This is a genomic window from Larkinella humicola (assembly GCF_008727875.1).
In the GTDB taxonomy this organism is placed as follows: domain Bacteria; phylum Bacteroidota; class Bacteroidia; order Cytophagales; family Spirosomataceae; genus Larkinella; species Larkinella humicola.
On the sequence record NZ_VTWS01000007.1, the window covers coordinates 115,343 to 173,013 of the forward strand.

General features: G+C 54.0%; 40 protein-coding genes and 1 pseudogene (1 of these 41 cut by a window edge). 35 read left to right on the top strand and 6 right to left on the bottom strand.

Annotation, left to right across the window (positions count from 1 at the left end; genetic code table 11):
• Positions 1 to 1,649, bottom strand: the 5' end (the start) of a protein-coding gene (locus tag F0P93_RS24570; protein ID WP_150880387.1) for a SusC/RagA family TonB-linked outer membrane protein. 1,675 nt of this gene lie to the left of the window's left edge; 1,649 of the gene's 3,324 nt are visible here — the first part of the coding sequence; the start codon lies at positions 1,647 to 1,649; its stop codon lies beyond the left edge, outside the window.
• Positions 1,650 to 2,018: 369 nt separating this feature from the next.
• Between F0P93_RS24570 and F0P93_RS24575 the strand changes: the two genes are divergently transcribed.
• The 16 genes from F0P93_RS24575 (at position 2,019) to F0P93_RS24645 (ending at position 25,667) form a co-directional block, all read left to right on the top strand.
• Positions 2,019 to 2,618: a contractile injection system cap protein gene (locus tag F0P93_RS24575; protein ID WP_150880388.1), complete on the top strand. Its 600-nt coding sequence runs from the start codon at positions 2,019 to 2,021 to the stop codon at positions 2,616 to 2,618.
• A gap of 54 nt (positions 2,619 to 2,672) precedes the next feature.
• On the top strand, positions 2,673 to 3,503 hold the full coding sequence (locus F0P93_RS24580; RefSeq protein ID WP_150880389.1) for a hypothetical protein: 831 nt from the start codon (positions 2,673 to 2,675) through the stop codon (positions 3,501 to 3,503).
• Positions 3,504 to 3,527: 24 nt separating this feature from the next.
• Positions 3,528 to 5,744: a phage tail sheath C-terminal domain-containing protein gene (locus F0P93_RS24585; protein ID WP_225309628.1), complete on the top strand. Its 2,217-nt coding sequence runs from the start codon at positions 3,528 to 3,530 to the stop codon at positions 5,742 to 5,744.
• Positions 5,745 to 5,757: 13 nt separating this feature from the next.
• Entirely contained in the window at positions 5,758 to 6,192 is a 435-nt protein-coding gene (locus F0P93_RS24590; protein WP_138992092.1) for a phage tail protein, read from the top strand.
• 3 nt (positions 6,193 to 6,195) lie between these two features.
• A complete protein-coding gene (locus F0P93_RS24595; RefSeq protein WP_150880390.1) occupies positions 6,196 to 6,645 on the top strand; it encodes a phage tail protein in 450 nt (149 codons plus the stop codon).
• A 3-nt stretch (positions 6,646 to 6,648) separates the two neighbouring features.
• A complete protein-coding gene (locus F0P93_RS31585; protein ID WP_171062847.1) occupies positions 6,649 to 6,813 on the top strand; it encodes a DUF5908 family protein in 165 nt (54 codons plus the stop codon).
• Between the two features lie 138 nt (positions 6,814 to 6,951).
• On the top strand, positions 6,952 to 7,671 hold the full coding sequence (locus tag F0P93_RS24600; protein WP_150880391.1) for a CIS tube protein: 720 nt from the start codon (positions 6,952 to 6,954) through the stop codon (positions 7,669 to 7,671).
• 9 nt (positions 7,672 to 7,680) lie between these two features.
• Positions 7,681 to 9,438 (top strand): type VI secretion system tip protein VgrG, encoded by a 1,758-nt coding sequence (gene vgrG / locus F0P93_RS24605; protein ID WP_150880392.1) that lies wholly within the window; start codon positions 7,681 to 7,683, stop codon positions 9,436 to 9,438.
• A gap of 7 nt (positions 9,439 to 9,445) precedes the next feature.
• Positions 9,446 to 9,904 (top strand): gp25 family contractile injection system sheath assembly initiator, encoded by a 459-nt coding sequence (locus tag F0P93_RS24610; RefSeq protein WP_150880393.1) that lies wholly within the window; start codon positions 9,446 to 9,448, stop codon positions 9,902 to 9,904.
• Between the two features lie 12 nt (positions 9,905 to 9,916).
• Positions 9,917 to 12,874 carry a baseplate J/gp47 family protein gene (locus tag F0P93_RS24615; RefSeq protein WP_150880394.1) on the top strand — a complete coding sequence of 986 codons (2,958 nt, stop codon included), beginning with the start codon at positions 9,917 to 9,919 and terminating at the stop codon, positions 12,872 to 12,874.
• A 16-nt stretch (positions 12,875 to 12,890) separates the two neighbouring features.
• Positions 12,891 to 15,590 (top strand): contractile injection system baseplate wedge protein, encoded by a 2,700-nt coding sequence (locus F0P93_RS24620; RefSeq protein WP_150880395.1) that lies wholly within the window; start codon positions 12,891 to 12,893, stop codon positions 15,588 to 15,590.
• Between the two features lie 4 nt (positions 15,591 to 15,594).
• The gene (locus tag F0P93_RS24625; RefSeq protein ID WP_150880396.1) at positions 15,595 to 18,591 is read left to right on the top strand and encodes a hypothetical protein; all 2,997 of its coding nucleotides are present in this window, start codon (positions 15,595 to 15,597) and stop codon (positions 18,589 to 18,591) included.
• Between the two features lie 23 nt (positions 18,592 to 18,614).
• A complete protein-coding gene (locus F0P93_RS24630; protein ID WP_150880397.1) occupies positions 18,615 to 20,075 on the top strand; it encodes a contractile injection system tape measure protein in 1,461 nt (486 codons plus the stop codon).
• Complete coding sequence (locus F0P93_RS24635; protein ID WP_150880398.1) at positions 20,072 to 23,398, top strand: eCIS core domain-containing protein; 3,327 nt, start codon at positions 20,072 to 20,074, stop codon at positions 23,396 to 23,398. Before F0P93_RS24630 ends, F0P93_RS24635 begins: the two co-directional genes overlap by 4 nt.
• 9 nt (positions 23,399 to 23,407) lie before the next feature.
• A complete protein-coding gene (locus F0P93_RS24640; protein WP_150880399.1) occupies positions 23,408 to 24,316 on the top strand; it encodes a WD40 repeat domain-containing protein in 909 nt (302 codons plus the stop codon).
• Positions 24,309 to 25,667 (top strand): ATP-binding protein, encoded by a 1,359-nt coding sequence (locus tag F0P93_RS24645; RefSeq protein WP_150880400.1) that lies wholly within the window; start codon positions 24,309 to 24,311, stop codon positions 25,665 to 25,667. Before F0P93_RS24640 ends, F0P93_RS24645 begins: the two co-directional genes overlap by 8 nt.
• Here the strand turns inward: F0P93_RS24645 and F0P93_RS24650 are convergent.
• The gene (locus F0P93_RS24650) at positions 25,643 to 26,710 is read right to left on the bottom strand and encodes a LacI family DNA-binding transcriptional regulator (protein ID WP_150880401.1); all 1,068 of its coding nucleotides are present in this window, start codon (positions 26,708 to 26,710) and stop codon (positions 25,643 to 25,645) included. The genes F0P93_RS24645 and F0P93_RS24650 overlap by 25 nt on opposite strands.
• Before the next feature lie 325 nt (positions 26,711 to 27,035).
• On the opposite strand from F0P93_RS24650, the gene F0P93_RS24655 reads away from it, so the two are divergent.
• The 18 genes from F0P93_RS24655 (at position 27,036) to F0P93_RS24740 (ending at position 52,275) form a co-directional block, all read left to right on the top strand.
• Entirely contained in the window at positions 27,036 to 30,089 is a 3,054-nt protein-coding gene (locus F0P93_RS24655) for a SusC/RagA family TonB-linked outer membrane protein (RefSeq protein WP_150880402.1), read from the top strand.
• A gap of 15 nt (positions 30,090 to 30,104) precedes the next feature.
• Positions 30,105 to 31,580, top strand: a complete 1,476-nt coding sequence (locus tag F0P93_RS24660) for a RagB/SusD family nutrient uptake outer membrane protein (protein WP_150880403.1) — start codon at positions 30,105 to 30,107, stop codon at positions 31,578 to 31,580.
• A gap of 149 nt (positions 31,581 to 31,729) precedes the next feature.
• Positions 31,730 to 32,851, top strand: a complete 1,122-nt coding sequence (locus F0P93_RS24665) for a hypothetical protein (RefSeq protein ID WP_150880404.1) — start codon at positions 31,730 to 31,732, stop codon at positions 32,849 to 32,851.
• Positions 32,852 to 32,886: 35 nt separating this feature from the next.
• Positions 32,887 to 34,689 carry an FAD-dependent oxidoreductase gene (locus F0P93_RS24670; RefSeq protein WP_150880405.1) on the top strand — a complete coding sequence of 601 codons (1,803 nt, stop codon included), beginning with the start codon at positions 32,887 to 32,889 and terminating at the stop codon, positions 34,687 to 34,689.
• A 103-nt stretch (positions 34,690 to 34,792) separates the two neighbouring features.
• On the top strand, positions 34,793 to 37,114 hold the full coding sequence (locus F0P93_RS24675) for a discoidin domain-containing protein (protein ID WP_150880406.1): 2,322 nt from the start codon (positions 34,793 to 34,795) through the stop codon (positions 37,112 to 37,114).
• Positions 37,115 to 37,225: 111 nt separating this feature from the next.
• The gene (locus F0P93_RS24680; protein ID WP_150880407.1) at positions 37,226 to 39,733 is read left to right on the top strand and encodes a glycoside hydrolase family protein; all 2,508 of its coding nucleotides are present in this window, start codon (positions 37,226 to 37,228) and stop codon (positions 39,731 to 39,733) included.
• A 124-nt stretch (positions 39,734 to 39,857) separates the two neighbouring features.
• Positions 39,858 to 41,585: a sodium:solute symporter family protein gene (locus F0P93_RS24685; protein ID WP_150880408.1), complete on the top strand. Its 1,728-nt coding sequence runs from the start codon at positions 39,858 to 39,860 to the stop codon at positions 41,583 to 41,585.
• Between the two features lie 8 nt (positions 41,586 to 41,593).
• A complete protein-coding gene (locus tag F0P93_RS24690) occupies positions 41,594 to 43,636 on the top strand; it encodes a glycoside hydrolase family 2 protein (RefSeq protein WP_150880409.1) in 2,043 nt (680 codons plus the stop codon).
• The gene (locus F0P93_RS24695) at positions 43,611 to 45,893 is read left to right on the top strand and encodes an FAD-dependent oxidoreductase (RefSeq protein ID WP_150880410.1); all 2,283 of its coding nucleotides are present in this window, start codon (positions 43,611 to 43,613) and stop codon (positions 45,891 to 45,893) included. The genes F0P93_RS24690 and F0P93_RS24695 overlap by 26 nt, the downstream gene beginning before the upstream one ends.
• 336 nt (positions 45,894 to 46,229) lie before the next feature.
• Entirely contained in the window at positions 46,230 to 46,481 is a 252-nt protein-coding gene (locus F0P93_RS24700) for a hypothetical protein (protein WP_114406184.1), read from the top strand.
• Positions 46,482 to 46,594: 113 nt separating this feature from the next.
• The gene (locus F0P93_RS24705; RefSeq protein ID WP_114406185.1) at positions 46,595 to 46,876 is read left to right on the top strand and encodes a hypothetical protein; all 282 of its coding nucleotides are present in this window, start codon (positions 46,595 to 46,597) and stop codon (positions 46,874 to 46,876) included.
• Positions 46,877 to 47,197: 321 nt separating this feature from the next.
• Entirely contained in the window at positions 47,198 to 47,752 is a 555-nt protein-coding gene (locus tag F0P93_RS24710) for a peroxiredoxin (protein ID WP_114406186.1), read from the top strand.
• A 110-nt stretch (positions 47,753 to 47,862) separates the two neighbouring features.
• Positions 47,863 to 48,453 (top strand): carboxymuconolactone decarboxylase family protein, encoded by a 591-nt coding sequence (locus F0P93_RS24715; RefSeq protein ID WP_150880411.1) that lies wholly within the window; start codon positions 47,863 to 47,865, stop codon positions 48,451 to 48,453.
• A 161-nt stretch (positions 48,454 to 48,614) separates the two neighbouring features.
• On the top strand, positions 48,615 to 49,616 hold the full coding sequence (locus F0P93_RS24720) for a c-type cytochrome (protein WP_150880412.1): 1,002 nt from the start codon (positions 48,615 to 48,617) through the stop codon (positions 49,614 to 49,616).
• A 188-nt stretch (positions 49,617 to 49,804) separates the two neighbouring features.
• Complete coding sequence (locus F0P93_RS24725; RefSeq protein WP_150880413.1) at positions 49,805 to 50,431, top strand: response regulator; 627 nt, start codon at positions 49,805 to 49,807, stop codon at positions 50,429 to 50,431.
• A 454-nt stretch (positions 50,432 to 50,885) separates the two neighbouring features.
• Positions 50,886 to 51,119, top strand: coding sequence for a hypothetical protein (locus F0P93_RS24730; RefSeq protein ID WP_150880414.1), 234 nt, complete (start codon positions 50,886 to 50,888; stop codon positions 51,117 to 51,119).
• Between the two features lie 346 nt (positions 51,120 to 51,465).
• On the top strand, positions 51,466 to 51,738 hold the full coding sequence (locus F0P93_RS24735; RefSeq protein ID WP_150880415.1) for a DUF4242 domain-containing protein: 273 nt from the start codon (positions 51,466 to 51,468) through the stop codon (positions 51,736 to 51,738).
• A gap of 30 nt (positions 51,739 to 51,768) precedes the next feature.
• Positions 51,769 to 52,275 (top strand): OsmC family protein, encoded by a 507-nt coding sequence (locus F0P93_RS24740; protein ID WP_150880416.1) that lies wholly within the window; start codon positions 51,769 to 51,771, stop codon positions 52,273 to 52,275.
• A gap of 101 nt (positions 52,276 to 52,376) precedes the next feature.
• Here the strand turns inward: F0P93_RS24740 and F0P93_RS31765 are convergent.
• Both F0P93_RS31765 and hemH read right to left on the bottom strand, forming a co-directional pair.
• Positions 52,377 to 52,961: pseudogene (locus F0P93_RS31765) on the bottom strand (Uma2 family endonuclease).
• A 45-nt stretch (positions 52,962 to 53,006) separates the two neighbouring features.
• Positions 53,007 to 54,086, bottom strand: a complete 1,080-nt coding sequence (gene hemH, locus F0P93_RS24755; RefSeq protein WP_150880419.1) for a ferrochelatase — start codon at positions 54,084 to 54,086, stop codon at positions 53,007 to 53,009.
• A 213-nt stretch (positions 54,087 to 54,299) separates the two neighbouring features.
• Between hemH and F0P93_RS24760 the strand changes: the two genes are divergently transcribed.
• A complete protein-coding gene (locus tag F0P93_RS24760; RefSeq protein ID WP_150880420.1) occupies positions 54,300 to 55,235 on the top strand; it encodes a hydrogen peroxide-inducible genes activator in 936 nt (311 codons plus the stop codon).
• Here the strand turns inward: F0P93_RS24760 and F0P93_RS24765 are convergent.
• Both F0P93_RS24765 and F0P93_RS24770 read right to left on the bottom strand, forming a co-directional pair.
• Positions 55,232 to 56,500 (bottom strand): DEAD/DEAH box helicase, encoded by a 1,269-nt coding sequence (locus F0P93_RS24765; RefSeq protein ID WP_150880421.1) that lies wholly within the window; start codon positions 56,498 to 56,500, stop codon positions 55,232 to 55,234. The genes F0P93_RS24760 and F0P93_RS24765 overlap by 4 nt on opposite strands.
• Positions 56,501 to 56,555: 55 nt before the next feature.
• Entirely contained in the window at positions 56,556 to 57,638 is a 1,083-nt protein-coding gene (locus F0P93_RS24770; RefSeq protein ID WP_150880422.1) for a complex I subunit 1/NuoH family protein, read from the bottom strand.
• Positions 57,639 to 57,671 lie beyond the last annotated feature (33 nt).

The window sequence follows — 57,671 nt, forward strand, 5'->3', positions numbered from 1 at the left end:
TACGAACCATACGGATACCGCTGCGTACTGAAGGCCCGCTGCCGAACCCGCAGTTCATCCTGGTAATCGACCTGTGTCCGGCCCTGCACCGACAGCCAATCCGTCAGTTGATACGACAGCGTGACGTTCCCGATCACGCGGTTGATGTCCTGACCGTTGGTATTTTCGTACATGTTAAAGTACGGGTTGTCGTGGTAGTTGTAGTTGAAGTTGAACTGCTGGATGCCTTCCAGACCTGGTTGCCAGTAGTTCCGCATCGACGCCATGTCGATGTGACGGCCCCACCAGCAGTTGAGCAGATACATGATGTTTTCCGTCCCGTAGCTCAGGTTCGGGCGGTTGTCGCTGTGGTTGCGGATGTAACTCACGTTCGTCCGCGCCGTGAAGCGATCAGTCAGTTTGTAACCGGCATTGACGTTGAAGGTGTTCCGCGTCAAATCCGTGTTGGGAACAAAGCCTTTCTGATCCAGGTTGGTAAACGACATCCGGAAATCGCCCTTGTCGTTGCTGCCCGTTACGGCAACGTTATTCGTTACGATGCGACCGGTTTCGAAGAAATCGCGGATGCTGTTCGGGTGCGCAATGAACGGCGTGGGTGTTGCCACGCCCGGCCCACCCGGCACTTTGGTATCACCGGCCCGGTAGCCTTTATCGGTGGGCGAATCGTGCTGAACGATCAGCCGACCGTCCATTTTTGGGCCCCAGCTTTCGTCGACACCGTCGCGCAAACCTCCCCCGGAACCGTCTTTAAAGGCAAATTCGCCGTTCAATCCCTGGCCGTAAACATTCTGGTAATCAGGCAGTCGCAGCACAGATTCAAACGTCACGTTGGAGTTGACACTAACGCCGATGCCCTTGGTGCCCTTGCCGGTTTTGGTCGTGATCACCACCACACCGTTGGCCGCCCGCGAACCGTAGAGTGCCGTGGCGCTGGCTCCTTTTAAAACCGTCATCGTTTCGACGTCATCCGGATTGATAAAACCGGCCCCGTTTCCGTAGTCGGCGTCCTGGTTATTCCGCCCCGATGAACCGACGAAGTTGTTATTGATCGGCAAGCCGTCGATCACAAACAGCGGCTGGTTGGCGTTGATGTTCAGCGACTTTTCGCCCCGGATCGTGATCCGCGACGAGCCCCCGATCCCGGATGGGCTGTTGACGACGGTCACCCCCGCAATTTTCCCCGCCAACTGGCTGACCAGGTTGGTTTCGCGGGCCTGCGAAAGCGCCGAATTGTCGATTTTCTGGGTCACGTAGCCGAGGTTACGCTGCTGTTTGGAAATCCCCAACGCCGTCACGACCACTTCGTTCAGGGCTTGTGTGGAAACCGTCAGCGTAACATTGATCGTCGTTTTGGAACCGACCGGCACTTCCTGCGCTTCAAATCCGATAAAAGAATAAATTAAAACCGATGACGGATTCGGAACGTTCAGTGTATACGTTCCGTCGGTGCGGGTGGTCGTACCGGACGTAGTGCCTTTCACCAGAATCGAAACGCCCGGCAGCGCCTGCCCGCCTTCCGACGATACAACCTTGCCGGTAATGGTCTGGGCCAGCAAAGGCAAGCCCATCAATAAAATAGCCAGAGTCAGGACGGCCCGACGAAAACTGACCCTTCCTGCCCGAATCGAAGAAGGTAGCTTTTGTGTCATAGTGTAGTTTGGATGTTCCGGTTTTACGGAAAGTTGAACGATGGATACGAAACGATGGATGCTTTTACGAAACCGCAAAAGTACCCGGCACTTGTGTCGGAATTATTACCGAATTATGAACTTTATACTACCGAGGGAAAGAATAATACAAAATTTGCTTTATACCCTGATTAGCAGCATAAATAAGGGGTTATGTTTTAAAATTAAAAATAGTATATCGAATAACTTAAAAAAATATTTGAATAATTCGGAACAGGTTTTGGCGCAAAATGACCGCTTAATTAACGGTTTGCCGTTAAATAAATGCTTCATGGGTTCTAAGCAGCAGGATGAATACCTTTCTGCCCGGTCCTAAACCTCTGTCGTGCTATGGTCTATGAAGCGTTGGAATTGATCCGCTCCGAACTGGAGACGTATGTGAAACCGTTCGCGGATGGCATCACGGTCAATCTGGGCAGCATTGCCGCGGTTGCCGGCACGCAGGCCAACACGATTCTAATCGGTTTGGTCCATCTGGAAGAAGAAGCAACCCTCAAAAATACCAGCCCCTACCAGCGCAACAGCATCACCGGCGGTTTCGACGTCCGGAATCCGCCCGTTTTCCTGAATCTCTACGTGTTGATCAGTGCCAATTATTCGGGAAGCGGTGATTACGAAACCGCTCTGAAACTGCTCTCGCGAACGGTTCAGTGTTTTCAGCAAAAAAACCAGTTCACGGTTGCCAACACCCTCACGGATAAGATCTTCGACGACCCGCAAGCCCTGATGCTGCGCATGACCGTCGAGTTGCATAGCCTCTCGTTCGAGAAACTGAATCAGCTCTGGGGAACCCTCGGCGGCAAGCAGGTGCCATCGGTCGTGTATAAAGTCCGGGTCGTGGAAGAACAGGCCGAAGGGCAGTTCGGCGCCGGAACGCCGATTCTGTCGTTTGAAGGCATTCGAAAACCGGTCCCGATTTCTTCGGAGTGAAAGTCCTTCGCATCCTGACCCCCTTCCATCCTCACCTCTTTCCGTTGTTTCCCGATGAAACCGCTTCTTCCCGAATCGTTTGGCATCAGCTACCAGATTCTGTTCACCGTCCGGGTGCAGCACCGGTATTTCCTGGATTTTGGGAGCACGCCTTTCGATACGGCTGCGCCATCGGCTGAAGCACGAAAGAAAATCGGGCTGATCCGGCGGGTGTATGACGTCTCCCAATTCCTGGCGTTTCTGCCCGATGCCCCGACCCACCAGCTCCTGAAAAACCAGCGGATGCTCTTCAAAAAACAGGCTGACGGTTTTGTGGTGCTGGCAGCTACCGAAAATCCCCGCAGTCCAACGCCCTTCCTGCCCCTTGCTGCAGGTCTGAAGTTCGTCTTCGCTGTGTATCCAACCGATCCGTTTTTCATGCTTTATACAAACCTGACGCCCGAAGTCATGAACGAGCTGAAACGACCGGGTCGTGGTTTCCGGCTCAAAAACCGCAACTCATCTGCCAATCCGTTGGAAAACCGTTTGAATACCGGAGAAACGATCCGGATGGCCGATCTGGAAGACCAGCCACCGGAACACGCGGTGACCGGACGGCTGGAGCGGCCCCTGGGCTTCATCGAAATTGAACACGCCCCCCCGACCCGCAGCCTGCTGACGGCGGAGGATGCGCTTCAGCCCACGCTCACTTACACGCTGACGTTGCAAAACCGCACGACCCGCTGGCGGCTGAAAAACGATGCGCCCGGTGACTTTGCGGGCGAACACCAACTGGTAAAAAACGGACTGATTCCCGCGGTGAACGGCACGACCAAACTCGCCAATCCGACACCCGCGACCACCACCTTCGAAAACGACGGACACTTTTATTCCACAATTTATTAAACCCCAGTCAAACCTCTTCTGCTCATGGCAAGTACACTCAATTTAGCGACGCTGAAAACTCCGGGCGTCTACATCGACGAGGTGTCGCTGTTCCCGCCATCCGTGGCCCAGGTCGAAACCGCCATTCCGGCCTTTATCGGTTACACCCGGTTTGCCGAAAAAGATGGCAAGGACATTACCGGGAAAGCGTTAAAAATCAAGTCGATGGTCGATTACCGGACGTATTTCGGCGGAGGGCCGGATCGGGAAATCACGGTCAGTCTGGGCCCAACCAACGCCGTAAAAAATGTCGACATGCAACCGGCCTGGTACCTGCACGACAGCCTGATGCTGTTTTTTGCCAACGGCGGGGAGAAATGTTACATCCTTTCAGTGGGCGGATACGACACCAACCCGGTTTCCCAGACCCATTTTACGGACGCCATCGACGAACTGAAAAAACACGACGAACCCACCCTGCTCGTGATGCCCGACCTGATGCTGCTGACCAACCCGGCTCACATTGCTGCGGTTCAACAGGCGGCCATCGACCATTGCAACAAATTGCAGGATCGCTTCGCCATTCTGGATGTCAAGGTAAATGATCTGACCAAAACCGCCGTTGACGATGCCGACATTACCGCCTTCCGGGGCAGCGTTTCCAACTTTCTGAAATACGGAGCGGCCTATTATCCCTGGCTCAAAACCTCCCTGCCGTTTGACATGAGCTTCGCCGGTTTGACGATCACCAAAGGCGGAAATCCAACCACGCTGGGTGCGCTTCTGGACCCGGGGGCTCCCAACAACGCCCTGCTGACCGAAGCGGACACCCTGGCGACCGATGGGTTTGCCGACACAAAAGCCATTCAGAATGTGGCCGTTCCGGCGGTCGTGGACTACCAGGCTTCGGCGGATAAAGAAGCGAAAAAGACGTTCATCTCGGCCGCCATTACCGCCTTTGATGGAATTGACCCGGACACGGTTTTCAAAAACAAACCCGTTCAGGATGTGCTGAAAGCCTTTACCGATGCGGGAAATGCCGAATGGCTGGCGATCCAGAGCGATAACACGGCGCTGGTGGTTACGGGTGATCCGGGCACCCATTCAACGGATGCCGCCATCGACGCGGTTTTTAACCGGCTGGTTGCCTTCATCACGCGATTCAAAACCGAAGCCAAAACCGCACTCCCGGCTTTGCTGACGGCCAAGCAGCTCGAAATCCAGCAGAAAATTCCGCTGTTTGCACTGGTTCGCAAAGCCGAAACCCTCGTCGCCGATCAAACGATCGTCAATGACCTGGTGGAAAGCAGCACGACGGCGTATGAAGCGGCTGGTACAACGGCCACCAAAAAAACGGAGTTGCTGAAGGCGCTCAATGCGTTTAACGGCTCCCCCGCTGCACTGGCGTTTACAAATACCGATGTTCGGCTGAGCTACCAGGACTATACGGACCAGGCCACACCTTCGGCCGCCGGAAAAAAACTGACCGATCTTCTGGCCAGTGCAACGGCCCTGTCGGGTTCCAATGCGTCGGCTTACGACGACAAGTTTGCGGAAGTGACCGGTTACATCGCCGAATTTCAGGCGCTCCTGACCGCGCGTCTGAAATCGCTGGAACTGGAAATGAAGTCAAAAATTCCGGTGTATGCCGCCATCGTTTCGGCCACCGAAGCGCAGGGCATCATCCTGCCGCCCAGTGGTGCCGTAGCCGGGGTGTACGCCAGCGTCGACGAAAACCGGGGTGTCTGGAAAGCACCGGCCAACGTGGGCATCTCCAACGTCGTCGGGCCAACGGTTTTGATTACCGATTCCGATCAGGAAAGCCTGAATGTCGATGTCGATGCCGGTAAATCCATCAACGCCATCCGGTATTTTACGGGCAAGGGAACGCTCGTTTGGGGTGCACGAACACTGGCGGGCAACGACAACGAATGGCGCTATATCTCGGTTCGGCGATTTTTCATCATGGTGGAAGAGTCGGTTAAGAAAGCCTCCGGCCAGTTTGTTTTTGAACCCAACGACGCCAATACCTGGGTGAAAGTGCGGGCCATGATCGAGAATTTCCTGACGCTGCAATGGCGGGCCGGGGCACTGGCGGGGGTTAAACCCGAACACGCGTTCTACGTCCGCGTCGGCCTGGGCCAGACCATGACCGCCCAGGACATCCTGAACGGTTTTCTGATTGTCGAAATCGGGATGGCGGTGGTTCGTCCGGCCGAATTCATTGTCTTACGCTTCTCCCACAAAATGCAGGAATCTTAACTCATAACCGATCATGGCAGCAGTCTATCCATTACCCAAATTTCATTTTCAGGTTGAGTGGGGCGGAGTCCGCCTGGGATTCTCGGAAGTGACCGGTCTAAACGTCGAAACCGATGTGATCGAATACCGCGAGGGCGCATCGCCCGAGTATCACAAAATCAAAATGCCCGGTTTGCAGAAGTTCCCCAACATCACCCTGAAACGCGGGACGTTCAAAGCCGACAACGAATTTTTCAACTGGTGGAATACCGTGGCCCTGAACACCATCGAACGTCGCAACCTGATTATCAGCCTGCTCAACGAAAATCACGAGCCGGTGGTGGTCTGGAAAGTCAAGCAGGCCTGGCCGTCGAAAGTGATGTCGGGCGATTTGAAAGCCGACGCCAACGAGGTGCTGATCGAGAGCATCGAGCTGGTGCACGAAGGGTTGACCATCCAGAACGAATAATGTATGGCGGGGCTAGTCTATCCACCGGTTGGCTTTCATTTTGTGGTAGAATTCGAACTCTTTCCGCAGACGGCTCAGGACACCCGGTTTCAGGAAGTCACGGGGCTGAATGTCGAAATGCAGATGGAAAGCATCCGGGAAGGGGGCGAAAACCGCTTTGAACACCAGTTGCCGGTTCGCACCAAATACAGCGACCTGGTGCTGAAACGGGGTCTTTTCGTGGGGTCAGACGTGTACCGATGGGCAAAAGACGCGTTCGAAAACTTTCAGTTTCAACCCGTTAACCTGTTGGTAACGCTGCTCAACGATCAACACGCTCCGCTGGTCTCGTGGCATGTGGTCCATGCGTTGCCGAAAAAGTGGGACATCTCCGCTTTCAATGCCGAACAGAACACCATTGCCATCGAAACGTTGACGCTCACGTACCGCTATTACACCACCATCCGGATCTGAACCATGCCCATTATTATTCGCGAACTGGTCATCACGGCCACGGTCGACGGCAATGCCGCCCGACAGGTCACCTCAGCCGCTACCCCGCCCGCCGACGCGCAGAAGCAACTCGTCCGCCAGTGTGTCGAGCAGGTGCTGGCCATTTTAAGGGAGAAAACCGAACGGTAAGACGGTTTACGGTTTTCAGTTTATGGTTTACGGTGGCTAACGCATACTTAGGACGCGTCAGCCACCGTAAACCGTAAACCATAAACCGAAAACTGAAAACTGAAAACCATAAACCATAAACCATAAAACCGCTTACACATGCTGGGCGAACTGGTTAAAATGAAGCTGACGGGTTATCACGATGTTGGTTTTAAAGAACGAACGGGTGAGGAATACACGGCGGTGGTCAACCCCGAAACTTACACGCTGAACTACGAAATTCAGGCGAATCAGGAAAGTGCAGGCGGCACGAGCGCGAACCAATCGACGTTCAACAAAATCGCTCCGCGCAAGCTGGAGTTTGAATTTCTGTTCGATTCCACGGGTGCCCTCACGCAGACGGGAACCGCCCCGCCCCGGTCGGTCGGCACCAGCCAGGGCGTTTGGGAGCAAGTGGAGCAGTTGAAGAAAACGTCGTTCGATTTCATCGGTGAAACCCACCAGCCGCCGTACGTTGAACTGGCGTGGGGCAAGCTGATTTTCAAGTGCAAAACCGAGAAAATCAACATTACCTACAAGCTGTTCAAACCCGATGGAACGCCCGTCCGCGCCATCGCCAAGGTCAGTTTTGTAGAGGTCATCAACGACGAGCTTCGCACCAAAAAAGAAAAAACTGCGTCGCCGGATCTGACCCACCTTCGCACCGTTCAGGAAGGCGACACGCTGCCGCTGATGTGCCACCGGATCTACGGCGATTCGACGCTCTACCGGGAAGTCGCCCGCGTGAACAAGCTGGTGAATTTCAGAAAGCTACCGACCGGGATGCGACTCTTTTTTCCGCCCATTGACAAGCAGCAAACCGTAAACCGTAAACCGTAAACCGTCCCCATGCCCGAGAATCCGCGCATACTCGAAACCCCCGCCCCCCGCGACCTGCCCACCTACACCCTCTTTCTGGAAGAGCAGGCGCTGGAAACGATGTTTCAGGTGTTGTCGATCCGGGTTCAGAAGGAGGTCAACCGGATTCCGACTGCCTACCTCACGCTGAAAGACGGCGATCCGGCGTCCGGGAATTTTCCGGCCAGCAACGACAGCCGGTTTGTTCCCGGAAAAAAGCTGGAAATCAAGGCGGGGTATCACCAAACGGAGAAAACGATTTTCAAAGGCATCCTGGTTCGGCAGGGAATCGAAGCCCAGTCGACCGGAACCACCCGGCTGAACCTGCTCGCCAAAGACGTCTGGGTGAAGACGACGCTCGTGCCGAAACGCCGGTATTTCACCGAAAAGAAGGATTCGGAAGCCGCCGAAGAAATCGCGCAGACGTATCGCGGTTTGGAAATCGACGCCGAAGACACCGGTTTTCAGCACGAAGAATTGATTCAGTATGACGCCACGGACTGGGATTACCTCGTGATGCGGGCCGAAATCAACGGCAGGTTGTGCCTGACCGACGATGGAAAGCTGACGATTCAAAAACCGGATTTTGACCAGGAACCGGTGGTCGAATTGCAATTCGGAGCCACCATGCTGGATTTCGACGCCGAAATGGACGCCCGCGATCAGGTCACGACGCTGAAAACCACCACCTGGAATTATGCCGACCAGGAACTGGCCGAAGCCGAAGCCGCCGAGCCAGCCGGGATCGAATCGGGAAACCTCTCGGCGCAGGATCTGGCCGAAGCGTTGACCGCCGAAGCGGTTTTTCAGCACGGCGGAAAACTCGAAACGGAGGAGTTGCAAACCTGGGCCGATGCCGCGCTGCTCAAACGCCGGATGGCCAAAATCCGGGGTCGGGTGCGGTTTTACGGCCATGCCGACGTCAAGCCGGGTCTGATGATCAGCCTCGGCGGGCTGGGTGACCGCTACAATGGCAAGGTGTTCGTAACGGGCGTCAGTCACCAGTTGGCGGAAGGCAGTTGGGAAACGAACGTGCAGTTTGGCCTGAGTCCACAGTGGTTTGTGTCGGAAATGAACGTCGGCCAGACGCCAGCCGCCGGGTTGTTGCCCGCTATGGGCGGTTTGCAGATTGGCGTGGTGACCGGTCTGGAAGGCGATGCAACGGGCGAGGAGCGGATTCTGGTACGACTGCCGGTGATCGATCCGGCGGCCGAAGGCACCCGCGCCCGCGTCGCCAGCCTGGATGCCGGCCAGGAACGGGGCTTCTTTTTCCGGCCCGAAATCGGTGATGAAGTGGTGGTCGGTTTTCTGAACAACGACCCGCGCGAGGCCGTGGTGCTGGGCGGTTTGCACAGTAGCCAGAAAAACCTGCCGGAACCGTTTACCACCACCGACGACAACCACCGGAAAGGCTACGTTTCGCGCAGCAAACTGAAACTGGTTTTTGATGACGAGAAGAAAATTCTGACCATCGAAACCCCGGCGGGGAATCTGTTCAAACTGGACGAGGACGCCAAAAGCATTACGCTACAGGATCAGAATGGTAACAAACTGATTCTAAACGACCAGGGTATTCAACTGGAAAGCAGCAAAGACCTGACGCTGAAAGCCGCCGGTAACGTCAAAATCGAAGGCGTTGGCGTGGAAGCGAAGGCTTCCGCCCAGTTTAAAGCGACCGGTTCGGCAGGTGTGGAAATGAGCAGTTCCGCCACGGCGGTTTTGAAAGGGTCAATCGTACAGATCAATTAACGAAACGATGGTATCGGAAAACGATTTTTTAGGCCGTGGCTGGAGCTTTCCACCAGCATTCAACCCGCAGTCGTCGCCCAAAAGCGTGGCGATGACGGCGGGGCTGGCCGACATCGAGCGCAGTTTGCACATCCTGCTGACCACCCAGCCCGGCGAACGGCTGATGGTGCCCGATTTTGGTTGCGACCTGCAGGATATTCTGTTCGAACCGATCAGTACGGCTTTGCAGGCGCGGGTGAAAGACCGCGTCGAAACGGCCATTCTGTATTTCGAACCCCGCATCGACCCGCTTGATGTCACGATTGAAGAACCGCCCGAACAGCCTGGCTTGCTGCTAATTACGGTCAACTACCGCGTTCGCAGCACCAACACCCGGTACAATTTTGTGTATCCGTTTTACAAAAACGAAGGAACCGAAATCTCGAATTCAGCCGACCCATCCAGCCTGCCATCCTTTAGCCGTTAACCAACCGCACCCATGTCGCAGCCGTGTCCCGACAAAAATCCGCTCCAACGCGATGGACTCAGTCAGCCCCAGCGCCGACTCCCCGCGTTGCAACCGGAAAACACGCTCCTCGATGAGCGCAAGCCGAAAGACTTGCTGCGGTTTCTGGCTTTGTATGCCCAGGAAGCCCGAATCCGGTTTTTCGACGCCACCAATACGCCCGACAACGGTGCCCTCTGGGCCGACCTGATGAACTTTGAGCGGTATTTTTCGCTGGATGAGCTAAAGACCCGCAGCGACATCGAACCCCATTTTGCACTGATTCTCAGCTTTTTGCACCTGTTTGAAAAGCTCCAGGCCCACCAGAATACCTTAACCAAACGACACCTCGATTTTTACTACCGGGACGTATTGCAACTGAGTCCGCTGGCCCCGGTTCCCGACCGCGTCCACGTTTTGTTCGAGTTGGCGAAAAACGCAACAGAGCAGATCATTGCGGCAAAAACCGAACTGGACGCGGGGAAAGATGGTCAGAAACAGCCGCTGATCTACCAAACCGCCCACAACCTGATCGCCAACCGGGCGAAAATCAGCCATCTCCGGACGGTTTTTCGGTCGGGTGCGAAAGTCTATTGTGCGCCGGTTGCCAATACGGCCGATGGCGTCGCCGAAACCCTCACGCCCGAAAATCCGGGCTGGAACGGATTTGGCCCCAAGGGCGGTGCCAGCAAAAACCGGTTTCCCGAGGCACGGCTGGGGTTCGCACTGGCGTCGCCCATTCTGCTGCTGGCGGAAGGATCCCGGGAAATAACGGTGCAAATTTTTCCGCCGACGGACTTTAAACTCAGGAAAAAGACGCTAAACCTCCGCGTTCAGCTCAGCGGCCCCCAAGCATGGCTCGACGCCAGTGCGGTAAACACAGTGGTAAACGAAGCAGTAATCACGCTGGTAGTGACGGTATCGGCCACCGTGAAAGAGGCCGTTGTGGCTTACGATCCGGCGAAACTCGACGGCGGTTATGCCACCGATGCGCCGGTTATGCGCTGCTGGCTGGCAGACGACGAAGCGTATGATGACTGGAAACCCCTGAAAATCCGTTCCGTACGAATTGATGTCAAGGTCGATGGCTTAAAAAAGACGCTGGCGCTGGAAAATGACCTCGGCCCGGTCAGTTCCGAAAAACCGTTCATGCCCTTCGGCCCCACACCCGCTGTAGGCTCCACCCTTGCGGTACGTTGCGACGAAATTCTTGCCAAATCGCCGGAAACCGTCACTGTTCACCTGACGGAATGGGTTGGATTGCCCGCAAATTTGAGCGCCTACTACGAAGCCTACGGAACACCGTATACAACGCCAAACGCCTTCACAGTGACCGGAGATATTTTGGCCGTTCCCAAAAAAGGACTGCCCCTCTTCCCGGCAGCAAACGCAGAATTCAAACTAACCACCTCTTTATCAGGCGCTTCATCGACAGTAGACAATCCTGACGACCTTCTGAAAATCAGCCTGGAATCCGATTTTGGTCATGTGGTTTATCCGCAGAAGCTGACCCAGGGCGTGATCGATCGGGCCAAACCGACCCCCGGTCCTCAAAAAATTCCGAATCCGCCGTATACGCCGGTTCTGAAGAGCCTGACGGTCGATTACACCGCAACAACGGGGCGGGTTTCGCTCCTGCAGCCCGAAACCGGCGATGCCGGGGCGTCGTTTGCCAGCCGCCCCCTGCAATGGTTTCATCTCGCGGCTTTCGGGCAGGCCGAAGAGCACGGTTATTTAAATAAGACTCAAACCGTTTATTTGCTACCGCAGTACAACCGCCACGGAACCTTTTTTATGGGTTTACAGGATGTCGGTCCGCAGGAAGCCGTCGCCATTCTGTTTCAGGTGGAGGAAGGAAGTGCCAATCCGGAAAACCAGGTGCCGACGGTGGAATGGAGCGTGCTGGTCCGGAATCAATGGCGTTTGCTGACGCGGGATGAGATTCTTTCCGACACCACCAACCACCTGCTGACGTCCGGCATTATTCAATTTCTCCTTCCGAAAGAAACAACCACCGACAATACGCTATTGGATGCCGGTTTTGTCTGGCTGCGTGCCGAACTGAAAATCGGTTCGGGGGCCGCGCCAATCGACAGCGTGTGCAATTTTGTGGGCCTGCACCCCCAGGCGGTTCTGGCCAATTTTACCGATCAGAACAATGATCCGGCGCATTACGATTTGCCGCTGGCGGCCGAAACCATCCAGAAGTTGCGCCGGAGCCTGGCCGCAGTGAAGGCCCTCAAACAACCGTATGCGTCGTTTGGCGGTCAACCGCAGGAATCGGACGCAGCCTATTATACCCGCGTCAGCGAACGGTTGCGGCACAGACAGCGGGCCGTCAGCATCTGGGACTACGAACACTTGGTGTTGCAGACGTTCCCCAACGTGTATAAAGCCAAATGCCTGAATCACACCAAAGTGAATGCCGATGGCCAGACCTTGACGGAACTCGCCCCCGGCCATGTGACCCTCGTGGTTGTGCCGGATCTGCGGAATTTGAAAGACGTAAACCGGCTTGAACCCCGGGTTGATCTGAATACGCTGAGCGTGATCACCCAATTCCTGCAACACCGGGCGGGCAAACCGATCACGATTCAGGCCACCAACCCCCGCTACGAACGGGTGAAACTTCGTTTTCAGGTGGCCTTCCGCCCCGGTTTTGAGCCTGCGGTTTACAAAAAAGTGCTCCAGCAGGATCTGATTGCTTACCTGACGCCCTGGGCGTTCGATACTCAGGCCGAAATCGCCTTCGGAGGAACGGTTTACAAAAGCACCCTCCTCTCCTTTATGGAACGAAGAGATTACGTGGCGTTTGTCACGGAACTGAAAATGCAGCATTTCGTGGGCGACACCAGCACCGGGGAAGACCAGGAAGTCATTTCGGCATCGGACGCCCGGGCGGTTTTGACCTCTTTCAGCGAACATGAAATAAACGACTTTACGGGCTGTTGAGGCCCACCTCCAACCGATGACCACCGCTTCCATCACGATATCGCCCGCTCCTCCCCTGCAACCGGCCTCCGATTATGCGGCCCTGCGCGAAGCCGGATTGGCCTACATCGAACGCTATGCGAGCGCGAACTGGACGGACTACAACACCCACGATCCCGGCATTACGCTGCTGGAACTGCTGTGCTACGCGATTACCGACCTGAGCCTCCGAACCTCGCTGGACCTGAAAGACCTCCTGGCGTCGTCGTTCGGCAGCGGGGAAGCGATGCAGGCGAGTTTCGTAACGGCCGGAAAAGCCCTGCCGACCAGCCCGGTTTCGGACCTGGATTACCGCAAACTTTTTATCGACATCGACGGCGTCCGGAATGCCTGGCTCGAACCCGCTCCGAAAACCGTTTTTGTGAATTGTCAGGCTAAAAGCGGGGAAGCCCAGCTTGCTTACCACCCTTTCCCAGGCGTTTTGCCTAATAACCAGACTTCGTTTGCGCTGAAAGGGCTCTACGACATTCAGGTGGATTTCGATACTTTTTTCATTCAGCAGCAGGTGCGGGCCGGGGCGTTTGCGGATGAAGACACTGGCCGTCAGACGATTTTAAAAAAGGTGCGGGAAACCTACCTCGCCAACCGAAACCTTTGTGAAGACGTGATGACGATCGGTGCGGTACCCGTTCAATACGTCATGTTCTGCGCCGACATCGGGTTGGACAATGAAGCCAGCGTCAGTGAAGTTTACGCCGAAATACTGTTTCGCATTCAGGACTACCTGGCTCCGCCGGTCCGGCGGTATTCGCTGGCGGAACGGCAGAACCATACCGACGCGGACGGAAACCGGCTGACCACCGACCAGATTTTTGACGGCCCCCGTCTGGCAAACGGATTCATTGACGACGACGAACTGGAGCAATCGGAGCGACGCAGCCGGGTGTATGCTTCCGACCTGATCAACCTCATCATGAGCGTCAGGGGCGTGAAAGACGTCCGGAAAGTGCTGATGAACAAGTGGAAAGCGGGCGATGGCTGTCTGAGCGGCCCTCCCCTTGCCAACGGCGAACAACGCTGGTGTCTGCACATCGATCCGCTCCATCAGCCGCAGCTTTGTGCCGAAAACGTCGCCCTGTCTTTTTTTAAGGACATTATTCCGGTTGGGAGCCTACGGGATAAAACGGCGGCATTGAGCCAGTTTCAGGCATTGCAGGAAAAAGCGTACCGGGAAAACCGCAAAACCGTGGACGATCTGCCAGTGCCAACTGGTGAAATTTATGATTTGAAAACCTACTCGTCCATCGCGAATGACCTCCCGCAAAACTACGGCGTCGGGCGGTTTGGGTTACCGGCCTCCGCTTCGGCCGAACGCCGGGCGCAGGCCCGCCAACTGAAGGCGTATCTGCTTTTTTTCGATCAGATGCTCACCAATTACCAGGCACAGCTCGCCAATCTGAAATCGTTTTTCAGCGCCGACCAGGATGCCCGGACCTATTTCGGACAACCGGTTACGGAACTGGCCGGGATTGACGAACTCTATGTCGACCCGGCGGGAATATCCGATACCATCGATACCGTGCTGGCGAAACTGGAAGATTTTGAGGACAATCCCGTTCGGAAAAACCGCTTTCTGGATCACCTGCTTGCCCGGTTTGCCGAAAATTTCAACGATTACGCGCTCCTGATGCATTCCCTGTTTGGGGAGCGGGGCAGTGAAGAAATTCTGGAAGACAAGGTTCATTTTATCCGGGAATACGGCGAAATCTTCCGCTCGAAAGCTTATGATTATTGTAAACCGGCCTGGGAAAACGAAAACGTCGCGGGTAGTACGCGCCGACTCGCCCGGCTGACCGGTATTCGCGGAACCAATTACCAGACACACGCAGCTTCCGCAGTGATCGTGATGACCGCTTTTCCTTCGGCTGAAAACCCCGCCTTGTTTCAATTTCAACTGAAATCACCGGAAAGCGACACCCAATATCTGGTGTCAACGAACGAATTTGACAGCGTGGAACGAGCCGAAAAGGCGATGAGAACCGTCTTTCAGAAAGTGCCCGCCAAAGGCCGTTTCAGGCTGGAAGCCGTCGAAAACCGCTTTACCTATGCTTTGCTCGATCCGGTAAATCAGCCGATTGCCCGGTGTCCGCGAACGTTTTCGACGCGAAAAGAGGCCGATCAGGATCTAGAAGCCGCCCTTGAAACCCTGATTTACAGCGGAGAAGCCCTGTTTCTGGTTGAACACAGCCTGCTCCGGCCGAAAACAGACCCGTCGGATGCGTGGATGCCGGTTTGCGTGGAGCCCGGATGTGACCACTGCGAACCGCTCGATCCGTATAGTTACCGGGTGAGTCTCGTTTTGCCCGGTTACACCATGCGGTTCCGCAACATCGACTACCGCCGGTATATCGAAAACCTGATTCGCTCGGAACTCCCCGCCCACGTGCTGGCCCGCATCTGCTGGGTGAGCCGGGATCAACTCAGGCTGTTTGAGCAGGCCTATCAACCGTGGCTCGACGCCCAGGCGGCAGGCTGCGCGGACCCAACCCTGGCCAACGACCAAACAAAAGCGCTGATCGATCGACTGGAACACCCTGACTTTCACACCATTTATGAAACGGGCGTGCTTCACGATTGCGACAACGAAGACGAAGAAATTCCAATCATTCTGAACCGTACGGCCCTGGGTACGCTGCCCCTGTCCAAACCGGAAGACCCTCCAACCCCCGACTCCTAACACCATGGCGAATCCTTATTTTGACGAGGTATATCCGGCAACGGGCACCCAGCACTTCGATTTTAGCAGGTACGGACTGACCATTTTTCGGCCGGATTCTATCCTGACTGCCGAACAGTTAAATTTGTTGTTTGGCTTTTTGCTCAATCAGGAACAACTGACCCGCACCCGGCTGCTGGGTGTCGGCGTGGTGTGCGGACTGAAACCCAGCCTGAATCCGGACAACACCATCACGGTTTCGGCGGGGTATGGCGTCACCACCGACGGCGATTTGCTGAGCCTGGAAACGACGATTTACACGAAGGCGGTCGATTACGTCCTGACCGATCACCCGGATTACAAGCCCTTTGACGACATTCCGGGTTTGAACCTCTGGGAACTCGTTCCGGCGGACTACACGAACAATACGCAAACGATCCGGCCCCTGACGGATCTTGATTTGTCGGACAAAGTGGTCGCTTTGTATTTGGAAAGTGAAGCGAAAAATGCCGATCAATGCACCGGCGTAGCCTGCGACGCGAAGGGGAAAGTGTTTCTGAACCAACTTCGGGTGATGCTCGTTCGGAAGTCCGACGCCAACGCGTTGATTTCCAACGGTCTCCGTCAGGCGGCCGCTGCCTGCACCCGACTACCGGTTTTGACCATGACAAGGGTACGGCTCGACGACCGGCCTTATACGCCGTCGTTGCAACGGTTTCAGGTGTTTCTTCGCAGAACCGCCGTTCGACTCGCGGACGGTTTGCGCGATGCCCATGAACTGATCCGGGCGGTTGATCCGGCCAACCTCACGGCCATGACCGCGCCGACAAACACCTTGCTGGCATTGACGCGCAAGGTCAGTGCCAATTACAACAGCCAGTATGTGTACGACTGGCTGAAGGATTTGCACGACGCCTACGCGGAGTTTCGCGAAGCGACCTGCCATTGGTTGGTGGCCTGTATGCCCCTGAACGACTCGTTTCCGAAGCATTTGCTGACCGGCGAACTGGTCACCGAACCGGGTCTTGGCCAACCGCAATTCCGGCACGAATGGATCCGGTCGCAGGCTATTGCTCCCGCAGCGGATTCGCGCCGGAAAGCTTTCTGGCTGTATCAGCGAATCCTTAAAATGATCGAGTTGTTCGATATCCCCGAGACCCGTTTCGAGCGGTTTTCCATCAAAGGCCGGGGCACCGTCACCACGCTTATCTCCCTGAAAATCACGCCCGACCCGTACCGGAAATCGCCGATCGACCAGCGGGCGATGCCGTTTTATTACCAACCGGCCATGCGGGCGTTCTGGAGTTACGAGCAGCACAAACACGGCCGGACCGGGTTCATTCACTCCTATCACCGACCTCAGCCGGCACTGCCCGAAATCCAGAATCCCTTTGCCTACGCCCTCGAAACCTACCCGTTTTACCGCATCGAAGGGTTTGTTGGCGCGGGCGTTTTGACCACGCTGAACGAAATTTTATCCCAGCGACGCACCCACAACCTGGCGTTTGATGTGCTGGCGTTACGAACAGATGCCGACCAGTTGTTGATCACGCAGGATCAGCCGTTCGACTTTGCCGATCTGACGGCTGATTTCGAAGATCTTCAAGCGCAGATTCTTTGCCACGTCCCCGAAGTGGACGGCAGAATCCCGCCATTCGACCTCGCGCTCCCAATGACGCCGGCCATCTTCCGGGTTAGGTGGTCCAATTATCAACTCATTGTAAGTCGGTTCGCAGGGCAGCGAGCCGCCATGTGTATTCTGGCCAAACTGCCCTTGTTGCAAAAATTGAAGGATGCGTACGAAAAACGAAAAGCCGCTTATGAAGCCAACCTGACGTTTGGGCCGTTTCTGCTGAACCATCCGGGTCTGGAACACGGCGCGGGTGTGCCGCCGGGCGGAACGTTTGTGCTGGTTTATAAAAATCCGGGAATTGTACGAAAGGACGTTTTGCTAAAAAAGGGCGGTGAGTCCATCGTGGTGGCCGATTTTTACCTCCCCTACCGCTGCTGCGGCTCCGGGAATGGCGTGCAGTTCGTCCTGCCCGAACCACCGCCAACCGTCGAAATGCGGGATTCACTCTGTCTGAATTCGCCAAAAGAGAAAATCGACGTCTCGCCCGATACCGGCTCGTTCGACAGCCCGCTGGTCACGAAAGAAGACGGAACTTTCTTCTTCAATCCGACGACGGTGGGTACGCACAAGCTGACCTATACGGTGCCAAACCGGGCACCGGTTTTCGTTGAGGTGCGGGTGCTGGCACTTCCCACGGTTGGTTTCAACTCGGACAAACTGGCTGAGAATGAGGCTGTATTTGTCTATCAATACACCGATGCCAGAGTTCTGACATTTGACTTTGGCGACGGCTTGGAACCGGAAAAAATAGCGGTAAACGGGAGCGGTGAAGGCCGGATCAATCACAAATTTTCACTGCGTGAAGATGGTTCCGGGGAATTTACCGTCACACTGACAGCGACCAATGGACGCTGCGAAACCACCGGGCCAGTCACGAACCGCGTCATTTTTGAACCGACTCCGCCGGAACCCATTGAACTCAAAGCCGAGGAATTTGTCTGTTTTAGCAAAGACATTAAACTGAAAGTTACGGGTAAACCGGCGGGGGGTAAATTCACTTCCGATACCCTGGAAATCAGTGCCCGATCGGGCTCGTTCGTCCCCAATGTCGAAGGGCCGCACACTGTTCAGTACACGCTGGGCAATCGGGCCGAAGAGGTCAAATTTTTCGTTTTACCGGAAACGTTTGCCATTGAAAACATCAGCAGACCGGTTGGAAACGTGTCAGTTACCTTCGACGTCGTCATTCTCAGTCCACCAGAGGGCGTCACCTACCAATGGAAACTGGATGAACGACCAATCGAACCCAGTGAAAAATCGCCCGATCGCATTAACATGACCCGCTTCAAGTTCGGGCGGGTCGGGCGGGGTGGCCGCCAAATGACCTTACAGATACTGGTCAAACAAAATCCGGTCTGCGATCTGAAAACTGTGTTATTAAATGGATAAGTAACCCATCGACTTCCCATCCCGTGGCCCTACCCGTTTCCCATATCATCCAGCGCCAGACCGTCCGGTTGCACCTTCGCGAGCAGGCGGATAGCTGGGCTGTGCAGGAACGGGCGAGCCAAATCCTCCGGCAAACGGATCTGTTGACTGCCCTTGATGCGGTGCTTTCCGCCTACGGTTCGGCGGAGGAATGGATCGAACTGGAACGGGTTGAGGTGGACTTGGGTGTGCTGTCGACAGCCGGTTTTGAGGAACAGATCACCCGGAACCTGCCGGATTTGCTCCGTCGGCAACTGGCTGACCTGATCCCGGAAGCTCGCTTTCACCAGGGGACCGCTGTTCGAAAAACCGGCGAGGTGGTCTTTGAAACGTTCCTCTATTTTCTGGAGACGGGGTTGCTCCCACCCGCCACGCTCTGGCCCGAATCGAATCCGGCCTTTGAACAGCCAATTTGGTCTGCCCTGTCGAACCTGAACACCCCGCAAAAAGAAACGCTACGGGCGGTTCTGGTTCATCCCGCAACCCGGTTTCGGTTGGTAAACCAGTTTTCGGAAGACGTGCTGGCTGCGGTTTTCCGGGCATTGGGTTCCGGTCAGGAATCCGTGAGTCTGCGGTTGTTGAAGCGTTTGCAGACCTGGCGCGACAAGCTCCCGGCAAATCACTACCGGGCGCTGCTGACGGCGCTGACCGAAAAAACCGTTCAGGGCCCGGAAACGGTTTTGCAAGCCATCGAGAACCGCTGGACCCCCATCAAACCGTCCGACCCGACGTTCCATGCGGATCTCGAACTCCTCCTTTCTGGGTTTCAAAACCCGGACTTCAAGTCGCGCATTTCCCACCCGAACAGCCCGGACTCCGGAGATCAGGTGTCCAAAAACGATGCCGAAACAGCTAAAAGCAAGACCAAAAAAGCTTCATTCGATAATCCGAACGAAAAACGCCGGGAATCATCGACGGAGGTTCCCGTTGACGCGGTTATTTACGTTCGAAATGCGGGCGTCGTGTTGCTACACCCCTTCCTGCGGTTTTGTTTCGAAGCCTGTGGCTGGACGCAGAATGCGGTTTTCAGAGATACGGAAAGCCATGAAAAAGCCCTGACTATGTTGCATTTTCTGGCAACCGGCGAACCTACAGCGGCCGAATACGACCTGTTGCTGCCTAAACTACTCTGCGAAATGCCCTGGAATTCGCCCGTTTCCGGAAAAATCAGCCTAACCGATGCCGAACAGGAAGAGGGCATCGGTTTGCTGAATGCGGCCATCGGGCATTGGGCGGTTTTGAAAAATACATCGCCTGACGGTTTTCGGGAAGGTTTTCTGCAGCGGGATGGAAAACTGACGCTCCTGCCGAATGGGCTTTGGGAGCTGACGGTTGAGTCAAAGGCGCAGGATATTCTTCTGGATCGTTTGCCGGTCGGTTGGGGAGTCGGCACGGTGTTGCTCCCCTGGATGAAAAAACAACTGACGGTCAACTGGGCATCATGAAAGCGACACGCCAACACCAGCCCCTCGTTCAGCCGAAAACGACCACCTCATCGTCGAATCACGCGACGACGTCACAGCCTTTCTTTGCCAAAACCGGCGCATCATCGCGGAGTCAGCCGGAACCGTTTTTCAAAGCGCCCGTTCAGACCAAACTGGCGGTGGGCCGAGCCGATGACCGGTTCGAACGCGAAGCCGACGCTACCGCCGACCGCGTGATGCGGATGCCAGCCCCCGATTCCTCCGCCCGCCCGTTTTTCCCCGCTTCCGGGTTACTCCAACCGAAATCTGACGAAAAAGAAAAGAAAGAAGTTCGGCGCAAAGAAGCCGATACCGATACGCCGGTGATTCAGTTGAAAACCGATGAGGAGGACAAAAAGAAAATCCGGAAAAAAGGCGACTCCGTCACCCCGGCTGTCACCGGCGGTTTTGAATCGCAGCTTTCGGCCAGCCAGTCGGGCGGACAGCCGCTGAGTGCCGACACCCGGCAGTTTATGGAACCCCGCTTCGGTGCCGACTTTTCGGGCGTTCGCGTGCATACCGACGCACCCGCCGTTCAGATGAGCCAGTCCATTGGTGCACAAGCTTTTGCCTACCAGAATCACGTCTATTTCAACGAAGGAAAATACAGCCCCGGCACGAGTTCAGGGCAACATTTGCTGGCGCACGAGCTCACCCACGTTGTGCAACAGGGCGCAGCCGTACAACGAAAACCGTTGATTTCGTCGGCAAGGCCAACGGTTCAGCGGCTGTTCGGACTCGATGTGGCCGGTACCATCGACGGCTGGCTGGCCAACTTGCCCGGCTGGCGTCTGCTGACGGTTCTGGCTGGTTACAATCCGGTGCTCCAGCGCGAAGTTCCCCGCTCGACAACCAACCTCATCGAAGGATTTCTGACCCTGGGCGGCCCCATCGGGTTATTGCTTTTCAACAAGCTTCGCACGGAAGGTATCATTGGCCGGATGGCCGACTGGATCGATACGCAGGTAGCCGCACTGGGTATTTCATATGCCTACATCCGGGGTCTGTTTAGCCAGGCCTGGGATGATATGGGCATTACACTCGGCATCAGCGGCAATCTGGACGTCATCCGCCGGGTGTTTGCGCCCCCCTTTAGCCGGATCACGGCCTTTGTCGGACGGGTGATCAGCCAGGTTGTCGTGTTCATCAAAGAAACGATCGTTAAGCCACTGAGCATCCGGGCCCGACAAATGCGCGGTTTCACGCTGCTGACGGTCATTATTGGCAAAGATCCGTTCACCGATGAGGTGGTGGAACGCAGCCCGACCAACCTCGTGCGCGGTTTTATGAGTCTGATGGAAAACGGCGACGAGCGGTTCCAGCAGATGCAGCAATCGGGCGCCTTGCAACGGGCTTTTACCTGGTTCAATGTGGAAACCACCCGCCGAAACCTGACCTGGGAGCGCATCAAGGGAATTTTTACCGCCGTCTGGAATGCACTCACGCCCGAAGCCGTGCTGCATCCGCTGGAAACCATCAGCCAGATTGCCAGTTTGTTTTTCGGTCTGGCTGCCGACATCGCCGGTTTTGCGGGAGCCGCCCTGCTGCAAATGCTGGAGTTTATTTTTGAAGCCGTCATGGGTGCGGGGGGAGCGCGGGTGCTGGCCATCCTGAAACGGGCGCGGGCGACGTTCCTGATCATCATCCGCGATCCGGTGCGGTTTGTCGGCAATCTGGTGCGGGCGGGGGTACAGGGGTTCCGGCAGTTCATGCAAAATGCCCTTACGCACCTCCAGCGCGGGTTGGTGGGCTGGCTGCTGGGGGCGCTGGAAGGGGCCGGACTCACGCTTCCGCAAACCTTTGATTTACAAGGCATTCTTTCACTGGTCTTGCAGATTCTGGGGCTTACCTACCAGAACATCCGTGCCAAACTGGTGCGGGCGACGAGTGAGCAATTCGTCAGCCGGATGGAGCAGGTGTTTGATTTTCTACGGATTCTGATCACCCAGGGACCAGCAGCGGCCTGGCAAAAGATTGTGGAATACCTCGGCAACCTGCGCAACATGGTGCTTGACGGGGTCATCGCCTGGGTTCGGCAAACGGTGATTGGTCAGGCCATTATCCGCATTGCCTCCATGCTGAACCCGGCCGGGGCGGTGATTCAGGCCATTATGGCGACCTACAACACGGTGATGTTTTTCGTTGAACGCATCAACCAGATTGCCGCCGTGGTGGAGTCGTACGTCGATTCGATGGCCGCCATTGCCGCCGGCAACATTGCCGCAGCCGCCAACCGGGTGGAAACCACGATGGGGCGAATGGTGCCGGTCATAATCAGTTTTCTGGCGCGGCTGATGGGGCTGGGCGGCATATCCAACACGATCCGAACCACCATCGCCCGCATCCGTCAGCCGGTCGACCGGGCGTTGGACCGGGTCGTGGATTGGGTCGTGGCGCAGGGACGGCGGCTGGTGGGTGCCGGGCAACAGGCCGTGGGAGCCATTTTGGGCTGGTTGGGATTGCGTAAATCGTTCACAGATGCCACCAATCAAAACCACTCGCTCCATTTTGAAGGCCGCGATCAAAATGCCGAACTGATCGTTGCTTCTCGCCCACGTCCGGTACTGGAGTTCCTCAATGAAGTCGCACAAGCCGAACCGGCCAAGCGTCCGATTGTGGAACAGGCGCGGGAGAAAGTCCGCTCCGTCAGTCGAATCAAGCGGGATGCAGCCCTTAATGACGCCCAAAAGCGAACCCAGATGGATGCCGAACTAACCGCCCTAGCCGTTATTTTACGGGGACTGAGTGCTGGTGATGATTTTTTTGCTCCGCCTATCCCGACCCGACGTAATCTGCCACCGGGTTTCGATGTCCGCAATGACCTGTACATAAACGGGAGTGGTTTTGGTAGTGCCCGCACAACCGTATCTTCGCAGGGTAAAACCGCCATCATCAACGACCTTAAAATCATGCGAACGAACGGATCGCAAGCCATATGGCAACGGCTGGTCCGGGATGGACAGGTTATGGAAGTAGACGATGAAAAAGCCCGGTATCGGGCCATGACCGACGCCCAGATTACCTCTGATATCAACGGACGTGCTTACGATGTAGACCATACGGAACCGCTGGCCAAACATTGGAAAGATACCGGGTTTAATTCAGACGATGGCGCACGACAGCGTACAGCCGGGAACCCTTCCAACCTGAAACTGATGCTTGCATCTTATAACCGGCAGGCTGGGGCGGATGGTCATCATTACGCCGACAAATTCTACGTTGGCCCTAATTTTACCAGTGTCTATAACAACAGCATCGCCGGAGCGAAGAAAATAAAAGGACAGGCTTTCGCGAGTACAACGTAGTTTTTCAGTATGAAGAAAGAGACGATTTTGCGCTATCAATCGGTTTCCCGTACCCCAGCCAATGCATTGGCACTTGATGACACGGGGCAAGAGTTCGCTATGGCGCAGGATTACCGGAAAGCAGGCAATCCAACTCTGACGGTTTTCTCGCAAAAAATGCCTGATAAATCACGGGAAATCGTACAGGGTGAACAGCGGGCCAATAGTGTGTCTTCGGTCTATTTTCTTGAAAATAAGGCACTGGTTTATCTGGTGAACAATCCCGACGATACCTGGAAACTGGTGATTGACCAGCTCGATAACGATAAGGATTTAAAATCGGCTGATTTACCCTTCTCAACAATACCACCCCACCTGTTTAAGAGGAATCAGCAGCTTTGGGTAATTTTATCAAATGAAGTTCGCATTTACAAAGTACCGGCCTTACAACTGGCAAACACCTATTCACTTCCGAACCAGACCCGCCCGGTTGTTACTGATGGCCATCAGATATGGTGGGCTAATGAGCAGGGCCTTTGGGCAAGTTCTCTTACTGCTACTAAGCCGACCCATGTAGCCACGGATCTGATTTTGAGTCAGCTTCAGGTATCGGCCAACTTCATTTGGGGAGTCGGCGAATTTGGCCAAGGATTATTTGGCTGGCAGAAAACCGGTCAACCTTTGCCGGCCAATGCCGTGTTGAATAATCCGGAAACCACAGTTACGGCTTTTGCGGTAAGCCCCGATGAAGAAAGGATTGCATTCGGCAACACTTCAGGATATGTAGTATTAGTTGAGCGAGAAACGGGTGCCCAACGCTGGGGAAACCGCCTGCACAAAGGCCATATATCAGCAATTACATTTAGCTCCGACGGAAATTGGATGGCTACAGGAGGTAGCACCGGCGATGCCGCCTTACTTAAACTTGACCATGACTAAATCTACCTCTCCACAGACAACGGCTTTTCCGGTGCGGCCTACTACCCTTTACTTGGCCCTTGATTTTTTGCGCGCGTTTGTTCACTGGCGGCTGAATCCCACTACAGGTTCTACTGATCTGCGCCCGGTATTACCTGATCTCAACGTCGGGGCAGTGGCTCCCCTCACACAATTCATTGTAGAAACTCAGCTCGATGAAGCCGAATTGTTACTCCTCCTTCTCGCCCTCGCCCCCCACCTCCAACCCGGTTTTTTCGACACCCTCATCCGCGAACACCTGCCCGATGGCGGGGATTTTCCGGAATTCGGCGGGGTGCGCGGTTCCAACCACCGGGGGCTTCTGCCCACCGGCGAAACCGCCCTGTTCGTGCTGGCGGGCAACGACCTCGAAAAACGGCTGGCCCTGTATGACCTTTTCAGCCCCGAGCATTTTTTTGCCCGCGAAAGGATTCTGTACCTCGAAGACGTCAAACCCGGCGAACCGCGCCTGAGTGGTCGGCTGATTCTTGATCCTGACTATGTGGAATTGTTTACCACCGGGCGGGTGTCGGCACCGGCCCTGAGCATGAATTTCCCGGCGCAGCGCATCCGTACCGACATGGAATGGGAAGATCTCGTGCTGCCCGCGCCAACCTTCACGCAGATTCGCGACATCGAACACTGGATTCAGCATTACGACACGCTGCGAACGGACTGGCAGATGGGGCAACGGCTGAAACCCGGCTACCGGGTGTTGTTTTACGGCCCTCCCGGTACGGGTAAAACCCTGACGGCGACCTTGTTGGGTAAATACACGAACCGGGAGGTTTACCGGGTTGATCTGTCACTGGTGGTTTCCAAATACATCGGCGAAACGGAGAAGAATCTGGCCAATCTGTTCGATAAAGCCCACGCCAAAAACTGGATTCTGTTTTTCGACGAAGCCGACGCCCTCTTCGGCAAACGCACCGAAACCCGCGATGCTCACGACCGGTATGCCAATCAGGAGGTGGCGTTTCTGTTGCAGAAAATCGAAGAATTCGACGGTCTGGTCATCCTGGCGTCCAACCTGAAGAGCAACATCGACCCAGCTTTTGCCCGGCGGTTTCAGGCCATGATTCATTTTCCACTGCCCAACGCGGCCGAACGCTTGCTGCTGTGGCAGAAATGCCTGCCACCCTCCGCCCGGCTGGCCCCCGAGCTTCCGGTGGAGCAACTGGCCGGTCGCTACGAACTTTCGGGCGCGGCCATTCTCAACATCATCCAGTTTTGCGCCCTCCGCGCCCTCAGCCGACAAACCGACGTTCTGGCAACCGCCGATGTGGTGGAAGGCATCCGGCTGGAATTTCAGAAAGAAGGCAAACTGGTCTGATCGGCAAATCCGGTCGGGTTTTCGCCGGTTACCGTCGATCCCCGAATGATCAACCGCGTTGGCAGCACGACCAGCTCCGGTTCCGGGCGTTCGTCGTCGGCGGCCAACTGATTGAGCAACAGCCGGGCGGCTTCCCGGCCAATTTCGTCGACCGGTTGGGAAACCGTCGTCAAGCCGGGTTCGATGAGGGCCGAAATCGGGTCGTCGCTGAAACCGACAATGGCAATGTCTTCCGGAATGCGCAACCCCCGGCTTTTAATGACTTTCAACGCTTCAATGGCCGTGGGGTCATTGATCGCAAACAGGGCGTCGGGCGGCTGGGGCAGATTCAGCAAATGGTTGACGTAAATATTGGCCTTATCGAGCGTCAGATCGTAGGAAATAATCAGCGCCGGGTCGATCGGAATCTGGTGGTTTGTCAGCGCATCCCGATACCCGTTCAGGCGGGAGCGGCTGTTTTGCAGCGAATCCGGCCCGGAAAGGTGGGCAATTCGCCGTTTGCCGGTTTTGATCAGGTGCTCGACGGCCTGGTAAGCACCTTCATAATCGTCGACGGCCACTTTCGACACGCTCATTTCGTCGACAATCCGGTTGAAAAACACCACCGGAATCCCTTTCCGATCCACGGTTTTGAAGTGCTCGAAGTTCCGCGTCTCCTTCGTGTGCGACACCAAAATGCCATCTACCCGGCTGGCTAGCAACAGCTTGGTATTAATAATTTCTGTTTCGTACGACTCATTCGAGTGGCAAATCACGACGTTGTATCCCGCTTTGGCCAGGACATCCTGCGCGCCAATAATCACTTTTGGAAAAAAAGAACTCAGGAACTCCGGCACCATGATGCCGATGGTCTGAGTCCGGTTGGTCAGCAGCGAAATGGCCAGTTGGTTGCGCTGGTAATCGAGTTCGGCCGCCAGTTCCAGCACCCGCTCCCGGGTTTTCACCTTCACATTGGGATGCCCCGTCAACGCCCGCGAAACCGTTGACTTCGACAGGTTGAGCGTATGGGCAATATCGATGATCGTAATCTGATGGTTTTTCATAAATAGTACTATTCTAATAAATACCACCTTTTCAAGGCAGTAATACAAAACAATTCCCGATAATTGAGTCTACTTTTTGGGAACATTCCCATGATTTTGGGAATGTTCCCAAAAATATAATTCTATTTTTTCTTTTCAAAATTACTATTCAGTCGTAATATCAATCAGGAAAAGCAAAAAAACCAGATTTAGTTGGTTTTAACCCGGTAAAAGACTTATTCAACGGTCAAACCGTCTTCTCAAACTAAACTGGCTGGCCCTTTTTCTTAAATTGTAAATTTTCAATACCAACCTTTAACCATAAGGACAATGTCCAGATTTACGTATGCGGCCTCTTAAACCTAACTGGCTGGCAAGCGGACTACTCTGTCTCCTCTTGCTGCCCCTCTCTCTCTCATCGTTTGCTCAGGCTGGCCGGGGTGCCGCCATCCGCGGTCGGGTCACCTCCGGGACGGAAGCCTTGCCGGGTGTCAACGTCATTTTGAAAGGTACCCAACAAGGTACCACCACCGATGTTAATGGCCAGTATTCGCTGACCCTGCCCGACGGAAGTGCCGAATCGGCCACGCTTACGTTTTCCTACATCGGCTACGCTTCGCAGGAAGTGAAAGTCGGAAACCGAACCACCATCGATGTATCCCTCGTGTCGGACGACCGGGCGTTGAGCGAAGTCGTGGTCGTGGGGTATGGAACCCAGCGTAAAGTCGAAACCACCGGGGCCATCGCGTCGGTAAAAGCTGCCGATCTGGTCCAGACGCCGGTCGCCAACGTGGCGCAGGGTTTGCAATCGCGGGTGGCCGGGGTGCAGGTCAACCAGAATACCGGCGCGCCGGGTGGGAACATCAGCGTCCGGATTCGGGGAACGAACTCGATCAATGGCAATTCCGAACCGCTGTATGTCGTGGACGGTATTCAGATTTCCAACAGTGGCGGCATCAACGACGTCAGCCCGCTTTCGACCATCAACCCCAACGACATCGAGTCGGTGGAAATCCTGAAAGATGCTTCGGCATCGGCTATTTACGGGTCACGCGCGGCCAATGGCGTGGTGCTGATCACGACCAAACGCGGAAAAACCGGGGCCACCCGGGTTACCATCGACAGTTACTACGGTGTTCAGAAAGTAAATAAAACCTTGCCGGTTTTGAATGCGTCACAATTTGCCCAACTGGAAAACGAGGTATTCAAAAACAATTTCTACCCGAACCCGGCTTCGCTCGGGGAAGGCACCAACTGGCAGAACCTGATTTTCCGCGAAGCACCCATCCAGAATCACCAGTTGTCGATCAACGGGGGAACGGAAAAAACGCAGTTAGCGCTGTCGGCCAATTACTTCGATCAGGACGGGATTATCATCAATTCCGCCTTCAAACGCTATTCGTACCGGCTGAATGTGGATCACAAAGTAAGCGACCGCGTCAAGATTGGTACCAGTATCTTAGGCAGTTACGCCATCAACTCGGGCATCACGACGGGTTCACAAACCATCGGCGATGCGGGTGTCGTAACGGCTTCCATCCTGGGCGCGGCCATTGGTGCACCGCCAACGCTGGTGCCTTACCGGACCGACGGCACCTTGTTTCCGTTTGGTGAGCAGGCCGGTGGTCAATACCGGGAAGTCACCAATCCGCTCAACTTCGCCAGCGTCCTGAACCGGAACGCCATCAAGCGGACACTGGTCAATTTTTACGCCGATTTCAATATCCTGAAAGGCCTGAACTACCGGGCTTCTTTCAACGCTGATATTCAAAACAATTTGCGCGACGGCTACACCCCCCGCTCCATCGTCAACCGGTCGGACCTGAATGACAATTCCGGCTCCGGGTTTAAAGTCAACGGCAATGGTCTGGCACTGCTGCACGAAAGCATTCTAACGTACAGCACGAGTTTCGCCACCAACCACACCTTTAAAGCTACGGCGGTGGTGGCCTCACAATCGGAACAGTATAATTCCAACCAGATCAACGCCAACGGTTTTCCAAACGATGCCACCCAGAATGAAGCCCTGCAACTGGCACTGAACCGGACGGTAACGAGCAGCCGGGACCGGCAGCGCCTGGATTCCTACCTGGCCCGGGTCAATTATGGCTACAAGGACAAGTTCTTTCTGGATTTGACGGCGCGGGTCGATGGGTCGAGCAAGTTTGGCGCCAACCACAAATACGGTTTGTTCCCGGCAGTTTCGGCAGCCTGGCGGCTTATCGAGGAACCGTTTGCCAAAGACCTTTCCTGGCTTTCGGATCTGAAACTGCGGGGTAGCTACGGGATTACCGGAAATGCGGCCGGGATCAACCCCTACCAATCGCTGGCGACGGTGGCAGCTTCGGGCAGCGACTACAACCTGAATCACCTTTTCGTCACCGGGATCAACCCGTCGGGGATTGCCAACCCCGATCTACGCTGGGAACGTTCGGCCCAGGCCGACATTGGACTCGACATTAGCCTGCTCAACAACCGGATCAGCTTCATCGTCGATGCCTATCAGAAAACGACCAAAGATTTGCTATACGTGAAAGCCCTGCCTCTGAGTTCGGGCTACAGCACGATTACCGGCAACTTCGCTTCGCTCGAAAACAAAGGACTGGAGTTCGCCGTGAACGCCCGGATTCTGGACGGACCCGTAAAATGGTCGGTATCCGGTAACATGACGTTCAACCGCAACAAAGTAGTGGATCTGGACGGTGGCACCACGCAGGAACGGTTCATTACGGCCTATTCCGTGTTGAAAGTTGGTCAGCCATTGGGCCTTTTCAAAACCTACGTGTACGACGGCATCAACCAGACCGGCGAAACCATTTTGCCCGGCTACGATGGCCGTCTGGGGGGGCTGAAAGTGAAAGACATCAACGGCGACGGTGCTATTTCGGCTGCCGATCAGATGATTACCGGCAATCCGAACCCGGATTTTATCTACGGTTTTTCCACCAACGCGTCCTTCAAGGGCTTTGATCTGAGCATGTTCCTGTCGGGTTCACAGGGCAATGACATCTACAACGCGGCCCGGCTTTCATTCGAGATGCCGCTGGGACAACGGAATCAATTCGCGGGTCTTGCCAACCGCTGGTCGGCCACCAATCCGAGCAATACCTATGTGAGTGGTGCGCAGGCGGGTCGTTTACCGGTCACCAGCCAGGTGATTGAAGATGGTTCGTACCTGCGCTGCAAGAATTTGACGCTCGGCTATACCGTTCCCCGCATCAAGGGAATTCAGCAAATCCGGGTGTATGTGAGCGCCAACAACCTGTTCACGCTCACCAACTACAGCGGTTTCGATCCGGAAGTGAACACCTATGCCGGTTCAAATACCGCCATTGGCATCGACAATCTGGTGTATCCACAAGCTAAATCATTCCTCGGCGGTTTACAGGTCACGTTTTAATTAGTGAATGAAACTATGAAAAAGATAGTCATCCCGATACTAGCCGCCCTCTGTTTGACGGGCTGCGAACTGGACGAAACGATTTATTCGTCCATCTATACCGAAGCGTTTTACAAAACCGCTGCCGACGCTGAGAAAGGTCTGGTGGCAGCATACGATCCCTTCGCGGATATGTACAGCGGCCCAGCCGGAACCCTGATTGCGGATTTCAGCGATGACCAGACGTATCCACGGGGTGTGGTGGGCCGGAACACGCTGACCCTCTTCACCTACGACGTCAATTACACCACCCAGAAAAGCAATTCCCGGACTAACGAATCACCCCAACAAATCTGGATATCCGGCTACGACGGCATTGAAAAAGCCAACTGGATCATTGCCAAGGTGCCGGATGCGGTAATGGACGAAACCCGCAAAAAACAAATCATTGGCGAGGCTTATTTCCTGCGGGCGTTCTACCTTTGGATGCTTACCAAAAACTTCGGCGACGTCCCCATCAAAACCTCGCCCAGTTATTCGGAAGCCGACGCCATTGTTGGCAAAAGTCCGAAAGCGGAGGTTTACAAGCAGATTTATGCCGATCTGGACCTGGCCTTTGCCGCCGGCTTGCCCTCCTATCCAGCCGTAGACAAAGGTCGCCCGGCCAAGGAAGTGGTCAATGCACTTTACGCCAAGGCGGCTTTGTATAACGAAGAATGGGCCAAAGCCCTCGAAAAAGCACAGGCCGTCATCACGTCGGGAAAATATTCCCTGATGCCGGATGTGCGCAATGTTTACAAATACGATCAGGAGGATGCCGCCCGCATCGAAAACATGTGGGCCTACGAAGTCGATCCGATTTCGCCGGGCCGGTCGCACCAGATGACGGGCTTGTGTGGCCCGGCTGCCAGTAGCGGACCGGAATACGGCCGGACGACGTTCGGGTCGATGTTCGCGTACCAGAAGTTTTACAATTCCTTTTCGCCCCAGGACAAACGCCGACAATTGCTCGACACGACGTACGTGGACAAAAGCGGCAAAATCATTCCGCAGCGTAGCGTTACGCCGATCACAACCGAAGGCGTTCTGATCAAGAAATACCAGGACCCGGTTTCCACGCAGAACCTGATTCCGAACATTCCCATTTTCCGGCTGGCTGACATGTACCTGATTGCTGCCGAAGCCGAAGCCCGGCTGAACGGCGCAACGCCTGCTGCCTATGGTTACATCAACACCGTTCGGAAGCGCGCGGGTCTGGCGGATCTGGCGACGGGTTTGAGCAAGGATGCGTTCATCGAAGCGGTTTTGCAGGAACGGGCGTGGGAGTTTTTTGCCGAAGGCGACCGCTGGTATGACCTCACCCGCACCGGTAAATTCCTGACGGTGATTCCGAAGGCGGTCAACCCGGTGTATCCGGTTCGGAACGTCACGGCGAAGAACAAATACTTCCCGATTCCGCAGGATGAACTGAACGCCAATCCGAAACTGGAGCAGAATCCGGATTGGAAATAGTGGATCGGTATACGTTTGTTGCCCCCAACCCCCTGAAGGGGGCTTCCGCCATCTGGATGTTTAAGCCCCCTTTAGGGGGTTGGGGGCAAAAAGCGAAGAAATGAAATGGTGTACGCTAAACAGCCTCACCATAAAATTAAACGACTTACATGAACCAACTACGGGGTTTATTTTCACTATTGGTGGTCTCTCTGCCGCTTTTTCGATTTTCGAACGTTGCTTCGGCAGCGCTGCCGAAGCCGGCAAACGTGCGGGAATTTACCATCACCGAAAACGACACCACGACCTACACGCTGAAACTGGCCTTGGACGAAAACGACCAGCCGTCGTATTTCTTCCGGAATATTTTCACACCGGTTTGCCTCACGGGCGAGTGCAAACCGGTGTATATTAATTTTTACTGGGACCTGCTGGGCAACTACACCCGGTTCGATTTTCCGCCGGGTGAGGTGCTGACCAAAATGGACCACCGGGAATTCAAACAGGAGGACTACGACAAGTTGCAGGACATTCTGAGCCGTCCAAATTCCCTGCTCAAAGACATTGCGATGGCCGATCTGGTCGGAAAAGGCACCGAAAACCTGGCCGATTCGGTGGATGCCAAAGCCGGGGCGACCCTGAAAACCGTCAAGAACGAGGTGATCGACGGGGCGGTTTATACCTGCTATACCCTCTGGCACATCGCCCACGGTTCGGTGGTCGATGAAATGCTGAAAATTACGGAGAACTACAAAAGTGAGCCGTTGCTACACCGGTTTCTGACCGGCAGCAATCATTTTTACCAATATTGGGCGATGGAGCGGGTGATCGACAAAACCGGAAAGCTGGCGGAACCGTTCAGCGGGGATGTTCTCCGGATCATTCGCGGGAAGAACGTTTTCACGGCGCGGTATGCATTGCAGAAAATCGGTGATCCGTATTTTTTCGACCCGAGCCGCCAGGTCTGGTTGTGGGAAACGTACCGAACTGCTCCTTACCCTTTGCAACTCGTGATCCTGAAAAAACTGGCAAAAATCCCGTTCCGCGCGCCCTTGGCCGAAATGACGGCGAAGGATTTGGTCAAAACCAATCCTGAGCAGTTTGCTTTGCTGTTGAAACTGCTGGCCGACCAGCCGAAATTACCGGAAAAAGCGCTGCAAAATCTGGCCGCTCATCTGACAAATCCGCATCCCGATTATTCAACCGAAATTTACCGCGTCCTGACGGCTTTTCATCCCAAAAACCGGGATGTTCTGGCCAAGATGACGGCTTTTAAAAAACGAAATCCCTAAACCCTTCCCATTCATTCATACAATTGATAAACGATATGAAAATCCTTTTCCGAACCTTTTTCTTCCTCCTGGTCTCTCTGCAACTCGTTGCCCAAGACCACGTCTTCGTTGAAACGGAATCGTTTGAGAACAAAGGCGGCTGGGTCATCGACCAGCAATCGTTTGTGGTCATGGGCTCCTCCTACCTTATGGCCCACGGCATGGGTCGTCCGGTGAAGGATGCCGCCACCACGGTTCATTTCCCCAAAACCGGCAAATACCAGGTTTGGGTTCGCACCAAAGACTGGGCACCGTTCCCGAAAGGGCCGGGAAAATTTCAGGTTGTCGTGGATGGGAAACCGCTGAAAACCGTCTTTGGCGAAAGCGGTTCGGATGCCTGGAAATGGTATGCGGGGGGCGAAGTTGACGTGAAAAGTGATCAGGTAAAACTGGCAATCCACGACCTGACCGGTTTCAACGGACGCTGCGATGCCATTCTGTTCACCAACGCGCCCAAGTTTACGCCGTCGGACAAACCGGAGGAACTGACCACTTTTCGGAACAAATTACTGAACCTGACCGGCAAACCCACCGAAGCCGGGAATTTCGATTTAGTCGTCGTCGGCGGTGGCATTGCCGGAACCTGCGCGGCCATTTCGGCGTCGCGGATGGGATTGAAAGTTGCGCTGATTCAGGATCGCCCGGTCTTGGGCGGCAACAACAGTTCCGAAGTTCGGGTGCATTTGCGGGGTGATGTCGATAAAAACCATTACCCGAAACTGGGCCGGATTGTCCGGGAAATGGACAATGGAGATCCGGGGAACGGCCATCCCGACGGGCTGGAATACGGCGATGCCCGGAAAACGGACATCATCAAAGCCGAACGAAACATCACCTTGTATCTGAATACCCACGTTTATAAAATTGAGAAAAAAGGCAGTACCGTAGCTGCCGTGATCGGGCGGGACATTGCCACCAATAAGGAAGTCCGGTTTACGGGAACGTATTTCTCCGACTGCACCGGCGATGGCACGCTGGGCTATCTGGCCGGCGCCGACTACCGGTTTGGCCGGGAAAGCAAAGCCGAAACCGGCGAGTCGCTGGCGGCTGAAAAAGCGGATAATTTTACGCTCGGCACCTCGAATTTGTGGGCGTCACTGGAGCGGGACACGGTTTCGTCGTTCCCCGAAACGCCCTGGGCACTTCCCTTTTCGGACGAATACCACATCGACGAAGCCCGGGCCGACTGGCAGTGGGAAACCGGTTTCGGGAATCTCAACACCATCACCGATGCTGAAAAAATCCGCGATCACAACTTGCGGGCGGTGTACGGCAACTGGTCGTATCTGAAGAACAACAAAAAAGCCAAATACGGCAAGCGCGAGCTGGCCTGGGTAGCCTATATCGGCGGCAAACGCGAATCCCGGCGGCTGCTGGGCGACCACATTCTGACCCAGATGGACATTCAGGACGGCAAACAACACCCGGACGGCACCGTCACCGCCACCTGGACGATCGATTTGCATTTCCCGGACGCCAAAAACAGCAAATACTTTGAAGGTCAGGAGTTTTTTGCGGGAACCAAGCACATCAAAGTCGCGCCGTATACGATTCCCTACCGCTGTTTGTATTCCAAAAACATCACGAATCTGTTCATGGCTGGCCGGAACATCAGCACCACGCACGTCGCGTTTGGCAGCACCCGCGTGATGCGGACCTGCGGCATGATGGGCGAAGTCGTCGGTTTTGCGGCTTATGTGGCCAAGAAATACAACACGACACCGCGTGGCGTTTACCAGGAACACCTGCCGGAATTCATGGCGATTATCAAAGACGAACCCACGGCGGTCAAACCTTAACTTATTGTCGTTTGACGTTAAAGGTTTGATGCATGTCTTTAAATTCGAGATGTGCCCCTTCCCTGGTTAAACCTTAAACGTCAAATCTTATACTTTTTTCAACATGCCTTCAACGTTGCCCAACATCCCGGTTTGCCTGCGCATGATCACCCTGACAGCGGTGCTGCTTTTGCATCGCGATGCAGTCCACGCCCAGTTGGTCAATCTGGCCAAAGGAAAAGCGGTTTCGGGGTATCCGGTGATTGCCGACAACCCGTTTCAGCAGTTGGTCGATGGCAACGACGCGACGGTTTGGTATACCTCACCAGCGGCTCCTGTCAATCATTTTGAAGTGAATCTGGGAAAACCGTATGCCATCGACCGGGTGTTGCTGCGCGGGTTTCGCGGAAAAGACAAAGTCCGAATTCGGGTTTCAACCGGCGGAGCCTGGAAAGAGGTGTTCAACAATCTCCAGCCCGACAAAGCCCTGATTGCTTTCGAGCCGGTGACGACCGATCAAATCCGGGTGGAGTATTCCGCCAAACAGGCCACCGGTTTTCCTGAATTTGAAGTCTATGCCTACGATCCGCAACCGGTTTTTGTCAATCAGATTGGCTATAATTTGAAAGCTCCCAAGCGGTTTACGGCCCCGCTGGCTGCTGAAGGCACGGCGTTTTCCGTCGTGGATTCGGAGGGCAAAAAACCGTTCTCCGGAACCATCAAAGGGCACATCGGCGATTTTACGGCGTTTCAACCGACAACTCCCGGACCGTATACCATTATGGTGGATGGCGAGAAAAAAGGCACGTCGTTTCCGTTCGATATTGCGCCCTATGTCATCGAGCTGGCTTCGTACGGCCCCGCGCTGGCGTTCATGATCGACGACCGTTGCTGGTACGGAAATTCGGATGGGTATTCGCCGACGGATAAAAGTGCGGACTGCCCGTCGCTGGGCGTGGCCTGGCGCGACAGCCATCAGTTTTCGTTTGAACTTCCGGCGCTGATCGCGCTGTATTCCGCGAATCCCGAAGCGTTTTCGACCGAGCGGATGCCCGTCGAGGGAATTTATACGGGAGTACGTGAAAGACTGCCTGAAAATACGCCCGAGATTGTCCGGCTGATTTACTGGGCCGTCGATGTGTATCTGCGGGGGCAGGTCAATCACACGCTGCTGAAAGAACAACTGGCGTATTTTGTCTATGCCTACCCCGACCTGAGTCCGTACATTCCGCAGAAAGTGTATGCCGAAGCCCGCGATTACCTCTTCAAAATCTGGGGGAATGAAAACAAAGACCGCTGGCATTGGTACGACCTCGAGCATTCGGCCAACCTGTTTCAGACCTACACGCTGATTGGAACCGGCAAGGGGCAGTTTCCGCCGGGGCATTCGATTGTGCCGAATCTGATGCTGTATGAAGTTGCCAAACGCGAAGGCCGGAAGGATGCCGACGCGTATTTCAAAGCCGCCTTCCAGCAAACCGACTGGCTCATCAAAAACCTCGACTGGCAGGACCCAACCTCCACCAAAGGCCAGCGGATGAACGAGTACGTCACGATGGATGCCCTGGCGTATTTTCTGAAAAAGTATCCTCAAAAAGCCCCAAAAGGTTTGTCCGAAAAAATTCAGGCATGGGCGAACGTCATCATTTCGCGGTCGGATAACCTGTGGGATTACCGCAAATACGCGGACAACAAGTGGGTGATTGCCGACATCAAAGCCACCTCCGACCCGACCTATAATCCGACCGGCAGTTTCAACGAACCCGGAAACATCGCCGGTTTTCCGGCTCCGGCCCTGGCGGCTGCGTCGGTGCTGACGGATGCGAAAACCCGGAAACGGTTGCGTGAACTGGCCACGGCGCAGATGGACAATGTCTACGGCCGCAACCCGACCGGGCGGCACTTCTGCTACGATGCCCTGACCGATTTCAAAGGAGCCGATTTGGGCTGGTTCAAGGAACTGGAAGGCGGAGCCGCTCTGCTCCAGACGGTTCGCGGGGTGTTAGACGGTTCGCCCAAAGAAGGCGTTTATCCGTACGATCCGTATTCCGGCGACCCCGGCCACACGGAAGGCTGGGTCACGTTCAATACCGCCTGGATTGCCGGACTGGCGTATCTGGCCGCTGATGTCACGAACGTCGAGTTCTACGACGCGACCTTCACGACCCGCCTTCAGGAAGCCAAACCGGGCCAGAAAGTCGGTGTTCGATTGACGGCACCGCTCAACCTGGATCCTCAGAAAGCGGAACGGGCAGCGGTTATGTTAACCGATGGAAAAGGAAAGCAAAGCCGGTTTACGCTGGACGAACAGGGCGCGAACGGCGTCGCGTTTCAACAGGTGATCGATCTGGTGGGCGGCCCGATTTCGGTCGGCAAAAACGAAGTTCTCCGGGTTTCGTACGGATTGGGCGCGTTTAAAAAAGAAGCCGTTTTGAAGATTAAATAGGTGTCAAAAACAACAGCCCACGGTTAAAACCGTGGGCTGTTGTAAACTCAAAAATCGTAGGCCGCTTGCTCTTACCCGCAGGCTCAGTCTTAAACGAATTTCTATAGTATCATGAAATACAGCCTTAGTATTGTACTTGGATTCCTCAGTCTGACCGGTTTTGCCCAGACGTCGAAGCAACTCAGCCTGTCGAACGGGAAAGTTCAGTTGGTGTGGGAATCGACGGCTGCGGGCTGGCGGTTGCAGAAAATAGCCGCTCAAAAAGGGAAACAATGGCAGACGTTCGCCCAGGCGTCCGGCGAAAACACGGTGTTGTATGCCGCCGAAAAACCGTCGGAACTGCCCCAGCAAACCTTCAAAACCATCACGGGCGAAGAGTTTCCGGGTGAACACTACCATTACCAGACGAAACAATGGGCCGAAAGCACGAACCCGGTTTCGCTGAATACCGCCGGACAGGCCACCCATTTTTTTCCGAAAGAAGGCAAACAGGCCGGTAAAAACAGCCTGACTTTCCGACAGGAGACCGAAACGGCCACGATCAGCACCGAATGGAGTCTGGACCCGAAATTCCCGCAGGACATTGTGGTTAAGCAAACGCTGGTCGCTAAAAAAGGCGGTTATTTTTCGCTGGCAAGCCCTTCAATTGCCACGGTTTCGGAACCCAATCTGGCGTGGGCGACGGTGCCGGGGTATTTTCAGGGGAATACAATGCAGCCCAATTTTGTGCTGGCCTACGCCTACGGGCACGGCATTCCGAGTCTGCCCGTCATCTACCGCGAACGTTGTGCCAGTACGCTCAGTCCGATGATCAGCACCAAAAACGGCTTGACGCTCTCGGTCATTCCGGAACCTGGTCTGGCCCGCGATCCGTGGGCGAACGACAAAATCACGCAAATCGACTGGAACATCGGCCTGTCGCACATGAACCGCAAAGCCCAGCTTTCGCCGACGCTGTATTTTCCGGTGCTGGGCGAACCCAAGTCGGCTTTGAAGTCCGGCGAACGCATCAGCTACACGTTCCGCTACAGCCTGACCAACGGCGACTGGTTCAAGGCACTGAACCATACGGTGTACGATATTTATCAGTTTAAAGAATCGCTGGCGTTGCGGCAAAGCAAACAATCGCTGACCGACCGCATCCAGAAAATGCACCACTACCTGACCGACCCGAAAACGTCGCTCTGGAATGTGGAGGAATTTGAAGGCAAAAAAATCGGGGCGCAGTCGTATCTGGGGGGCGTGGTTGGCTCGAACAAAGACGCCATGAAAAACTCCGACTACGGCGCGATGTGGATGCTGGCAACGGCCACCGGCGATTCGCTGCTGACGAAAAATGTGCTGCCCTACGCCGAAAATTTCAAGCTGGTGCAGCAGGAAACGAACAACGGTTTTTTCAAGGGAGCCGTTGAGGGTCAGTATTATCTGGCCAAATCCAAGAAGTTTGTCGAAGAGTGGGGCGCGGTGGTTGAACCGATTGCGCTGACGTATTACACCTTGCTGGACATTGGGAACATGCTGCTGTTCGAACCGAACGATCAGGAGTTGAAGGAGCGGCTGCGGTTTGGTGCCGAGCGCTTGCTGACCTGGCAAAAACCGGATGGCAGTTGGGCGGTGGCCTACGACAAGAAAACGGAGCAGGAAATTTTCAAGGATGTACAGGATGTTCGACCCACGTTTTACGGCATGATTGTCGCCCACCGCATCCTGAAAGACCCCAAATACCTCGCGGCAGCCCGGAAAGGAGCCGACTGGCTCATCAAAAATGCCGTCGAAACCGGGCGTTTTCTTGGCGTTTGCGGGGATGCCCGCTACGCGCCGGATTTTGCTACCGGCCAGGCGGCCCAGGCGTTTCTGGATTTGTATGATCTGACGAAGGACGAGCGGTACAAAGCAGCCGCCATCACGTCGGCCAAGTTATACACCACCTCGATTTATACGCACCCGATTGCCAGCCACAAACTAAAAACCGTGAATGGCGCCCAGAAAGAAGATTGGGAAATCAGCCAGGCGGGTTTGAGTTTTGAACACGGCGGTATTTTCGGCTCGGCCACGCGGCTTGGCCCGATTCAACTCGCCAGCCACGCCGGGATGTTCATCCGGATGTACGGGCTGACGAAGGAACCGATTTTTGCCGACATGGCGCGGGCCGCAGCCATCGGTCGCGATGCGTTTGTCGATCCCAAAACGAGTGTCGCTTCGTATTACTGGCAGGCCATGAACCGGGGCGCGGGGCCGTATCCGCATCACGCCTGGTGGCAGGTGGGCTGGCTGACGGATTATTTGCTGGCCGAAGCCGAACTGCGTTCGGGAGGTAACGTGGTTTTTCCACGCGGTTTTGTAACGCCTAAAGTGGGGCCGCACCAGACGTACGGTTTTGCGCCGGGCATGGTCAATGGCGAGAAGGCCAGTTTGCTGATCGACGAAAAGCTGGTGAAGATCGATAACGCGTCGGTGGATTATATTCTGGCGAAATCAGACCGGAACGACAAGGTATTTGTGGTTTTGCTGAACAACAGCGCCCAGCCTTCCGATTTCCAATTCACGGCGGGAAGTCAGAAAACCGTCGCGAAAAAGTTGCCGCCTTTTGGGCTGGAAGTGGTGATGATTGAGAATTAACTGATCAAAAGTTGGATGGGAACACGGATGAAACGGATTGGACGGATCAAAACGGATTTTAATCAGCGAAAATCCTTTCAATCCGTTTCATCCGTGTTCCCATTACACACAAACGCTAATAATCTTGAATACAACCATTGATACCGCCGTCATCCTCGTTTTCTCAGCTTTTGTGCTGGGCATCGGGATGCTGTTTGCCCGAACCGGACGCAATCTGAAATCGTTTTTCGCTGGCGGAGAAGCCGTGCCGTGGTTCATTGGCGGCCTGTCGCTGTTCATGAGCTTTTTCTCCGCCGGAACGTTCGTCGCCTGGGGTTCCATCGCCTACAAACACGGCTGGGTCGCCATCACGATTCAGTGGACCATGTGCATCGGGGCTTTGATCACCGGTTTGTACCTCGCGCCCCGCTGGAAAGCCGCCGGGGCGTTGACAGCCGCCGAGTTCATCCGTGAACGGCTGGGGCTGACGGTCCAGAAAGTGTACATTTTCATTTTCACCCTCGTATCGGTTTTTATCAAAGGATCGGTGCTGTATCCGGTAGCCAAACTGGTCAGTTCGTCGCTGAACCTGCCGCTGGTCCCCTGCACCATCGGTCTGGGAATTTTCATGATTGCTTACACCGCCGTCGGCGGACTCTGGGCGGTGATGGTGACCGATATTCTGCAATTTGTGGTGTTGTCAGCCGCCGTGTTCATTCTGTTACCGCTTTCGCTCGACAAAGTGGGCGGTTTCGCCGGTTTTACGAATGCCGTTCCCGACGATTTTTTCAACCTCCTGAACGGCGAATACACCTTCGGATTCGTGGCGGCTTTTGTGATTTACCACATCTGTTACATTGGTGGCAACTGGACGTTCGTGCAGCGGTATACCAGCGTCGACAGTCCGAAATCGGCCCGGAAAGTGGCGTTTCTGTTTGCCGGTTTATACCTCGTCAGTCCGGTCATCTGGATGTTGCCGCCGATGATCTACAAAGCCATCAACCCTTCGCTGACCGGTCTGGATACCGAAAACGCCTACCTGATGATCTGCAAGCTCGTGTTGCCACCGGGTCTCCTGGGGCTGATGCTGACGGGGATGTACTTTTCGACCTCAGCGAGTGCGAACACGGCCTTGAACGTGGTTTCGGCGGTTTTCACCAACGACATCTACAAAGGGTTGATCAACCCGAAAGCGTCGGACAAACAACTGATGCGGGTGGCTCGCGGGTCTTCGTGGTTTTTCGGTATCGGTATGATCATCATTGCGCTGATGGTTCCGGCGGCTGGCGGCATTGTGGAAGTGGTCCTGAGCATTTCGTCCATTTCGGGCGGTCCGCTGCTGGCTCCTCCCCTCTGGGCGTTGTTTTCCAAACGCCTGACCGGAAAAGCGACGCTTTGGGTGACCGGTATTGGTCTGACAGTCAACCTGTTTTTTAAAGCGGTTTCGCCCTGGCTGCTGGATTTCAAACTAACACGCGGAGCGGAAACGATTATTGGCGTCGGCTTACCGCTGTTGCTCTTACTGGCCTATGAACTCTGGGCTCGTTCCCGCGAAAAAGTCGCTGACGAATACCTGACCTATCGCGCGGCTGACAAACAAAAACGGATCGATGCGGCCGAAGCCGTCAGTGAAGAAGAAGCGATTGAAGTGAAGAAACAAAACCGCTTTGGATTGCGGGTGATTGGCGTCTCGCTTGTTTTCACTGCCGTTATGTTGTTCGGACTGAGTTTCCTGACGACGCAGGGGGCCGGCATCACGGCGGTCATTTCCGGGGTAGTTCTGGCCGGTTCCTTTATTCCGTGGCTGGCGTCCCGTCGGGTTCAAATCCCTTCAGGGCTTCAACAACCGGAGAAAATCATCAAAACACATTGATTCCTCACATGAGATACCCTCTGATCATTCTATTTTTAGTACTCCAGTTCGCTACGGTTTCGTTCGGACAATACAGCATTCGCGACCCGAAAGCCATTCCGCTAAACGGCGAATGGGTGTTTGCGATGGACCCGAATGACGTCGGCGAAACCGGAAAATGGTACCGCGAAGAAGCCCCGCTCAACCGCTGGAATAAGGTGACGGTGCCGCATTGTTTTTCGGTCGATCCGCGCTACCAGTTTTATACCGGTACGGCTTGGTATCGCCGGACGTTTCCGTGGCAACCGACTACCGGTAAACGCGTGTTGCTCCACTTCGATGCCGCGTATTATGAAACCGTCGTCTGGCTCAACGGGCAAAAAGTCGGCACGCATGAAGGCGGTTATACGCCCTTTCACTTTGATGTAACGGATTTACTGAAAGCAGGTGCTAATACCATTGCGGTTTCGGTCGATAACAACACCTGGAAGGTCGGCACCATTCCCGGGTCGAAAGACAACAACGAACCGAACGACCCGTTTCCGGGCTGGGTCAACTACGGCGGCTTGATCCGTCCGGTTTACCTGACCGTCGAACCGGCCGTTTATGTCGAAAATGTAAAAATCGAAGCGATGCCCGATCTGGCGAAAGGAACCGCCACGCTGAAGATCAAAACCCGGATTCGCAACACCACCGGCCAAACGAATGCGCCCAAACTGACGTTTCGGGTCGAGCAGGCCGGGAAAGTGATCCCGCTCAACTGGAAACAGCAAGCTGGTCCTGCTGCGAATCAAACCGTGGTGCTGGAAGCCGAAACCGCGCTCAAAACCGCCGACGTGAAACTCTGGAGCATCGACCAGCCGACCTTATACGACGTTCAGGTCATCGCCGGAACCGACACCGTCCGAACGCACTTTGGCATTCGTAAAGTAGAGGTTCGCAATGCCCAACTGCTGCTGAACGGCCAGCCGATCAAAGTAGCGGGCGGAAACCGCGTGGTCGATTACCCGGCTTTGGGGTCATTGGAACCGGATTGGCTCATTGAAAAAGACCTGCGGCTGATGAAGGAAGCGGGCATGGAACTCCACCGCCTGACGCACTACACGCCCTCCGAAACCGTCTACGACTGGGCCGACCGCAACGGGATGCTGATCATCACCGAAGCCGGCAACTGGCAGATTACGCCCCGCTTGATGGACAACGATACCATCCGTACCAAGTTCCGGCAGCAGTTTCGTGAGATGGCCGAGCGCGACTGGAATCACCCCAGCGTCATCGCCTACAGCGTGGGGAATGAATACCTGTCGGAGCAACCCGCCGGGCAGCGCTGGACCAAAGACATGATTGCCTACGCCCGCGAACTCGATCCAACCCGGCTGTACACCTTCGCGTCGATGCGGCTGAACATTCTGCCTAAAAAACCGGAAGACGAAGCCAGCCAGTACTGCGATTTCATCTCGACCAATACGTACGGCAACCATGCCAACATCCTGAAACACATCCACTCGCTGTATCCCGACAAACCGATTTTTATCAGTGAATACGGCACCCGGGCCGATGGCAACACCGGCGAAGCGGGACAGGTGACACACCTTGAAAAGTTCCTGAGCGATGTCCGGCCACTGCCCTACGTGATCGGTGCCTCCTGGTGGTCCTTCAACGATTACCTCAGCCGCCACGACGGCACCAATCCCGACGGCACCCGGCCCTGGGGACTCGTCCGGCACGATCGCTCGAAACGGCCGTTGTATACGACTCACCGGACCGGCATGGCGCCGTTGACAATTGAAAAAATTAGCTGGAAACCCGGCCCCGAAGGCACCCATGCCCTCACGATCCGGCTAACGGCCCGGCCCGATTTCCCGGCGTATGCCCTGAAACAATACCGCCTGAAAACCGGTACAACAACCCAACTAATTCCCGATTTACAACCGGGGCAAACCACTGATTTTACACTTCCGGTTACCGGTTTCGATAAAACAATGACCGTTGAGGTTATGAAACCGACGGGCTTTTCAATTCTTACGCAAACGATTGATCTGACGAATGATACGCGAACAAGCAACCGATAAACGAAGTCCGAAAACCGTTCGGTACGAGGCTGATTTGGTGGTGGTAGGCGGAGGGCTTTCCGGTACCTGTTGTGCCATTACGGCGGCCCGGGCGGGCATCCAGGTGGTGCTGGTGCAAGACCGGCCCGTCCTGGGCGGCAACGCTTCCAGCGAAGTCCGGCTCTGGGTTCTGGGAGCCACCTCGCACATGGGCAATAACAACCGCTGGGCGCGCGAAGGCGGTTTTATTGACGAGCTTCTGCTCGAAAACCTGTACCGGAATCCGGAAGGAAATCCGCTGATTTTTGACACAATCCTCCTCGAAAAGGTTGTCAACGAGCCGAATATCAAGCTCCTGCTGAACACGGCGGTCTACGAAGTGGAGAAATCCGATGCCGAAACCATTACGGGACTGAAGGCGTTTTGCAGCCAGAACAGCACGGCCTATGAGTTGGTGGCTCCGCTTTTCTGCGATGCTTCGGGCGATGGCGTGGTGGCATTCCAGGCCGGGGCCGCGTTCCGGATGGGCGCCGAGTCGCGGGAGGAGTTTGGGGAGAAATTTGCGCCCACCGCCGAATATGGCGAACTATTGGGGCATTCGCTCTATTTCTACTCGAAAGACACCGGCAAACCGGTGCGGTTCGTGCCACCTTCCTACGCATTGCAGGACATCACCCAGATTCCGCGCTACCGACGCTTCAATACCAAAGAATTCGGTTGTCAATTGTGGTGGATCGAATACGGCGGACGGCTCGATACGGTTCACGAAACTGAAACCATCAAGTGGGAACTCTGGAAAGTGGTCTACGGCGTCTGGAATCACATCAAGAATTCCGGGCAGTTTCCCGAAGCCGAAACGATGACCCTCGAGTGGGTCGGGCAGATTCCCGGCAAGCGCGAAAGCCGCCGGTTTGAAGGCGATTACATGTTGAAACAACAGGATGTGGTCGAACAGCGAACGCATCCCGACGCCGTGGCATTCGGTGGCTGGTCGCTGGACCTCCACCCCGCCGATGGCGTTTTTTCCGAAAAACCGGGTTGCAACCAGTGGCACAGCAAGGGGCTTTACCAGCTTCCGTACCGCTCTTTTTACAGCCGGAACATCAAAAACCTGTTCATTGCCGGACGGATCATCAGTGCGTCGCATGTCGCTTTTGCTTCCTCACGGGTGATGGGAACGAGTGCGCACGGCGGACAGGCCGTTGGCATGGCCGCAGCCTTGTGTGCCCGCGACGGTCTGCTGCCCCGCGACCTGACCGAACCGGCCCGAATGCGGGAACTGCAACAGGAACTGCTGAAAACCGGTCAGCATATTCCGGGTTTAGTACTCCATGACGACAACGATTTAACCCGAAAAGCCACCCTCTCGGCATCCAGCGAACTGATTTTGAACGAGTTGCCAGCCGACGGACCTCTGGTGCCGCTAACGGCCTCAGCCGCTCAGATGCTGCCGTTGCCTGCCGGGCCGGTTCCCGGTGTGACGGTTTGGGTCAGTGCCGACCAGGCCACAACCCTGACGGTTGAACTGCGTCGCAGCAGCAAACCCGACAATCACACGCCGGACGTGACCCTTCAAACCCTGACCCTTTCGCTGCCAAAAGGCAAACAGAAACTGGATCTGAATTTTGAATACGTCCTGGAAGAACCGGGGTATGTGTTCATAACTTTCCAGAAAAATGAACACATCCGGCTGCAATACAGTGCGTTGCGCGTGACGGGTATCCTGTCGGTTTTCAACAAAATCAATGCGGCTGTTTCCAACTTTGGCAAACAGGAACCGACGGAGGACATCGGCGTGGATGCGTTTGAGTTCTGGACGCCCGAACGGAGACCCAAAGGCCAGAATATTGCCTTGAAAATCGATTCCGGTATTGCGCTTTTTGGCGTCGAAAATCTGCGCAACGGGATTCAGCGGCCGACGAATCAACCCAATGCCTACGTAGCGGCCCCCAACGATCCGAATCCGACGGTTACTTTAAGCTGGCCTTCACTCCAGCGCATCGGCCGAGTGGAACTGTTCTTCGACGGCGACTTCGACCACCCGCTCGAAACCGTGATTATGACGCATCCGGAGACGGAAGTCCCGTTTTGTGTTCGTCAATACATCCTCTGTAATGATCGCAACGAGCGTATTTTTCAGGAAAGCGACAATCACCAAACCCGCAATACGATCCGGTTTGAGCAGCCCGTCGAAACCCGCAGCCTGACCATTCACCTGAAAACCATGAATGGGCCGGTTCCGGCGGCTTTACTGGAGGTGCGGTGTTACGCCGAATAGCATTCGAACTTTCCCAATTCCCGGGTTATTCCCGAATCGGATTAGTCGGTTCGGGAATAACTCTTTATAAATCAGCCAAAAGAAATAATTTGTTTTCGTAACTAATAAAGCCTATCTAGCGTTATATCCAGTATATGGTGCAGCTTCTCCATCATCGATTTTGGCTTCCTGGTTGACAAGTACCGATAGGCTGCCACTCTTCTTTTTTGTAAAGCACTGTATTTCAGAGTAGATATCATGATTATCGAGTTGGTCTGATCATGGTAAAACGACCGCCTGGTGCCTTTATCAACCGGTTTGTTGGCCGCTCTTTCACTATTAAACAACATAGAGAAAATGGTACATGCGATTCATTTGCTGAAAGAAAAAATTAAAACGATCGGAGTAACGCAATGGAACAACCTGCTTCATCGGGTTTTCCGGCCGGTTATCGGACCTTCACAATCCATTTACGATTCAGTGGGGAACGGCATGTTTGGATTCGATCAGGCCCCGGCCAAAAGTTATCAATTGATTCCCGTCGAAACGAATAAACCCACTTTTCAACCACAGAAATCGAAGCAGTATCTTCTGGAAGATATTCGCTAATCGACTACACGTTGAAAACGATTTCAGTAAGCAGTCTTTCTGTGAATTGACCCGCTTATTGGACCATTTGCTCCGAAAATTCGGGCAAATACAATGACTTTTTATTTTACAAAATGAACGAATTAGCCACCAAGCTCCAAAAAATGCAGGAATTTGGCACACCCACCGTCGGTGGTTATGTCATTACAAACTTTTACCGGTCTAACGCCCACAGTGGGCCAACCACCTATCGGTTGCATTTTAAAAGAGAAAAAGATTTAACACCTCCTTCGTTTGACGTTGTCATTCAATACACCGAAGCATTTCAGGTAGACTACAAAGATCCGGGGCACGATACGGAACGGCTTACGTTTCCTACGTATGAATCGGTTATGGCCTATCTAGCCGCCAAGTAGTACCCAAATCCATACATTCTATAGACGCGAAGTTGAGTCGTGGAGAAATGATCTGATCATTTTCCAGCTCAGTTTCGCGTTTTTATTTTTAAAATAATCTACTATACTATCAATATATTTACAGAACCTCCTTGTTGTTAAAAATATATAATTTTGCACAATTCCAACATATCTAAGAGATACCTTCTGATAACGAAGGAGTTAAAAACCGCATTGATTTTATCTATACTGCATCAATAAATCGAATTTACATCCTACCTACTTTTTTTGCATTTTTGTACATAATTTAGATTATACAACCTGTATAAATACTTGCAAACCATGAAAAATCAAATTGTTTCCGTCGGATCAACATTTCCGGATTTCAAAAAACTGGCCGTTGTATCGCTGGACAAAGGCAACGAGTTTTATGAAATTTCATCAGACGATCACAAGAACGCCGGCAAATGGCTGGTGATGTTCTGGTGGCCGAAAGACTTTACGTTCGTATGCCCTACCGAAATCGCCGAGTTCAACAACAAGTTCGAGGATTTCGCCGACCGGGATACAATCGTGATTGGTGCTTCGACCGACAGTGAATTCGTTCACCTGGCGTGGCGCAAAAACCACGACGACCTGCGTGGCCTGAAATTCCCGATGCTGGCCGATACGTCAAAATCGCTGGCCGAAGAGCTGGGCATTCTGGAAGCCAACGAAAAAATTGCTTACCGAGTTACGTACATCGTTGACCCCCAGGGCATTATTCGTTGGGTTTCGGTAAATGACCTGTCTGTTGGCCGGAACGTAAACGAAGTCATCCGCGTTCTGGATGCCCTGCAAACCGACGAGCTTTGCCCCTGCAACTGGGTAAAAGGCGAAGAAACGCTAACGGCTTAATTTTACTTGTGAATGAGCGAATGATAGAAAGAGTGAATAGCTCCGCCAAATGAAACTCCCTGCGGAGCTATTCACTCTTTCTATCATTCACTCATTCTATCATTCAAAAGATGACCACTTCCATTCAAAACGAAACCATCCTGTCGCTGCTGACCAATCTGGGATTGGATACCGCGGCCTCCTATCCGGCGCTTGAAACGCTGGGACAGGTTGACCACCGGTATTTGCGCGATCTGAAAATCAACGTTGGCAATGTACTGAACAGCAGCCAGCATCTGTCGAAAAAGCACGCCTATCTGCTGGCGGTGTCGGTTGCAGCAAACGAAAAATACCAGCCGCTGATCGATAGTTTTTCAGCCATTGCCCGTCAGGAAGGTGCCACCGACGCCGAAATCGCCGAAACGCTGGCCTGCACGTCGCTGTTGAGCACCAACAACGTTTTTTACAGATTCCGGCACTTCACCGGAAAAGACTACTACCAACAAACGCAACCCGGTATCCGGATGAGCATCATGATGAATCCGGTGTTGGGAAAAGAATTTTTCGAGTTGGTTAGCCTGGTTGTTTCAGCCGTCAACGGGTGTGAATTGTGCGTTACTTCGCACGAAGAAAGCGTGTTGAAACACGGTGCCACGGAGGCCCGGGTATTCGACGCCATCCGGTTAGGATCGGTCGTGAAAGGACTGATTACCATTCTATAACGCATTACCTACACTTCATCGACGAACCTGCGGGGCTTTTTAAAGTCTCGCAGGTTTTTTTTTGCCAAATAATAAAACAAGCTCTCAATGTAACCACTTACCATACATTTTAAATAAGTTTACCTGTCAAAAATACCTACTCCCTCCTCTAACACGATAGCATGAAAAAGTTACTACGAATTTTGTTAATCGCCGTTGGCGTCATTGTGTTGATCGGTATAGGCGGTTTCGCCTATGTGAAACTGGCACTGCCCGATGTCGGCCCGGCGCCGGAGCTAACGATTCAGGCCGACTCGGTGCAAATTGCCCGGGGCCGGTATCTGGCCAACCACGTGGCCGTTTGTGTCGATTGCCATTCCGAACGGGACTGGAACATCGTGAGCGGCCCGGTTATTCCGGGAACCGAAGGCAAGGGTGGTGAAGCCTTCACCCGCGAAATGGGCTTTCCGGGTGTTTATTACGCCCGCAACATCACCCCGGCCCACCTGAGCGGCTGGAGTGACGGGGAAATTTACCGCGCCATTACGACGGGGGTCAGCAAAGACGGAAGTCCGTTGTTTCCGGTTATGCCCTACGGCAATTTCGGTCAGGCCGATCCGGAAGACATCAAAGCCATCATTGCCTACGTGCGCACCCTGAAACCAATCGAAAACAAGTCCATTCCGGCACCCGAGTCGGACTTTCCGATGAGTTTGATCATCAACACTATTCCGACCCAAACCGAGGGCGGCAAGCGTCCGGATCCGGCCGATTCCGTTGCCTATGGAAAATACCTGACAACGTTTGCCAGTTGTGGCGACTGCCACACACCCGTCGACGACAAGGGTCAGCCGCTTCCAGGAATGGCCTTTGCCGGAGGACGGCAATTTCCGATGCCCGTCGGAACCGTTCGCGCGATGAATCTGACGCCTGATGCAGAAACGGGACTGGGTTCGTGGACAAAGCAGGCTTTCATTGCCCGCTTCAAAGCCGCCGAAAAGGATTTCAAACACCCCTCTACCGGCGAATTTGAAGGATTCAATACCATCATGCCCTGGATGATGTATGCCGGCATGAGCGAGCAGGACTTAGGAGCCATTTTTACTTACCTCAAAACCGTTCAACCGGTGAAGAACGCCGTCGTGCGGTTCACGCCGAAGGGGAAAGAAGTCGCGAGTCGATGAATAAAAATGACGGCCTACATTCATGTGGGCCGTCATTCGCCCCCGTTTCGCTAAAAAGTGGTTTTCCGAAAATTCCACGCCTTTTAATCAAAACCCGCCTGGTGATCTGCCGTTTAATCAAATAGCCGTTGTCCTTTCGGGGGAAAAGTCGACTATTGCACGGTTTAATAACCGACCTGCCCTCGATCATGCCTTACAACCTCGCTCTTCTGGACGACCATCGGGTGGTGCTTGAAAGCTTTGCGAATTTACTCGCTACTTTTGACCGCTTTCGGGTGATCGGAACGGCTATCGATCCAGCTTCTCTGTTTGACATTCTGGAGCAGCAGCCAATCAACGTGCTGATTACCGATTTACTGATGCCAACCGGAAACGGAACCGAGCTGATTCCGATGGTAAAATCCCGGTTCCCGAACCTGGCTATTCTGGTTTTATCCGGCTCGTATGATCCCGTTTTGGTGCAGCAGGTGATGCAGGCGGGTGCCAGTGGCTACATGACGAAAACCGCCGACAAAACCGAGCTTTTTGATGCCATTCTGGCCGTTGCCGCCGGTCGCCGGTACATTGACAGCCGGGTATTTTCAGTGGAAGAAACCGTGCTGGTTCCTCCCGCCAGCCATCCCCTCACCGATCGTGAAACGCAAATTGCCAGCCTGATTGTGGAGGAATTATCCAGTATGGAAATTGCCAACCGGCTGTTTATATCGTTCAATACCGTTGAAACACACCGCAAACGGATTTATCAAAAACTGGGGGTAACAACGGCATTGGGCTTAATGAAATATTTGCTAAAACGGGGGTTTCTGAAACAGTAAGGGGCCGCGTCGTGCTGGCTTTGGTCCTATTCTCTTCGCTTGATTCCATCCAAAACTGGGCTCCGACGGTCTCGGTCCGCTCCCGGATGTTGTGCAATCCCGTGCCAACTTCCGTCGCATGAAGGATGCCAACACCGTCATCGTTGAATTCCAAAGTCAGGCAGTCGTCGTGCTGCCCCCTTTTTTTCTTCTTTGTCAAACTCCGCGAGACTCTTTTATACATACGCCACTGTCTCGTCATATTCTCCGTTCCAGCAGGCTATCTACGCACTCCTGATCCGTATTTCGGTTAAAGTTAAACGGCGGAGTCTCAAAAGGCGAACCATTTGAAAGCAAAATCACCGAAATCCGTGATCCAAAATCACGGATTTCGGTGATTTTTCAAAAAAAAGGATTCAGGACATTTGTACCGGTAATTTTCTGATACACACCCTATAGAGAATCTTCTTACGCCTTGAAACGAATCACGTTAGCCACCGCTTATTTAACGGCCATCGGCATTCTGGCTTTTCTCCAGTCGCCCGGTTTATTACTCGTCTGTGACCATGTCTTCGGGCCGTTGTCGCCCGTCGATCAGCCACCGACACTCACCATCCGGGAAGGCAACTGGCTGGCTCCTGTTCCCTTCCAACCTTTTCAGGTTTCGCCCACTCGCCAACTTCCCGACATTCAGATTGTCCATCAGTAAGTATCCCTCACTGAATCCTTCCATCTCATCATGAAAACCGTTTTTATTTCCCTGATCACCGTCCTGTGTGCGTTGATTTGGTCTGGCATTTCCCGTTTCGATGTCTACGATACTGACGACTCCGACATCACCTGGGATGAAATTGACGAGGACTTATGGCCTTAGACCCTCTTCATTTCAACGCATCCCAGGTCCTATGAACCACCTGAAAAATAACCACCCGGTGGCCGGCTTTGATCTTTTTATTACCCCTTCTGTACCCCCGTAAAGTGGAGACCAGAAACCACTTTAAAAAACGGAATGAAATCGAAAAACCAAATGTGTATTCAACCAAAAACCAACGATTATGCCTAAGTATGTCATTGAAAGGGAAATTCCGGGAGCCGGGAAGTTAACCCATGCCCAATTGAAAGCCATTTCACAAACCTCCTGCAACGTGCTCAATAAGATGGGGCCTCAAATTCAGTGGGTTCATAGCTATGTAGCAACCGATAAACTTTACTGCGTTTACAATGCGCTAAACGAAGACATGATTCGAGAGCACGCCAGACAGGGCGGGTTTCCGGCCAATTCGATCATGGAAGTTTCCGTCATTATCGACCCGGTCACGGCCGAATAGTTTGTTTTTTAAAATTGGTTACCTTGCTACATGAATGCAGAAGAACTTAGAAACCGGCAGGCGCCACTCAAGGATCAATACCGCAGACAACCCGAGTCTGCAATCCTAACGCTGAAAGCAACGGGAAAAATCGGCGAAGGCATTTCGTGCAAAGTGGAAACCGGCCGCGCAATGGTCGAAGCCGGGTTGCATCCCGCAACGGGTGGCGACGGTCTTCTGGCCTGTTCAGGGGATATGCTTCTGGAAGCCCTGGTCGCTTGCGCCGGTGTGACCTTACGCGCCGTTTCAACGGCCATCGGTATTGAGCTGAAAGACGGCACGATAACCGCCGAGGGCGATCTGGATTTTCGCGGAACCCTGGGCGTTTCCAGGGAAGCACCCGTAGGTTTTCAAACCATTCGTCTGGCTTTCAATCTGGCTACCGATGCATCGGCGGAACAGCTTCAGACACTGGCCAGGTTGACCGAGCGGTATTGCGTCGTTTATCAGACGCTAACGCAGGGCGTTTCGGTGAAAACCACATTTACATTTTTATGAGTCGATGTGAACACCCTGATCAGGGATCAATCTAAAAGATCAATTGAATTAGTTATTGGAGGCTTGAAACAAGCGAAGGCCCGCAGAGCAGCGGGCCTTCGTTATTCCGGGTCTTCCTGAACATCGACGCCCAGGTAAATTTCGTTCATGGGAATCTCCGCGTCGACGGACTCCAGCCGAACCACATCCGTTAGTTTCCAATACAACGCAATCCGCCAGAGGTCATTTTCTACCTCGGTAAAAACCTCGACCAGAGCATCGTCTGGACTGATTTGAACATATTCCCGGAATGAAGGTATCTGACGGTACAAACTAAATTTTTTGCGTTTGTCGTATCCCTTGGTTGATGGAGAGAAAACTTCAACGATAACCACAGGATTACTGGCAGCATTTGTATTGGGTAGATAGCTCAGCTACGGTCCACAAATGACGCTGGCGTCGGGGTAAACATACTGACTTTCAGAGATTGCCAGAGCTAAGTCAGAATTATAAGCGCGGCACGGTTTGTTGCGCATGGCACGGCGAAGTTCAGATCCAATATTGTTGGCAATAAGACTATGTGCCGGAGTTCCGCCCGACATGTTATAAATTACGCCGTCAATGTACTCGTGTTTAACATTTGACTCCTGCTCCAGCGCAACATACTCTCCAACGGTGTAGTAATTTTTGTTAACTGCCTGTCTCATTTTACATCCTGATTCTGAAGACCCTAATATACTGAAAATCTGACATTAGGCCGTCCGCTTCACCAGGTCGACCAGTGTTTCGATCCAGATGGGACTATCGTTCAGGCTTTCGACCAACTGCCAGTGTTCACCGCCGTGTTTTTCAAACAATTCCTTGTATTCGACGCCCACCTCAATGATGGTTTCCAGACAGTCGGCCACAAACGCCGGGGAGAAAGCCAGCACACTCTTGACGCCTTTTTTCGCCAGTTGCGGGATCACATCATCCGTATACGGTTGAATCCAGGGATTTTTTCCCAGTCTGGACTGAAAACAGGTGGTATATTTCCCTTCGGGAATACCGAGCTCCTTCACCAGTCGCCGGGTGGTATCGAAACACTGCGCCCGGTAACAATACTGGTTCATAGCGTGCAGTGAATCGCAGCAATCACCCAGTTTACACACCTTGCCCGTCACGTCGCCTTTCAGGATCTGGCGTTCGGGCAAACCGTGGTAGCTGAACAGTACATGGTCGTAGTCTTCCTGCGCCAGGTATTTCCGACCCAGCCGGACAAATCCTTCAATGAATTTGGGATGATCGGAGAACCGGTTGGTGAACCGGATCTGTGGAATCACCTGCCACTTGCCGACGATTTCCATCACTTTCTCGTACACCGAACCTGTACTGGCCGAGGCATACTGCGGAAAAAAGGGAATGACAATGATCTCGGTCAAACCCAGTTGCTGAAACGCCGAAAGACCGGCATCGATGCTCGGATTCTGATACCGCATCGCCAGTTTTACCACGTAATCGTCACCCAATGCCTTTTGCAGCTCCCGCTCCACCACTTCACCGTAATACTTTAAGGGAGAGCCATTTGCGGTCCATACCTCCCCGTAGACCTTCGCCGATTTGGGAGCGCGAAACGGTGCGATGATTCCATTGACTAGAAACGTGCGGGACACCACCGGAATGTCGATCACCCGACCATCCATCAAAAACTCACGGAGGTATTTTCGGACATCCGGCACCGACGGGCTGTCGGGCGTGCCCAGGTTGACAATCAGAACGCCGGTTTTACCGGGCTGTTTCTGAACGGATATTGATTGCTGCAAAACAGGCAGGGCCTGACCGGGTACTTCCATAGCGAGTAACTTGATTGACAAATCAAAATTACAACGGAATTGGTATCAACTCAATCACTATGTTTTATTTTTGTATCGAAATTATTTATAATCAATAGAGGGCTAAAAATGGCTGGACGGTTGAAAATGGTTAAGGGACACTGGTTGTCAAACCGCCAAAGCCATTACAACCATTTTTAACCATCTCAACCATTCAAGCCATCACAACCATTCATGACACTTTCGCAGTTAGAATACATTGTTGCCGTTGATACCCACCGCCATTTTGCCACTGCCGCCGATCATTGCCACGTTACCCAGCCCACATTGAGTATGCAAATTCAAAAACTGGAGGACGAGCTGGGTGTGTTGCTTTTCGACCGGTCGAAGCAACCGGTGGTGCCCACAGAAACCGGGCAACTCATTCTGAATCAGGCGCGTGATGTATTGCGAACCGCCCGGCGGATTCCGGAAATTGTGAAAGAGTCGAAAGAGGATTTTAGTGGCGAGCTTCGGTTGGGCATCATTCCGACGCTGGCACCCTATCTGTTGCCCTACTTCATTGGCCAGTTCATCGACCACTATCCGGCCGTGACGGTTCACATTCAGGAGATGATGACGGAGCAGGTGCTGGAGCGACTGAAAAACGGACTAATCGATGTGGGGATCGTGGTAACGCCACTGGATGAAAACGGTCTGCTGGAAATTCCGCTGTTCTACGAGCCTTTTGTCGTCTATGCCGCCGACTCTCATCCGCTCTTTCAAAAAACCGCTATTTCGGCGATGGATTTAAAAACTGACGGTTTGTGGCTGTTGACCGAAGGGCATTGCTTTCGAAACCAGGTCGTTAGCCTGTGCGGAAACGACAAACGACTGAATGGCAGCCAACCGCTGCGCTACGAAACGGGTTCGCTCGAAACACTGATCAAACTGATTGATAAACAGGATGGTTTTACGCTACTCCCCTACCTGGCGACCCTTGACATGGACGCCATCCGGAAGGCCCGCACCAGGCCTTTCGAGGCTCCACAGCCGGTGCGGGAAGTCAGTCTGGTGATGCACCGCAGCTTTCTGAAGCGGAAGCTGATCGATGCCTTGAAGCAGGAAATAGTTACCCACTTGCCCGCCGAACTGACTACAAAGAAAAAAAATACGATCGTTAGTCTTTAACGCCGGCCAAACCGTCGGCGGCTACCGCCCCGGAAATCACTGCCCGCACTTTCGCCCCGGCTTCCATTGGCACCGTTGCCCGATTGCGTCCGCGATGACTGCCCCGTGCCGGAGGAGGCCGCAGCGGTTTCCATCGGGTACGGATGATTATCGACTACCGGTATAGACTTGGTAATCAATTTGTTAATATCGCGCAAGTATTCCTTTTCTTCCGCATCGCAGAACGATAGCGCAATCCCGTCGTGACCCGCCCGGCCCGTCCGCCCAATCCGGTGAACGTACGTCTCCGGGACGTTGGGCAGTTCGTAGTTGATCACGTGCGACAGCTCATCGACGTCGATGCCCCGCGCAGCAATGTCCGTGGCTACTAATACCCGCGTTTGCCGGTTCTTAAAATTCGTCAGGGCACGCTGGCGGGCGTTCTGCGACTTATTGCCGTGAATGGCTTCCGCCTGAATACCGGCTTTCAGCAGATCTTTGGCGACTTTATCGGCACCGTGTTTGGTGCGGGCGAATACCAAGGCCGATTCAATGGCTTTGTCGTTGAGCAGGTGGATGAGCAGGCGTTTTTTGTCGGTTTTATCCACAAAATAAACCGCCTGTTTCACTTTCTCAGCCGTCGAAGAAACCGGTGTTACTTCCACCCTGACCGGTTTCCGCAGAATCGTATCAGCCAGTTTGGAGACGTCCGGTGGCATGGTGGCGGAGAAAAACAGTGACTGACGTTGGGCGGGCAGTTTGGCAATCACTTTCTTGACATCGTGAATGAAGCCCATGTCGAGCATCCGGTCGGCTTCGTCGAGAACGAACAGTTCGATATGCTGCAAATGAACGAACCGCTGATTCATCAGATCCAGTAAACGGCCCGGCGTGGCAATCATGATGTCGACGCCCGCTTTCAGGGCAAGCGTCTGCGAATGTTGCGGAACTCCGCCGAAAATAACCGTATGACGCAGGTTCAAATACTTTCCATAGGCGGCAAAACTCTCTCCGATCTGGATCGCTAATTCGCGGGTAGGCGTCAGAATAAGGGCTTTAATCGGGCGGGGACCGCGTTCCGGACCTTTTTCGGCTTCCAGAATTTGCAGGATGGGAATGGCAAAAGCGGCCGTTTTTCCGGTGCCGGTCTGGGCGCAACCCAGTAAATCCCGGCGTTCCAGCAAAATGGGAATGGCCTGTTCCTGTATGGGGGTGGGGGTCGTATATCCTTCGGCGCTCAGGGCCTTCAGAATGGGCTCAATGAGCGCTAATTTGGTAAAAGACATGTGTTGAATTTAATACTTGTACCTGTACAACCCTGCCAGGACAAATAAAGTGCCATTACACCATCAACAACCGCCAAACACCCGAAATCAGCAGCAGAATCAGGCCGATAGGCGTCAACACTTTCCAGCACAGAAACATCATCTGATCGACCCGCACGCGGGGAAATGTCCAGCGCACCCACATCTGCACGAGCACCGCCAACATCGCTTTTGAGAACAGCCAGAACACGCCGGTGATGTTGCCCCAGGCGGTTCCCGGCAGGCCACTCGTCCAGTCGGCCAGGCGCAGAGGGCCAAGATTGGGCAAGGGCGTATTCCAGCTTCCCAGAAATAAAATGGCTCCCAGAAAAGAAACCAACAGCATCATGGCATATTCGGAAAGCATCAGGAGCGCAAACCGCATCCCGCTGTATTCGGTATTGTAGCCACCGACTAACTCGGATTCGCCTTCGGGCAAGTCGAACGGGGCGCGGTTACTCTCGGCCAGCGTCGTGATGAAAAAGACGATGTAGGCAATCAGTAGAAAGGGGTTACGGAGAATATTCCAGCTAAAAATACCGCCCCAGTTCGTCACGTCCACTCCCAATGCCTTCAGTCCAAACAGGTAATTGGTTTCTTCCGAATAGATCCCCTGTTGAAAACTGATGGTCTGTAAATTCAGCGTCTGGCAAATAATCACCGCGCAAAGAATGGTCAGGCCGAGCGGTATTTCGTAGGAAACAATCTGCGCGACTGAGCGCATGGCCCCAAACAGCGAATATTTGTTGTTGGACCCCCAGCCCGCCATCATAATGCCAATCACATCGACCGAAACAATTGCCATCAGGTAAAATACGCCCACTTCCGTCGCCGAGCCTTGCAGATCGGGGGTCAGCGGCATCACGGCATAGCCCGCAAAAACCGAGGCAAAAATGATCAGCGGAGCCAGCAGAAACAGCTTCCGATCGGCGGCTTTTGGCACAATATCCTCTTTCTGAAGCAGTTTCAGCAAATCCGCAATCAATTGCAACAGCCCGAATTTCCCCACTTCCATCGGCCCCAGCCGGTCCTGAATAAACGCCGAAACCTTCCGTTCGAGGTAAACCCCAACGACCACAAAACTAACCGCAATGACTAAAAATATTGGAAGAGCGAGCATATGTACCCACGGACTAAAGTCCGTGTTTGAATC

Excerpts from the sequence above, each read along its gene's own strand:
- F0P93_RS24575 (WP_150880388.1), top strand. The coding sequence starts at position 2,019 with ATGGTCTATGAAGCGTTGGAATTGATCCGCTCCGAACTGGAGACGTAT.
- F0P93_RS24580 (WP_150880389.1), top strand. The coding sequence starts at position 2,673 with ATGAAACCGCTTCTTCCCGAATCGTTTGGCATCAGCTACCAGATTCTG.
- F0P93_RS24585 (WP_225309628.1), top strand. The coding sequence starts at position 3,528 with ATGGCAAGTACACTCAATTTAGCGACGCTGAAAACTCCGGGCGTCTAC.
- F0P93_RS24590 (WP_138992092.1), top strand. The coding sequence starts at position 5,758 with ATGGCAGCAGTCTATCCATTACCCAAATTTCATTTTCAGGTTGAGTGG.
- F0P93_RS24595 (WP_150880390.1), top strand. The coding sequence starts at position 6,196 with ATGGCGGGGCTAGTCTATCCACCGGTTGGCTTTCATTTTGTGGTAGAA.
- F0P93_RS31585 (WP_171062847.1), top strand. The coding sequence starts at position 6,649 with ATGCCCATTATTATTCGCGAACTGGTCATCACGGCCACGGTCGACGGC.
- F0P93_RS24600 (WP_150880391.1), top strand. The coding sequence starts at position 6,952 with ATGCTGGGCGAACTGGTTAAAATGAAGCTGACGGGTTATCACGATGTT.
- vgrG (WP_150880392.1), top strand. The coding sequence starts at position 7,681 with ATGCCCGAGAATCCGCGCATACTCGAAACCCCCGCCCCCCGCGACCTG.
- F0P93_RS24610 (WP_150880393.1), top strand. The coding sequence starts at position 9,446 with ATGGTATCGGAAAACGATTTTTTAGGCCGTGGCTGGAGCTTTCCACCA.
- F0P93_RS24615 (WP_150880394.1), top strand. The coding sequence starts at position 9,917 with ATGTCGCAGCCGTGTCCCGACAAAAATCCGCTCCAACGCGATGGACTC.
- F0P93_RS24620 (WP_150880395.1), top strand. The coding sequence starts at position 12,891 with ATGACCACCGCTTCCATCACGATATCGCCCGCTCCTCCCCTGCAACCG.
- F0P93_RS24625 (WP_150880396.1), top strand. The coding sequence starts at position 15,595 with ATGGCGAATCCTTATTTTGACGAGGTATATCCGGCAACGGGCACCCAG.
- F0P93_RS24635 (WP_150880398.1), top strand. The coding sequence starts at position 20,072 with ATGAAAGCGACACGCCAACACCAGCCCCTCGTTCAGCCGAAAACGACC.
- F0P93_RS24640 (WP_150880399.1), top strand. The coding sequence starts at position 23,408 with ATGAAGAAAGAGACGATTTTGCGCTATCAATCGGTTTCCCGTACCCCA.
- F0P93_RS24645 (WP_150880400.1), top strand. The coding sequence starts at position 24,309 with ATGACTAAATCTACCTCTCCACAGACAACGGCTTTTCCGGTGCGGCCT.
- F0P93_RS24650 (WP_150880401.1), bottom strand. The coding sequence starts at position 26,710 with ATGAAAAACCATCAGATTACGATCATCGATATTGCCCATACGCTCAAC.
- F0P93_RS24655 (WP_150880402.1), top strand. The coding sequence starts at position 27,036 with ATGCGGCCTCTTAAACCTAACTGGCTGGCAAGCGGACTACTCTGTCTC.
- F0P93_RS24660 (WP_150880403.1), top strand. The coding sequence starts at position 30,105 with ATGAAAAAGATAGTCATCCCGATACTAGCCGCCCTCTGTTTGACGGGC.
- F0P93_RS24665 (WP_150880404.1), top strand. The coding sequence starts at position 31,730 with ATGAACCAACTACGGGGTTTATTTTCACTATTGGTGGTCTCTCTGCCG.
- F0P93_RS24670 (WP_150880405.1), top strand. The coding sequence starts at position 32,887 with ATGAAAATCCTTTTCCGAACCTTTTTCTTCCTCCTGGTCTCTCTGCAA.
- F0P93_RS24675 (WP_150880406.1), top strand. The coding sequence starts at position 34,793 with ATGCCTTCAACGTTGCCCAACATCCCGGTTTGCCTGCGCATGATCACC.
- F0P93_RS24680 (WP_150880407.1), top strand. The coding sequence starts at position 37,226 with ATGAAATACAGCCTTAGTATTGTACTTGGATTCCTCAGTCTGACCGGT.
- F0P93_RS24690 (WP_150880409.1), top strand. The coding sequence starts at position 41,594 with ATGAGATACCCTCTGATCATTCTATTTTTAGTACTCCAGTTCGCTACG.
- F0P93_RS24695 (WP_150880410.1), top strand. The coding sequence starts at position 43,611 with ATGATACGCGAACAAGCAACCGATAAACGAAGTCCGAAAACCGTTCGG.
- F0P93_RS24700 (WP_114406184.1), top strand. The coding sequence starts at position 46,230 with ATGGTACATGCGATTCATTTGCTGAAAGAAAAAATTAAAACGATCGGA.
- F0P93_RS24705 (WP_114406185.1), top strand. The coding sequence starts at position 46,595 with ATGAACGAATTAGCCACCAAGCTCCAAAAAATGCAGGAATTTGGCACA.
- F0P93_RS24710 (WP_114406186.1), top strand. The coding sequence starts at position 47,198 with ATGAAAAATCAAATTGTTTCCGTCGGATCAACATTTCCGGATTTCAAA.
- F0P93_RS24715 (WP_150880411.1), top strand. The coding sequence starts at position 47,863 with ATGACCACTTCCATTCAAAACGAAACCATCCTGTCGCTGCTGACCAAT.
- F0P93_RS24720 (WP_150880412.1), top strand. The coding sequence starts at position 48,615 with ATGAAAAAGTTACTACGAATTTTGTTAATCGCCGTTGGCGTCATTGTG.
- F0P93_RS24725 (WP_150880413.1), top strand. The coding sequence starts at position 49,805 with ATGCCTTACAACCTCGCTCTTCTGGACGACCATCGGGTGGTGCTTGAA.
- F0P93_RS24735 (WP_150880415.1), top strand. The coding sequence starts at position 51,466 with ATGCCTAAGTATGTCATTGAAAGGGAAATTCCGGGAGCCGGGAAGTTA.
- F0P93_RS24740 (WP_150880416.1), top strand. The coding sequence starts at position 51,769 with ATGAATGCAGAAGAACTTAGAAACCGGCAGGCGCCACTCAAGGATCAA.
- hemH (WP_150880419.1), bottom strand. The coding sequence starts at position 54,086 with ATGGAAGTACCCGGTCAGGCCCTGCCTGTTTTGCAGCAATCAATATCC.
- F0P93_RS24760 (WP_150880420.1), top strand. The coding sequence starts at position 54,300 with ATGACACTTTCGCAGTTAGAATACATTGTTGCCGTTGATACCCACCGC.
- F0P93_RS24765 (WP_150880421.1), bottom strand. The coding sequence starts at position 56,500 with ATGTCTTTTACCAAATTAGCGCTCATTGAGCCCATTCTGAAGGCCCTG.
- F0P93_RS24770 (WP_150880422.1), bottom strand. The coding sequence starts at position 57,638 with ATGCTCGCTCTTCCAATATTTTTAGTCATTGCGGTTAGTTTTGTGGTC.